At 66.6% G+C, this 55,582-nt stretch carries 51 protein-coding genes; 31 read left to right on the top strand and 20 right to left on the bottom strand.

From position 1 onward, the window contains the following. Window positions 1–78: 78 nt before the first annotated feature. The 11 genes from J2Y55_RS09895 to dhaK are packed head-to-tail and all read left to right on the top strand — an operon-like array spanning window position 79 to window position 8,706. Window positions 79–999, top strand: a complete 921-nt coding sequence (locus tag J2Y55_RS09895; protein WP_310151505.1) for a carbohydrate ABC transporter permease — start codon at window positions 79–81, stop codon at window positions 997–999. Continuing rightward, on the top strand, window positions 996–1,964 hold the full coding sequence (locus tag J2Y55_RS09890) for a carbohydrate ABC transporter permease (protein ID WP_310151501.1): 969 nt from the start codon (window positions 996–998) through the stop codon (window positions 1,962–1,964). Before J2Y55_RS09895 ends, J2Y55_RS09890 begins: the two co-directional genes overlap by 4 nt. Next, entirely contained in the window at window positions 1,961–2,185 is a 225-nt protein-coding gene (locus J2Y55_RS09885) for a hypothetical protein (protein ID WP_310151498.1), read from the top strand. Before J2Y55_RS09890 ends, J2Y55_RS09885 begins: the two co-directional genes overlap by 4 nt. A gap of 3 nt (window positions 2,186–2,188) precedes the next feature. Continuing rightward, window positions 2,189–3,310, top strand: coding sequence for an ABC transporter ATP-binding protein (locus J2Y55_RS09880; protein WP_310151495.1), 1,122 nt, complete (start codon window positions 2,189–2,191; stop codon window positions 3,308–3,310). After that, window positions 3,303–4,316, top strand: coding sequence for an ABC transporter ATP-binding protein (locus J2Y55_RS09875; RefSeq protein WP_310151492.1), 1,014 nt, complete (start codon window positions 3,303–3,305; stop codon window positions 4,314–4,316). Before J2Y55_RS09880 ends, J2Y55_RS09875 begins: the two co-directional genes overlap by 8 nt. Window positions 4,317–4,319: 3 nt before the next feature. After that, window positions 4,320–4,922: a dihydroxyacetone kinase subunit DhaL gene (gene dhaL, locus J2Y55_RS09870; protein ID WP_310151489.1), complete on the top strand. Its 603-nt coding sequence runs from the start codon at window positions 4,320–4,322 to the stop codon at window positions 4,920–4,922. Window positions 4,923–4,926: 4 nt separating this feature from the next. Further along, a complete protein-coding gene (dhaM, locus tag J2Y55_RS09865) occupies window positions 4,927–5,325 on the top strand; it encodes a dihydroxyacetone kinase phosphoryl donor subunit DhaM (RefSeq protein ID WP_310151486.1) in 399 nt (132 codons plus the stop codon). Between the two features lie 56 nt (window positions 5,326–5,381). After that, window positions 5,382–5,660 carry an HPr family phosphocarrier protein gene (locus tag J2Y55_RS09860; RefSeq protein WP_310152025.1) on the top strand — a complete coding sequence of 93 codons (279 nt, stop codon included), beginning with the start codon at window positions 5,382–5,384 and terminating at the stop codon, window positions 5,658–5,660. 6 nt (window positions 5,661–5,666) lie between these two features. After that, window positions 5,667–7,271, top strand: a complete 1,605-nt coding sequence (gene ptsP / locus J2Y55_RS09855; RefSeq protein ID WP_310151483.1) for a phosphoenolpyruvate--protein phosphotransferase — start codon at window positions 5,667–5,669, stop codon at window positions 7,269–7,271. Continuing rightward, complete coding sequence (locus J2Y55_RS09850) at window positions 7,268–7,723, top strand: hypothetical protein (protein ID WP_310151480.1); 456 nt, start codon at window positions 7,268–7,270, stop codon at window positions 7,721–7,723. The genes ptsP and J2Y55_RS09850 overlap by 4 nt, the downstream gene beginning before the upstream one ends. Beyond that, complete coding sequence (gene dhaK, locus J2Y55_RS09845; protein WP_310151478.1) at window positions 7,720–8,706, top strand: dihydroxyacetone kinase subunit DhaK; 987 nt, start codon at window positions 7,720–7,722, stop codon at window positions 8,704–8,706. Before J2Y55_RS09850 ends, dhaK begins: the two co-directional genes overlap by 4 nt. Window positions 8,707–8,793: 87 nt before the next feature. Here the strand turns inward: dhaK and J2Y55_RS09840 are convergent, their stop codons facing one another. The 4 genes from J2Y55_RS09840 to J2Y55_RS09825 all read right to left on the bottom strand — a co-directional run bounded on the left by J2Y55_RS09840 (window position 8,794) and on the right by J2Y55_RS09825 (window position 13,203). Continuing rightward, complete coding sequence (locus tag J2Y55_RS09840; RefSeq protein WP_310151475.1) at window positions 8,794–10,182, bottom strand: protein kinase domain-containing protein; 1,389 nt, start codon at window positions 10,180–10,182, stop codon at window positions 8,794–8,796. 14 nt (window positions 10,183–10,196) lie between these two features. Then, window positions 10,197–10,937, bottom strand: a complete 741-nt coding sequence (locus tag J2Y55_RS09835) for a metallophosphoesterase family protein (RefSeq protein WP_310151472.1) — start codon at window positions 10,935–10,937, stop codon at window positions 10,197–10,199. A gap of 119 nt (window positions 10,938–11,056) precedes the next feature. Further along, window positions 11,057–11,722, bottom strand: a complete 666-nt coding sequence (locus J2Y55_RS09830; RefSeq protein WP_310151468.1) for a GntR family transcriptional regulator — start codon at window positions 11,720–11,722, stop codon at window positions 11,057–11,059. Beyond that, window positions 11,719–13,203 carry a flagellar biosynthesis protein FlgA gene (locus J2Y55_RS09825; RefSeq protein ID WP_310151465.1) on the bottom strand — a complete coding sequence of 495 codons (1,485 nt, stop codon included), beginning with the start codon at window positions 13,201–13,203 and terminating at the stop codon, window positions 11,719–11,721. Before J2Y55_RS09825 ends, J2Y55_RS09830 begins: the two co-directional genes overlap by 4 nt. A gap of 162 nt (window positions 13,204–13,365) precedes the next feature. Here J2Y55_RS09825 and J2Y55_RS09820 point away from each other — a divergent pair, with 162 nt between their 5' ends. From J2Y55_RS09820 to J2Y55_RS09805, 4 genes are all read left to right on the top strand, one after another. Further along, window positions 13,366–14,403, top strand: a complete 1,038-nt coding sequence (locus J2Y55_RS09820) for a 4-hydroxythreonine-4-phosphate dehydrogenase PdxA (protein WP_310151461.1) — start codon at window positions 13,366–13,368, stop codon at window positions 14,401–14,403. A 104-nt stretch (window positions 14,404–14,507) separates the two neighbouring features. Then, on the top strand, window positions 14,508–15,503 hold the full coding sequence (locus J2Y55_RS09815) for a tripartite tricarboxylate transporter substrate binding protein (protein WP_310151458.1): 996 nt from the start codon (window positions 14,508–14,510) through the stop codon (window positions 15,501–15,503). 200 nt (window positions 15,504–15,703) lie between these two features. Continuing rightward, the gene (locus J2Y55_RS09810; RefSeq protein ID WP_310151454.1) at window positions 15,704–16,192 is read left to right on the top strand and encodes a tripartite tricarboxylate transporter TctB family protein; all 489 of its coding nucleotides are present in this window, start codon (window positions 15,704–15,706) and stop codon (window positions 16,190–16,192) included. A 32-nt stretch (window positions 16,193–16,224) separates the two neighbouring features. Further along, entirely contained in the window at window positions 16,225–17,736 is a 1,512-nt protein-coding gene (locus tag J2Y55_RS09805) for a tripartite tricarboxylate transporter permease (protein ID WP_310151451.1), read from the top strand. A 223-nt stretch (window positions 17,737–17,959) separates the two neighbouring features. Here J2Y55_RS09805 and J2Y55_RS09800 read toward each other — a convergent pair whose 3' ends face one another. Beyond that, window positions 17,960–18,094: a hypothetical protein gene (locus tag J2Y55_RS09800; protein WP_310151448.1), complete on the bottom strand. Its 135-nt coding sequence runs from the start codon at window positions 18,092–18,094 to the stop codon at window positions 17,960–17,962. A 106-nt stretch (window positions 18,095–18,200) separates the two neighbouring features. Beyond that, window positions 18,201–18,554, bottom strand: coding sequence for a VOC family protein (locus tag J2Y55_RS09795; RefSeq protein ID WP_310151445.1), 354 nt, complete (start codon window positions 18,552–18,554; stop codon window positions 18,201–18,203). Between the two features lie 218 nt (window positions 18,555–18,772). Here J2Y55_RS09795 and J2Y55_RS09790 point away from each other — a divergent pair, with 218 nt between their 5' ends. From J2Y55_RS09790 to J2Y55_RS30085, 6 genes are all read left to right on the top strand, one after another. Then, window positions 18,773–19,525: a hydratase gene (locus J2Y55_RS09790; RefSeq protein WP_310151442.1), complete on the top strand. Its 753-nt coding sequence runs from the start codon at window positions 18,773–18,775 to the stop codon at window positions 19,523–19,525. 178 nt (window positions 19,526–19,703) lie between these two features. Continuing rightward, window positions 19,704–21,650, top strand: coding sequence for an autotransporter assembly complex protein TamA (locus J2Y55_RS09785; protein ID WP_310151438.1), 1,947 nt, complete (start codon window positions 19,704–19,706; stop codon window positions 21,648–21,650). Further along, entirely contained in the window at window positions 21,650–25,966 is a 4,317-nt protein-coding gene (locus J2Y55_RS09780) for a translocation/assembly module TamB domain-containing protein (RefSeq protein WP_310151433.1), read from the top strand. The genes J2Y55_RS09785 and J2Y55_RS09780 overlap by 1 nt, the downstream gene beginning before the upstream one ends. A 628-nt stretch (window positions 25,967–26,594) precedes the next feature. After that, window positions 26,595–27,974 (top strand): porin, encoded by a 1,380-nt coding sequence (locus tag J2Y55_RS09775; RefSeq protein WP_310151430.1) that lies wholly within the window; start codon window positions 26,595–26,597, stop codon window positions 27,972–27,974. A 177-nt stretch (window positions 27,975–28,151) separates the two neighbouring features. Beyond that, on the top strand, window positions 28,152–30,497 hold the full coding sequence (locus tag J2Y55_RS09770) for an OmpA family protein (RefSeq protein ID WP_310151426.1): 2,346 nt from the start codon (window positions 28,152–28,154) through the stop codon (window positions 30,495–30,497). Window positions 30,498–30,512: 15 nt separating this feature from the next. After that, the gene (locus tag J2Y55_RS30085; RefSeq protein ID WP_404978873.1) at window positions 30,513–31,670 is read left to right on the top strand and encodes a hypothetical protein; all 1,158 of its coding nucleotides are present in this window, start codon (window positions 30,513–30,515) and stop codon (window positions 31,668–31,670) included. A 6-nt stretch (window positions 31,671–31,676) separates the two neighbouring features. Here J2Y55_RS30085 and J2Y55_RS09760 read toward each other — a convergent pair whose 3' ends face one another. Beyond that, window positions 31,677–32,570 carry an alpha/beta fold hydrolase gene (locus tag J2Y55_RS09760; protein WP_310151423.1) on the bottom strand — a complete coding sequence of 298 codons (894 nt, stop codon included), beginning with the start codon at window positions 32,568–32,570 and terminating at the stop codon, window positions 31,677–31,679. A 362-nt stretch (window positions 32,571–32,932) separates the two neighbouring features. Here J2Y55_RS09760 and J2Y55_RS09755 point away from each other — a divergent pair, with 362 nt between their 5' ends. Then, window positions 32,933–33,649, top strand: a complete 717-nt coding sequence (locus tag J2Y55_RS09755) for a class I SAM-dependent methyltransferase (RefSeq protein WP_310151420.1) — start codon at window positions 32,933–32,935, stop codon at window positions 33,647–33,649. 113 nt (window positions 33,650–33,762) lie between these two features. Here J2Y55_RS09755 and J2Y55_RS09750 read toward each other — a convergent pair whose 3' ends face one another. Further along, complete coding sequence (locus tag J2Y55_RS09750; RefSeq protein ID WP_310151416.1) at window positions 33,763–35,859, bottom strand: lytic transglycosylase domain-containing protein; 2,097 nt, start codon at window positions 35,857–35,859, stop codon at window positions 33,763–33,765. Window positions 35,860–36,030: 171 nt separating this feature from the next. On the opposite strand from J2Y55_RS09750, the gene dapA reads away from it, so the two are divergent. Together dapA and smpB are read left to right on the top strand one after the other, a co-directional pair. Then, on the top strand, window positions 36,031–36,924 hold the full coding sequence (gene dapA, locus J2Y55_RS09745) for a 4-hydroxy-tetrahydrodipicolinate synthase (RefSeq protein WP_310151412.1): 894 nt from the start codon (window positions 36,031–36,033) through the stop codon (window positions 36,922–36,924). Between the two features lie 88 nt (window positions 36,925–37,012). After that, entirely contained in the window at window positions 37,013–37,486 is a 474-nt protein-coding gene (gene smpB, locus J2Y55_RS09740; protein ID WP_310151407.1) for an SsrA-binding protein SmpB, read from the top strand. 37 nt (window positions 37,487–37,523) lie between these two features. Here the strand turns inward: smpB and J2Y55_RS09735 are convergent, their stop codons facing one another. The 3 genes from J2Y55_RS09735 to J2Y55_RS09725 all read right to left on the bottom strand — a co-directional run bounded on the left by J2Y55_RS09735 (window position 37,524) and on the right by J2Y55_RS09725 (window position 39,335). Next, window positions 37,524–38,150 carry a LabA-like NYN domain-containing protein gene (locus J2Y55_RS09735; protein ID WP_310151403.1) on the bottom strand — a complete coding sequence of 209 codons (627 nt, stop codon included), beginning with the start codon at window positions 38,148–38,150 and terminating at the stop codon, window positions 37,524–37,526. Window positions 38,151–38,291: 141 nt separating this feature from the next. Continuing rightward, the gene (gene pyrE / locus J2Y55_RS09730; protein WP_310151400.1) at window positions 38,292–38,876 is read right to left on the bottom strand and encodes an orotate phosphoribosyltransferase; all 585 of its coding nucleotides are present in this window, start codon (window positions 38,874–38,876) and stop codon (window positions 38,292–38,294) included. 78 nt (window positions 38,877–38,954) lie between these two features. Next, window positions 38,955–39,335: a tautomerase family protein gene (locus tag J2Y55_RS09725; RefSeq protein WP_310151397.1), complete on the bottom strand. Its 381-nt coding sequence runs from the start codon at window positions 39,333–39,335 to the stop codon at window positions 38,955–38,957. A 113-nt stretch (window positions 39,336–39,448) separates the two neighbouring features. Between J2Y55_RS09725 and J2Y55_RS09720 the strand changes: the two genes are divergently transcribed. Next, the gene (locus tag J2Y55_RS09720; protein ID WP_310151393.1) at window positions 39,449–40,294 is read left to right on the top strand and encodes a LysR family transcriptional regulator; all 846 of its coding nucleotides are present in this window, start codon (window positions 39,449–39,451) and stop codon (window positions 40,292–40,294) included. A 73-nt stretch (window positions 40,295–40,367) separates the two neighbouring features. On the opposite strand, the gene era is transcribed toward J2Y55_RS09720, so the two are convergent. The 4 genes from era to J2Y55_RS09700 form a co-directional block, all read right to left on the bottom strand. After that, the gene (era, locus tag J2Y55_RS09715; RefSeq protein WP_310151390.1) at window positions 40,368–41,312 is read right to left on the bottom strand and encodes a GTPase Era; all 945 of its coding nucleotides are present in this window, start codon (window positions 41,310–41,312) and stop codon (window positions 40,368–40,370) included. Continuing rightward, complete coding sequence (gene rnc, locus J2Y55_RS09710) at window positions 41,305–42,036, bottom strand: ribonuclease III (RefSeq protein ID WP_310151386.1); 732 nt, start codon at window positions 42,034–42,036, stop codon at window positions 41,305–41,307. The genes era and rnc overlap by 8 nt, the downstream gene beginning before the upstream one ends. Further along, the gene (gene lepB / locus J2Y55_RS09705) at window positions 42,033–42,815 is read right to left on the bottom strand and encodes a signal peptidase I (protein ID WP_404978872.1); all 783 of its coding nucleotides are present in this window, start codon (window positions 42,813–42,815) and stop codon (window positions 42,033–42,035) included. Before lepB ends, rnc begins: the two co-directional genes overlap by 4 nt. 117 nt (window positions 42,816–42,932) lie before the next feature. Further along, window positions 42,933–44,066 (bottom strand): mechanosensitive ion channel family protein, encoded by a 1,134-nt coding sequence (locus tag J2Y55_RS09700; RefSeq protein ID WP_310151383.1) that lies wholly within the window; start codon window positions 44,064–44,066, stop codon window positions 42,933–42,935. A gap of 186 nt (window positions 44,067–44,252) precedes the next feature. On the opposite strand from J2Y55_RS09700, the gene aqpZ reads away from it, so the two are divergent. Next, window positions 44,253–44,945 carry an aquaporin Z gene (gene aqpZ, locus J2Y55_RS09695; RefSeq protein WP_310151379.1) on the top strand — a complete coding sequence of 231 codons (693 nt, stop codon included), beginning with the start codon at window positions 44,253–44,255 and terminating at the stop codon, window positions 44,943–44,945. A gap of 128 nt (window positions 44,946–45,073) precedes the next feature. Here the strand turns inward: aqpZ and J2Y55_RS09690 are convergent, their stop codons facing one another. The 4 genes from J2Y55_RS09690 to J2Y55_RS09675 form a co-directional block, all read right to left on the bottom strand. Beyond that, entirely contained in the window at window positions 45,074–46,138 is a 1,065-nt protein-coding gene (locus J2Y55_RS09690; RefSeq protein WP_310151376.1) for a DUF2332 domain-containing protein, read from the bottom strand. Between the two features lie 10 nt (window positions 46,139–46,148). Next, entirely contained in the window at window positions 46,149–46,562 is a 414-nt protein-coding gene (gene acpS / locus J2Y55_RS09685) for a holo-ACP synthase (RefSeq protein WP_310151373.1), read from the bottom strand. Window positions 46,563–46,621: 59 nt separating this feature from the next. Then, a complete protein-coding gene (locus J2Y55_RS09680) occupies window positions 46,622–47,911 on the bottom strand; it encodes a 3-phosphoshikimate 1-carboxyvinyltransferase (RefSeq protein ID WP_310151371.1) in 1,290 nt (429 codons plus the stop codon). A 63-nt stretch (window positions 47,912–47,974) separates the two neighbouring features. Next, window positions 47,975–48,727, bottom strand: coding sequence for a pyridoxine 5'-phosphate synthase (locus J2Y55_RS09675; RefSeq protein ID WP_310151368.1), 753 nt, complete (start codon window positions 48,725–48,727; stop codon window positions 47,975–47,977). Window positions 48,728–48,957: 230 nt separating this feature from the next. On the opposite strand from J2Y55_RS09675, the gene J2Y55_RS09670 reads away from it, so the two are divergent. The 3 genes from J2Y55_RS09670 to J2Y55_RS09660 all read left to right on the top strand — a co-directional run bounded on the left by J2Y55_RS09670 (window position 48,958) and on the right by J2Y55_RS09660 (window position 53,559). Beyond that, window positions 48,958–50,673, top strand: coding sequence for an ATP-binding protein (locus J2Y55_RS09670; RefSeq protein WP_310151365.1), 1,716 nt, complete (start codon window positions 48,958–48,960; stop codon window positions 50,671–50,673). A gap of 113 nt (window positions 50,674–50,786) precedes the next feature. Beyond that, window positions 50,787–51,179, top strand: a complete 393-nt coding sequence (gene rpoZ, locus J2Y55_RS09665) for a DNA-directed RNA polymerase subunit omega (RefSeq protein ID WP_310151361.1) — start codon at window positions 50,787–50,789, stop codon at window positions 51,177–51,179. 154 nt (window positions 51,180–51,333) lie between these two features. After that, a complete protein-coding gene (locus J2Y55_RS09660) occupies window positions 51,334–53,559 on the top strand; it encodes a RelA/SpoT family protein (protein WP_310152018.1) in 2,226 nt (741 codons plus the stop codon). Between the two features lie 228 nt (window positions 53,560–53,787). On the opposite strand, the gene J2Y55_RS09655 is transcribed toward J2Y55_RS09660, so the two are convergent. Continuing rightward, window positions 53,788–54,546 (bottom strand): SDR family oxidoreductase, encoded by a 759-nt coding sequence (locus tag J2Y55_RS09655; protein ID WP_310151358.1) that lies wholly within the window; start codon window positions 54,544–54,546, stop codon window positions 53,788–53,790. A 115-nt stretch (window positions 54,547–54,661) separates the two neighbouring features. Between J2Y55_RS09655 and J2Y55_RS09650 the strand changes: the two genes are divergently transcribed. Together J2Y55_RS09650 and recO are read left to right on the top strand one after the other, a co-directional pair. After that, window positions 54,662–54,802 (top strand): hypothetical protein, encoded by a 141-nt coding sequence (locus J2Y55_RS09650; protein ID WP_310151355.1) that lies wholly within the window; start codon window positions 54,662–54,664, stop codon window positions 54,800–54,802. 8 nt (window positions 54,803–54,810) lie between these two features. Then, the gene (gene recO, locus J2Y55_RS09645) at window positions 54,811–55,539 is read left to right on the top strand and encodes a DNA repair protein RecO (protein ID WP_310151351.1); all 729 of its coding nucleotides are present in this window, start codon (window positions 54,811–54,813) and stop codon (window positions 55,537–55,539) included. Window positions 55,540–55,582: the final 43 nt, after the last annotated feature.

The following is a 55,582-nucleotide window of genomic DNA, read 5'->3' as shown; positions in this document are numbered from 1 at the left end:
CAGCCAGTTCCCGACTTTGCCTTGAAACGGTGCCGAGTCATGAATGCGAGCGACATCACCGGCCTCAGGAGCGCGAGGATGCGCGCACCCTATGCCCCGATCGCCCACCGTGTCAGGGGCCTCTCCGACACGACGATCGCCTGGCTCTTCATTGCGCCGACGATGATCCTGCTGCTCGCGATCAACCTCTTCCCGTTGATCTGGACGATCCAGCTCTCCTTCACGAATTACCGCGCCAACCGCCCCAATGCGCCGCTGCGCAATGTCGGGCTCGAGCACTACCAGACCATCCTGTCGGATCCGGAGATCTGGCAGCGTATGCAGGCCACGGCGCATTTCGTTTTCTGGACGATCCTGCTGCAGACCGTGATCGGCTTCGCACTCGCCTATCTGATCGACCGCAAATTCCGTGGCCACGGCTTCTGGACCACGCTGATCCTGATCCCGATGATGCTGTCGCCGGCCGTCGTCGGCAATTTCTGGACCTTCCTCTACCAGCCGCAGATCGGCCTGTTCAATTACGTCGTCTCGTTCTTCTCCGGGCTTGCACCGTCCTCCTTCCAGATGCTGGGCGACGTCACCTTGAGCCCCTGGGCGATCATCATCGTCGATACCTGGATGTGGACGCCTTATGTCATGCTGATCTGCCTGGCAGGGCTCCGCTCGATCCCGGACTACATCTACGAGGCGGCCGAGGTCGACCGCGCCAGCAACTGGCGCCAGTTCATCTCGATCACGCTGCCGATGTGCCTGCCCTTCATCATGCTGGCCGTGCTGTTCCGCGGCATCGAGAACTTCAAGATGTTCGACATGGTCAACCTTTTGACCTCCGGCGGGCCGGGCTCGACCACCGAACTCGCATCGATCACGCTCAAGCGCGCCGCCTTCGAGGCCTGGCGCACCGGCTATTCCTCCGCCTTCGCGATCATCCTGTTCGTCGCCGTGTTCGGGCTGGCGAACATCTATGTGAAGGCCCTGAACAAGGTGAAGGCACGATGAGCGGCGCGACCTCCACCGCCCATTCCGTCGTCGCGCCAAGCGGCCGGGTCAAGCTGCTCGCCGGCGCGATCGTGGTGCTCTACGCGCTGGTGGCGCTCGTGCCGCTGGTCTGGATCGGCCTGACCAGCATCAAGACGCCACCGGACTCGATCTCCTACCCGCCCAAGGTCGTGCCGTTCGTGCATTTCGAGCCCTCGATCGAAGGCTATTGCAATCTCTTCAACACGCGTTCGCGCCAGACAGCGGATTATCTCGCCTCGCTCCCCCCAGTGAACTCGGCCTGCGAAGAGATCACGCGCTCGCGCAGCATGGTCGTCGTCGGACCCTCAAATTATGTGCCGCGCTTCCTCAACTCGCTGATCATCGCCTTCGGCTCGACCGTGCTCTCGGTGGGTCTGGGCACCTGCGCGGCCTATGCCTTCTCGCGCTTCAAGGTGCCTTTGAAGGACGATCTGCTCTTTTTCATCCTGTCGACGCGGATGATGCCGCCCATCGCCGTCGCGATCCCGATCTTCCTGATGTACCGCGAGCTCGGCCTCTCCGATACGAGGCTCGGGATGATCCTGCTCTACACCTCGGTCAATGTTTCGCTCGCCGTCTGGCTGCTCAAGGGCTTCATCGACGAGATCCCGCGCGAATACGAGGAAGCCGCCATGATCGACGGCTATACGCGGCTGCAGGCCTTCCGGAAGGTCGTGCTGCCGCAGGCCACGACCGGCATCGTCGCGACCGCGATCTTCTGCCTGATCTTCGCCTGGAACGAGTATGCCTTCGCGGTGCTGCTGACCTCCGGCACGGCTCAGACCGCCCCGCCCTTCATCCCGATCATCATCGGGGAGGGCGGGCAGGACTGGCCGGCGGTGGCGGCCGGGACGACCCTGTTCCTGATCCCGATCCTGGTTTTCACGGTGCTGCTGCGCAAGCACCTGCTGCGCGGCATCACCTTCGGGGCGGTGCGCAAATGAACCTGCATGCCAGCCATTCCCGCCAATCGGACGGAGCGCCTCGATCGCGCTGGCCGAAGCTGCTTCGGCGCGGGCCGATGGAGACCTTGGCCACGGTGCTGATCGCGGCCGGCGTGCTGATGTTGCTGCAGCCCTTCTCGCTGACGCTCTACGGCTATTCCTTCGTCACCACGCTCATCGGCGTCGTCATGTTCACCTTCGTCACCAAGTTCCCGGAGTGAACCATGGCCGAGATCCGGGTCGACAATCTGGTGAAACAGTTCGGATCCTTCACGGCGGTGCGGGATACGAGCTTCACGGTCGAGGACGGTGATTTCTTCTGCCTGCTCGGTCCCTCCGGCTGCGGCAAGACCACGACCTTGCGCATGGTGGCGGGGCTCGAACTCCCCTCGGCGGGCTCGATCCGGCTCGATGGCGAGGACGTCACCTTCAAGCGCGCCCGCGAGCGCGATATCGCCATGGTGTTCCAGCTCTTCGCGCTCTACCCGCACATGAACGTGCGCAAGAACATCTCTTTCCCATTGGTCTCGATGGGCGTTCCGAAGGCCGAAATCAGGCGGCGGGTCGAGGACGCCGCGAAGACCTTGCGGATCGAGCATTTCCTCGACAAGCCGGTCTCGGGCCTTTCGGGCGGCGACCGGCAACGGGTCGCGCTCGGGCGCGCCATCGTGCGCGAGCCCAAGGCCTTCATGATGGACGAGCCGCTGGGCGCGCTCGACGCCGAGTTCCGCCATCTGATGTGCGGCGAGCTGCGCGCCCTGCACGACCGGCTGAAGGCGACGACGGTCTATGTCACTCATGACCAGCTGGAGGCCATGTCGATGGCCGACAAGATCGCGGTGATGAATGACGGCATGATCGAGCAACTCGGCCCGCCCCAGGACATCTATGACCGCCCGACCTCGATGTTCGTCGGCGATTTCATCGGCTCGCCCGCGATGAATTTCATTCACTTCGACGGAGCCGCCATCGCGGGCTCGACAGAGGTCACCATCGATGCCGCCGTCATTCCCCTGCCCGAACTGCGCGAGACCCGCGCGCCTGGGCCGCTGGCGCTGGGGGTGCGACCGGAGCAGGTCGTCATCGGCGATCCCGGGCGCCAGGGCGGCGTGTTGCCCGGCGAGATCTTCGGCGCCGAATATCTCGGCACCAATCAGATCGTGACCGTCACCACCCCGCGCGGCATGCTCAAGGTCCGGCTGCCAGCCCATCTGAGGGCGGCGGCCGGTGACCGGGTCAGCCTCTCCTTCAAGCCGGAGCGGCTCTCGTTGTTCGATGCGGCGACCGGCAAGGTCATCCGCTCCGCCCTGCATGAGGCCGGCGCTGCGAGGCGAGCCCATGGCTGAGATCGCTCTGACGCAGGTCTCGAAGCGCTTTGGCGCGGTGAAGGCGGTGGACGATGTCTCGCTCACCATCACTGACGGCGAATTCGTCGTGCTGCTGGGGCCGACCGGAGCGGGCAAGACGACGACCTTGCGCCTCGTCGCCGGGCTGGAGACTCCAGATGACGGCCGGGTCTTCATCGGCGGCGTCGATGTCACCGGCCTGCCGCCGGCGGCCCGCGACGTGACCTTCGTGTTCCAGCAATATTCGCTCTATCCGCATTTGAGCGTCTTCGACAACCTGGCTTTCCCGCTGCGCTCGCCGACGCGGCGCACGCCCGAGGACGAGATCAAGCGCGCTGTGGGCGAGGTGGCGCGGCTGCTGCGGATCGAGGACAAGCTGGGCAACCGCGCGACGCAGCTGTCCGGCGGCCAGATGCAGCGCGTCGCCATCGGCCGTGCCCTGGTGCGCCGCCCGGCGATCTATCTGATGGACGAGCCGCTCTCCTCGCTCGACGCCAAGCTGCGCTCGGAGCTGCGCATCGAATTGAAGCGCATCCAGCAGGATCTCGGCGCGACCATGCTCTACGTCACCCATGACCAGACCGAGGCGATGACGCTCGCCTCGCGCATCGGCGTGATCCATCAGGGCCGGCTTGTGCAGATCGGCTCGCCGCGCAGCATCTATGAGGATCCAGCCGACATCTATGTCGCGACCCGCCTCGGCAGTCCGGGCATCAATCTGGTGCCGCGGGCGCTCTTCCCCGAGATCGACGCGCCGGCGGCTGCGGCCACCATCGGCGTGCGCACCGAACATCTCGCCATCGCCAGGGCCAGCAACGGTGCTGTGACCGGCAGGGTCAACTGGATCGAGCGGCTCGGCGACCAGAACCACCTGCATATCGCGGTGAATCAGCAGCAGATCGTCAGCCTGGTGGATCCCGACGCGGGCCTGGGCGTCGGCGACGACGTGTCGGTGAGCCTGCGTCGACCACTCTTCTTCGATGCGCACGGCCAGCGGGTGAGGTGAAGCATGGACCACGCGCTGAAGACGCATCTGATCACGGCGATGGCCGACACGATCCTGGCGCATGCCGACGAACTGACCGTGCTCGATCAGGCGATCGGCGACGGCGATCACGGCCTGAACATGAAGCGCGGTTTCGAGGCCGTGCTGGCGGAAGCCGACGCGATCGCAGCCAAGCCGCTGCCCGATGCCCTGAAGACGATCGGCACGACGCTGGTCATGAAGGTCGGCGGCGCATCGGGGCCGCTCTACGGCACGCTGTTCATGACGCTCGGCAAGGAGTTGCCGCCGGAGCCGACGATCGCGGATCTGGCGCGGGCGCTGGCTGCCGCAATCGAGGCGGTGAAGGCGCGGGGCAAGTCCGAACTCGGCCAGAAAACCATGCTCGATGTGCTCGGCCCCCTGCAGGCTGCGCTTGCCGAGGGCGGCGCCGATCTCGCCTCGCGCCTGCCGGCGGTCGCAAGCGCAGCGGCCGAGGCGACGCTGCCGCTCAAGGCCATTCGCGGACGCGCCTCGTTTCTGGGCGATCGTTCGATCGGCCATATCGACCCAGGCGCGCGCTCATCGGCGCTCCTGGCTACGGCAATCTGCAACGCCATCGGAGCCTGAAAGCATGCCAGCCAGCACAAATGTCGGCATCGTCATCGTGTCGCACTCGGCCAAGGTGGCGGAAGGCGCGGCCGATATGGTTCGCCAGATGGTCGGCGACAATGTTCTGCTCGCCTCGGTGGGAGGCAATGCCGAGGGCGGGCTCGGCACCGATGTCGCCGCCATCATGGCGGCGATCGACAAGGCCTGGTCGGAAGCCGGCGTCGCCATCCTGGTCGATCTCGGCGGAGCCGAGACCAATAGCGAGATGGCGGTGGAAATGATGCCGGAAGAGCGGCGCGAACGCATCGTCATCTGTAATGCACCGATCGTCGAAGGCGCGGTGATGGCTGCTACCGAGGCATCGGGCGGCTCGCCGCTGGCGGTGGTGCAGGCGACGGCCGAGGAACTCATGCAGGCATGAACGTTCATGCAGGCATGAACGATGCGTCGGCCAAAGGGAACGAAGGGAATCTCGGCATGCAGGAGGTGACGGCCAGTGTCCTGCTCACCAACAAGGTCGGGCTCCATGCCCGGCCCTCGGTGAAGCTGACCCAGACCGCCAAGCGCTTCGGCTCACGCATCGAGGTGGCCACCAGCGCGGCTGGTCCATGGACCGACGCCAAGAGCCCGGTGAAGATCATGCGGGTCAAGGCGTCGCAGGGCGAGATGCTGCATTTCAAGGCCAGCGGCGAAGATGCTCCGGCTGCGCTGGCCGCGTTGGTCGAGATCGTCACCCGCAAGTTCGACGAGGAGTGAGCGGAGATGGAACGGCGTCTACCTGGTCTGGCCGCCTCCAGCGGGCTCGCCTTCGGGCCGGCCGTGACGTTTCGGGCGGTCGGTGAGCTCAGGCGCGCGAAGGGGGCCGTCGCGAGTGAAAAGCAGGCGCTGGCGGACGCTGTCGCCGCCTCCCTGCGGGCTGTCGCAGCCCTGGCCGGGAGCCTCGAAGGCGAAGCCGCCGACATCGTCGGCTTTCAGGTGGCGCTGCTGGAGGACGACGCCCTGACCGAGAGCGCCTATGCCGCGATCGACCGCGGCATGGCCGCGGACATGGCGTGGCGACAGGCCATGGCGGAGGAGATCGCCGGATATGAAATCTCCGACGATTTGTATTTCCGGGCCCGTTCGGCCGATCTCGCCGACATCTGCGACCGCGTGCTGCGCCATCTCTTCGGCCTGCCGGAGTTGACGCAGGCGCCTGCCGGCGCCGTCATCGTGGGAGAGGACCTGCCGCCATCGGCCTTCCTCGGTATCGACTGGTCGCAGGGCGGCGGGATCGTGCTCGGCGCGGGGAGCCCGTCCAGCCATGTCGCCATGCTGGCGCGCGGGCGCGGCGTGCCGATGGTGGTCGGCATCGGCTCGGAATGGCAGGCGGTCTCCGGCACCGTGATCGTCGACGGGCTGGAAGGGCTCGTGCTGACCGGCCCGTCCAACGAGAGCATCGCGCGGGCGAAACGGCAGGCAGACGAACTGGGACGCTCGCGAAGCCAGGCGGAGGCCCGCAGGGACGAGCCGGCACTGACCCGCGACGGAACCCGCATCAGTGTGATGATCAATGTCGCCGGCCTGGCCGATCTCGCCGATCTGGCTGCCGAGGCCTGCGATGGCATCGGCCTGACGCGCACCGAGTTCCTCGTCGAACACGCGCTGCGTGACGAGGTGCGCCAGTTCGAGACCTATGCCGGGTTGCTGCGCTGGGCCGCCGGCCGGCCGGTCACGATCCGCACCCTCGATGCCGGCGGCGACAAGCCGATTTCCGGCTACACCATCGCCGGCGAGGCCAATCCCTTCCTGGGCCTGCGCGGCATCAGGCTGTCGCTGCGCCATCCCGGGATCTTCCGCGTGCAGCTGCGGGCGCTGGCTCGCGCGGCGGCCCTGGGTCCGCTCAAGATCATGCTGCCCATGGTGACGATGGCGCAGGAACTGGAGCAGGCGCGGGCTCTGCTCGACGCCGCCCTGGCCGAACTCGCGGCCGAAGGCGTGGCTCATTCCGCCCCTGCGCTCGGCATCATGGTCGAGGTGCCGGCCGCGGCCATGGCGATCGCAGGCTTCGACGCCGCCTTCTTCTCGATCGGCTCCAACGACCTGACGCAATATGCCACGGCGGCCGCTCGCGATGGCTCGGAGGTCGCGACCTATGCCGATGTCCTGCATCCCGGCGTGCTCGCCATGATCGCCCATGTCGCGAGGCATGGCGCCGAGGTCGGTCGCGAGGTCAGCCTCTGCGGCGATGCCGGTGGCGATCCGCGCGCCATCGCGGCGCTGCTGCGGGCAGGCGTGCGGGCCGTGTCGGTCGCTCCCGGTCTGCTGGCGCAGGCAAAGGCAGCGATCCGCGATGTCGATCTATCCGGGCGGGAGCCGAGGGCATGACCAGCTCCGAGACGATCCCGCCCGACACATCGCCGCTGGCCGCCTACAAGGCGATCCTGCGCGCGGTCATCGAAAACCGCCCCTCCGGCACCAGACAGCGCCTTGCTGAAGCCATCGGCAAGAACCGCAGCTTCATTTCGCAGATCATCAACCCCGCCTATGCCACGCCCGTGCCGGTCCAGCATCTGGAGACGATCTTCCATGTCTGCCATTTCGCACCGCCGGAACGGCAGGCCTTCCTGAGCGCCTATCAGGCCGCGCATCCCGGTCGCCTGGAGGTGGTCGATACCGCACGTCCCATGCGCCGGCTGGTGGTTGAACTGCCGGATTTCGGCAGCCCCGATCTGAATGCACGCGCCGACCACATCGTGCTGGGGGTTGCGCGCGGCCTGGTGTCGCTCATTGCGACCAATGACGATGAAGAAGCCGAGACACTGGGGGGACGCTCATGAAGAAGCTGATCAACGCGGTCGACAGCATCCTGTCGGAGAGCCTTCAGGGACTGGAAGCCATCCATGGTGATATCCTCGTCCTCGGTGAGGACGAAAAATTCGTCCGACGCAAGGCGCTGACGGACGGCAAGGTGGCGCTGATCTCGGGTGGTGGTTCCGGCCATGAGCCACTTCACGCCGGCTTTGTCGGGCTCGGCATGCTCGATGCCGCCTGCCCGGGGCAGGTCTTCACCTCGCCGACGCCTGACCAGATGCTGGCCGCGTTGACGGCCGTCGAGACCGGCGCCGGCTCGCTCTTCATCGTCAAGAACTACGAAGGCGATGTCATGAACTTCGAGATGGCGGCCGAGATGGCGGAGGGGACAATCGCGACGGTCGTCACCGATGACGACGTGGCCGTGCCGAAATCGACCTGGTCGACCGGCCGACGCGGCGTCGCCGGCACGATGATTGTCGAGAAGATGGTGGGCGCGGCAGCCGAGCAGCGCCGCGACCTGAGTGCGTTGAAGGCGCTTGGCGACGAGGTCAATCGGCGCACCCGCTCGATGGGCGTGGCGCTGAGCTCCTGCACCGTGCCTGCGGCTGGCAAGCCGACCTTCACGCTAGGCGAGGACGAGATGGAGATCGGCGTCGGTATTCATGGCGAACCGGGCCGGCGGCGCGTGAAGCTCGCCTCCGCCGACGCCATAGCCGACGAGATGATGAGCGCGATCCTCGACGACCTGGCGCCGGCGCGGGGCACGCCCTGCCTGCTCCTGGTCAATGGCTTTGGTGGTACGCCGAGCATGGAGCTCTATCTGATGGCCAATGCCGCAAGGCGCATCATGACGGGACGTGGTTTGGCCATCGCCCGCGGGCTGGTCGGCTCCTATGTCACCTCTCTGGACATGGCCGGCTGTTCCTTGACCGTGACGGCGCTGGACGACAGCCTGATCGGGCTCTGGGACGCGCCGGTCCACACGGCTGGGCTGCGCTGGGGGTAGAGTATTTTCGAGCGAAGTGGACACTGGTTCGCGTGAAGACAATGCGTCTCGTGCATGTCCATCAGCACGGGGTTGCCCGAGGCCGTATCAAGCGCCCTTGATCCGCACGACCGAGACCGAGCAATGCGCCTCCGCGACGACCTTGGTTGAAACACTGCCGAGATGGCGGCGCAGCGCCGAAGAGGAGCGGGCGCCGATGACGATGTGGTCGATCTGGTTGTGCTCGGCATAGCGCAGGATCGCATCGGCGGCACTCACCGCCTCGATGACGTGATAGCTGACACGCTCCTCGCTCAGATGCAGCGGCCGCGCCCAGTCCTTCAGCGCGACCAGCCGCTTGACGTAGATCGAGCGGCCTTTGGAGTCGGCGTATTGGGTTTCCTTGACCAGATCGGTCTTGAGCACGGTCAGGCAGGCGAGCCAGGAATCCGGCCGCGTCGCGAGAAGTCGCTGCGTCTCGGCCAATATAGCCGCCGCCAGCGGGGTGGCTCCATCAGACAGATCGACGGTGGTGAGCACGATCGAAGGTCCGGCCCGGCGGCGGTCTTCCGCCGCCGTTCCGACCAGCGCCGCTTCGCTGGGACGGTCGAACAGCCGCTTCAGCCGGCCGAGAATTCCGCCTGGTCGGGCGCGGTTCGAGCGCGGCAGCACGACCTGGTCGGGGTTGCGCAGATCGAAAATCAGCTTGGCGGCGTCGGCGTAGCGCCGGTTGCGATCGACCTCGAGGCAGCGCGCCACGATCGCTTCGAGCCAGGCAGGGATGTCGGACCTGATCGCGCGCATGGGGCGTGGCGTATGGTACAGGCGCCGCTTCATGCCGGCGGTGGTCGAGGGCCTTCCGAAGGGCTCCTCGCCGGTCGCAAGCTGATAAAGAATGCAGCCGAGCGCGAAGAGATCGCTGGCGGGGTCGGTTCGGTCGCCCAGCACCTGTTCGGGGGCGATATAGGCGGGCGTGCCCATCGGCACCGCACTTTCCTCGCCGAGCAGGTCCGGCAGATCGGCGTGTCGCGCCAGCCCGAAATCCAGCAGCACCGCGCCGCGTTCCGCCAGGATGACGTTCTGCGGCTTGAGGTCGAGATGGACGACGCCCTGGCGATGGAGGTCCGCGAGCGCCGTGCCGATCGCGATGCCGATCCGCACCACCTCTTCGGTGGGAAGCGGTGCGGTCTCAGCGTGTTTCGCAAGGCTCACGCCCGCGACGAACTCCATGGCGAGATAGGGCAGCTCAGCAAGATCGCCGGAGGCGATGAAGCGTGGCACATGCGGGCCGGAGAGCCGCTTCAGGATCATCTCCTCGACCTCGTAGCCGATGATCACCGACACGTCCTGCCCGGGATCGAGGAACGGGATCTTGAGGACGAGAGGGACGTCGAAATCTGCGTGCCGCGCCCGCCACAGCGAGGCCATGCCGCCGGAGGCGAGCCGCTCGGTCAGTTCGAAGCCGTCGATCTCGGAGCCGGTTTGGGGTCGTTCCACGGCGTCCTCCCTCCTCATCGACCGATCAGCAGGCGCAGACCCAGCCAGCTGGAGAGGCCGAGCCTCTTGATCTTGGCGGCTGTCGCCTCGCTGTCATAGGGCACGCGCCGCATCGTCACGCTGGCCTCCTCCAGGTCCAGCAGCGCAAAGCACGCCGCTGGATTGCCGTCGCGCGGCTGGCCGACGGCCCCTGTGACGATGACGTGCCGGTGCCGCGGCAATAGCGGCGCGGCGATTTCGTCGCGTGGGACGAACATCGTCGGTCGTCGGTTCGGGTGGCTGTAGAACACGGTTGGCCGGTGCGTATGTCCGCAGCAGATCAGCGCCTCCGTGCTTGCCGCCAGGCAGCGCAGCGCCGCTTCGGGATCGGAGACATAGTCCCAGCTCTCGGGCCGGTAGGCGCTGGCATGGACCCATTGGCAGCCGAAGCGCGTGATCGACAGCGGCAGTGCCGCGAGGAAGGCGCGATGGTCGTCGTTCAGCCGCGTGCGGGTCCAGCGTATCGCTTCGCGCGCATTCGGAGTCAGCTTGTCCCTGTCGGAGCGTGCGGCCTCGTCATGGTTACCGAGCACGCAGAGCGCGCCGTCGGAGACGAGCCGCGCCACCGTCTCGATCGCAAATTCGGGATCGGGCCCGTAACCGACCAGATCGCCAAGGATGACGATCTGGTCCGGCGCCAGCTCTTCGACAAGCTCGAGCACCGCCTCCAGCGCTTCGCGATTGGCATGGATGTCGGAGAGCACCGCGATACGCATGGTCGGATGGTGTTAGCATCGACGCAGGCGGGGCGTCGAATGGGCTTAAGTCGGTCTTGCTTCGAGCGCGAAGGCGATCCGCGCTCCGCCGTCGTCGGGGCGAGCTGAACAGTGCCCGATCAAAACACGTCGGCGACGCGCAGCCTGGTCGATTCCATATGCCGGCCGATGACGTCGAGAAGCGCGTCTGCGTCGCGCTTCAGCAGCGCCGCCATCATCTCCTCATGCTCGGCGACGGCGCCGGCCCATTTCTGCGGCCCTTCATTGCCGATGAAGCGCAAGCGCTTGATCCGCGCCTGCAGCGTCTCGTGCATTTCCATCAGCACGGGGTTGCCCGAGGCCGCGACGATGGCGCTGTGGATCGCCTGGTTGAGCTTGAAATATTCGAGCCGGTTATTGGATTTGTAGAGCGCCAGCATCCGCTCATGCAGCCCGTTGATCGCTTGAATCGTCGCGTCGCTGGCCAGCTCGCAGGCCATGCGGCCGCCGAGCTGTTCCAGCGTCTTCAGCACCTGCAGGATCTGCGCGAGATCCTTGGCGGTGAATTTGCGCACGATCGCGCCCTTGGCAGGCAGGATCTCGACGAGCCCCTCGCTGGCGAGCGTCTTGATCGCCTCGCGCAAAGGCGTGCGCGAAACCCCGAGCTGCGCGCCGACCTGGCCCTCATTGATGCGCTGGCCGGGTTCGAGCCTGCCTTCGATGATCATGTCGCGAAGGCGCTCCAGCACCTCCTCATGCAAGGTGCGGCGCGTGATCCTCGGATACTCGGCCACCGCTTCGCTCATCGTGCTGCCATTGCTCCTGTGCTCGCGCCGTTTACGGCATGGCCTCCCTGCGCTGTCAAACCGGCATCGCCTGCCTTGTCCGCAAACCCTGCCTTGTCCGCAAACAGGGCATCCTGCCGCCGGCGCATCGCGAGCAGGCTTGAATCCGCGGCGATGTCGACATCGCCCAGCGCGATCGCCTGGCCGGCCTTGACCGGGCGCAGGAGCTTGCGGTCGGCGGCCAGATAGAACGGGGCAGGGCGGTCCTGCGCGAGGGCGGCGGCAGGACGGACCTCCGCGCCCACGCCCTCGATGCTGTGATGATGCCCGCCCATGGTCAGCACCGTGCCGGCCGCGAGATCGCGCTGCGCGACCGCGACGAGATCCTGGCGCGGGCGGTAGTCGTCGCCATAGCCGGAGCGGCCGAGGCCGGCTGCGTCGAGAATGGAGGTGGCGACCTCCACCCCCAGCAGGTGGCGCGGCAGATACAGCATCGCGGTCTTAGCCATGCGGCTGACGACATGACCCTTGCCGGCGAGCATCTCCCAGGTTTCGGCGTTCTCGCAGGCGACGACGACGAAGACGCCACCGGCGAAGCTCGCTTCCTCGGCCAGGCGCAGATGGTGGAACACGTCGATTCGCCGCGTACCCGAAAGCAGGCCGCCCTGCGTCGCCTGCGAAAACAGGTCGGCGATCTCCGGGATGCGCGCCGGCGGGGCATGGAAAGCGGCGGTGTCTGCGACGAGGTCGGTCGCATTGGCAACGAGCGTCATCTCGCAGAGATCAGGCACTGCCCGCAGCGGAAAGGCCTGGCCGAGGATGCGGGCGCGTTCCGCGGCGGTCGCGACGACGGAGCGCTCGCCCGGCAGCCAGTGCTCGCGCAATTCCGGCAGCAGCCTGGTCACGCCGTTGCAGCTGACGGACCCGGTCGCGGCGTCGAAGACGAAGTCGTATTCGCTCGATTTGCCCGCTGCGATCAGCTCCAGCCCCAGAACCTCTGCCCAGCTCACCAGCGCGATCAACAGGCTGGGCTGGTCGCCGTCGACGGGGGTGACGACCACGCCCTTGTCGCGGCCGAGGCGGGCAAGGCCAGGCCCGACGACGCTGTCAGCCTCCTTGGAGACGAGCGCGACATGTTTGCCGGTCTCGATCGCCATCAGGCTGTGGCGGGTCGCGGCCTCGGGGCCGCCCGTCGCCTCGACCAGCATCGCGAAGGGCAGGTCGATGACGCTCTCCAGCCGCCCCGCCGCGACATGGCGGCCAGTTGCCCAGGCTGCGCGCGCTTCAGCCGCATTGTCACAAAGCGCGATCTCGCTTGCCGCGATCCCGGCCGCGGCAAAGGCGCGCCCGGCCGCTTCCGCCGTCATGTCGACGGCGATGCGCGCATTGACCAGCGCGATGCGGCGCGCCTGGGCGAGATAGCTGCGGCCGAAGCCGCCGCTGCCGATCAGGCAGGTCTCGATCGGCTGCGTGATGCCGGCGTAATGCGCGTGGAAATTCATTGTCGTCTCGCTTCCCGTATCTGGCACTGTCATCCGGCTGGGCCGGTTCGCGCCTTTCGATCTCTGTCTACAGCAAGGAGAATATGCTGCATACAGCATACTTGCTGCGAAAGAGGGGCCGTGCTAGCCAGAGCCCAACAAGACGAAGCTGGAGACTATCTCATGGAAAGCCGTGCGAATGGCGCGCTGCCGGTGATCGCGGTCGCGATGGGCGACCCCTCCGGCATCAGCCCCGAACTCACCGCCCGTATCCTGGTCGAGCCCGATCTGCGTCACGCCGCCCGCTATGTCGTGTTCGGCGACAAGCGCCTGCTCGATCTCGGCGCGCAGGACGGCAAGGTCGATCCTGCCGTCCAGCTGATCCGCGACGGCGACGCCATTCCCACAGGCTCGGACGCCCCGGTCTTCATCGATCTCGCCAATCACGATCCGGCCGATCTGGAGCGCGGCAAGGCGACGCTCGCCGGCGGCAAGGCCGCGACCGGGAATTTCCGCCGCGCGCTGCAATTCGCGGCCTCGGGGCAGGCTGATGCGGTCTTCTTCACGCCCTTCAACAAGGCGGCGATGCGCTTTGCCTATCCCGGCTATGATGACGAGATCCGCTTCGTGCGCGATGCGATCGCTTTCGAGGGCGCGGCGAGCGAGTTCAACATCCTGGACAAGCTCTGGAACGCCCGCGTCACCTCGCATATTCCGCTGTCCGAGGTCGCGCAGAACATCACTCAGGAGCGCATCCTGCGCGCCTTGACGCTGGCCGACGCCAATCTGCGCGCCGCCGGTTTCAACCCGCCGCGCATCGCGGTCGCGGGCATCAATCCCCATGCCGGCGATGGCGGCAATTTCGGCCGCGACGAGATCGAGACGATCGAGCCGGCGGTCAAGGCCGCCAAGGCGCAAGGCTTCACCGTCGAGGGGCCGTTCCCCTCCGACACCGTGTTCCTGCGTGCCAGGAATGGCGATTTCGACGCTGTTTTGACGATGTATCACGACCAGGGCCAGATCGCGATGAAGCTGATCGGCTTCGACCGCGGCGTCACCTTGATCGGCGGCTTTCCCTTCCCGATCTGCACGCCCGCCCATGGCACGGCCTATGAGATCGCCGGCAAGGGCATCGCCAATCTCGGCGCCACCCGCGCCGCGCTCTCGCTCGCCATCAAGATGGCGCAGGACGGAAAGGCGAGGGCCAAGGCTGCGGCCTGACAGAACCACGGCCTGACGAGGCGGCGGCTCAAGACAACAGCATTCCATCGAGGGCGGCCGCCTCAAGAGCCGCCCCGAAAGAACCAAACATCAGGGAGAAGTATATGAAATCGTTCAGCATCACGGCCGCGCTCGCGGGTGCTTTCGCGCTCGGTGGAGCAAGCGCAGCGCAGGCTTGGCAGCCGACCAAGCCCATCGAATTCGTCGTGACCTCGGGGGCCGGCGGCGGCACCGATAATTTCGCCCGCGTCATCCAGTCGATCATCACCAAGCACAAGCTGATCGATCAGCCGATCGTGGTGGTGAACAAGGGCGGCGGCTCCGGCGCTGAAGGCTATGTCTACGGCAAGGGCGCCAAGGGCGATCCCAACCGCGTCATCTTCGGTACCAACAACGCCTATCTGCTGCCTTATGTCGCCAAGCTCGGCTACAAATTCACCGACCTGACGCCGGTTGCAGCGCTCGCGCTCGACGAGTTCCTGCTCTGGGTCAATGGCAGCGCGCCCTATGCCGACGCCAAGAGCTATCTCGATGCGGTCAAGGCCAAGCCCCTGGGCTTCAAGATGGGCGGCAGCCAGTCCAAGGACACCGACCAGACGTTGACCTCAATGATCCAGGAAGCGGCGGGCGTGAAATGGATCTATGTGCCGTTCCAGGGCGGCAGCGCCGCGGCGGTGCAGCTCGCCGGCGGCCATATCGATTCCAACGTCAACAATCCCAATGAGAATATCGGCCAGTGGAAGGCCGGCCAGGTGAAGCCGCTTTGCGTCTTCTCGCCGGTGCGGCTCGCCAAGAGCGATCCGGTCTTCGAGGGCAAGGGCTGGGGCGACGTCCCGACCTGCAAGGAGGCCGGCCTGCCGCTGGAGACCTTCCAGATGCCGCGCACCGTCTGGCTGCCGGCCGAGGTTCCCGCTGACGCGGTCGCCTTCTACGCCGATCTCCTGGAGAAGGTCAGCAAGACGCCGGAATGGCAGGAATTCGTCGCCCGCACGGCGCAGACCAGCCGCTTCATGAAGGGCAAGGAACTCGCCGATTTCGTCGCCAAGGACGACACCGCCAGCCGCAAGGTCTTCGAGAGCGAAGGCTGGGTGGTGAAGTAGTCGAGACAACCTCGCCGTCATCCTGGGCAAGCCGCCCTCGGGTCCGGCCTTCGGCCGGCCCAAGCACAGGCTCCGCGGCGCAGATCCGGAATCCATCGTAAAGTGCAGCGCTCTATGATGGATCCCGGCGCTCCGGCCGGGATGACGGCGCGGATGGGACAAGGGAATGGCGGTAAGCCTTCCAATCAAGGAGCCCGCCAATGATCACCCGCTTCTGGGCCGAGACTGTCACCGCGCTGGCGACTATGGCTTTCGGCCTCGTCATCGTCAAAGGCGCGCTCGAATTCGGCATCGGCTGGGATTCCTCGGGCCCGCAACCGGGTGCGTTTCCCTTCTATGTCGGTGGGCTCGTCGCGCTGGCGAGCCTCGGCACGCTCGGGCTGACGGTCGGCAAGCAAGTCGCCGGCGACCCGGCCCTGCGCCAGAGCGTCCTCGATCATGAGCAGGCCCGGCGCGTCGCTTCGTTCCTGCTGCCGATGGCGGGCTTCGTCATCCTCAGCGTCACCATCGGCATGTATGCGGCGACGCTCCTCTATCTCGTCTTCACCATGCGCTTCCAGGGCCGCTATGGCTGGCCGGCGACGCTGGTGACGGCGCTGGGAACCGCGGCATTCTTTTATCTCGCGCTCGAGAAATTCTTCCAGATCGGCCTGCTCAAGGGCCCGCTCGAGCCTCTCATCGGCCTGTGATCGGCTCGCAACGGAAAACGGGGCCGTAAGCCATGGATAACATCGCCAACCTGATGCACGGCTTTTCGGTCGCGCTCACGACGCACCACATCCTGCTGATGTTCGCGGGCGTGCTGCTGGGCGTGCTCGTCGGCGTCCTGCCGGGGCTTGGCGCGCCCAATGGCGTATCGCTGCTCCTGCCGCTGACTTTCTCGATGGACCCGGTCTCGGCCATCATCCTTTTGACCTCGCTTTATTGGGGCGCGCTGTTTGGCGGCTCGACCACCTCGATCCTGTTCAACATTCCAGGCGAACCGTCCTCGGTCGCGACGACCTTCGACGGCCACCCCATGGCCAAGCAGGGCAAGGCGACCGAGGCGCTTGCCTTCGCCTTCCTCTCGGCCGGCTTCGGGGCGCTTGCCGGCGTCATCCTGATCACGCTGCTCTCGGGCTGGGTCGCGAAATTCGCGCTGCGCTTTTCCTCTCCGGAGTATTTCGCGGTCTATTTCATGACCTTCGCCAGCTTCATCGGGCTTGGCGGCGCCTCGCCGCTGAAGACCATCGTCTCGATGGGCATCGGCTTCACGCTTGCGGCCGTCGGCATGGATTCGGTCTCCGGCAATGTCCGGCTGACCTATGATTTCGACGTCCTGCTCGCCGGCGTCAGCTTCCTGATCGCGGTGATCGGCCTGTTCGGCATCGGCGAATTGCTGCTGACGATGGAGGAGGGGCTGAAATTCGACGGCGTTGCCGCCAAGGTGCGCATCGGTGATGTGCTGCGCACGGCCGTCAAGCTGCCACGCTACTGGGTGGCACTGCTGCGTTCGAGCCTGATCGGTATCTGGATGGGCATTACGCCGGGAGGACCGACGGCGGCCTCCTTCATGAGCTACGCCATGGCCAAGCGCTCCTCGCGCCATCCCGAGACCTTCGGCAAGGGTGATCCAGAAGGTGTGATCGCGCCCGAGACGGCCGACCATGCCGCAGGCTCGGCGGCGATGCTGCCGATGCTGGCGCTCGGCATTCCAGGCTCTGCGACGGCCGCCGTGATGATGGGCGGCTTGATGATCTGGGGGCTCAACCCGGGCCCGACGCTGTTCACCGACCGGCCGGATTTCGTCTGGGGCCTGATCGCCTCGATGTATCTCGGCAATGTCGTCGCGGTCGTCGTGGTGCTGGCGACTGTGCCGCTCTTCGCCTCGATCCTGCGCATCCCGTTCTCGATCATCGGGCCGGTGATCGTGGTGATCTGTTTCATCGGCGCCTACACCGCCGCGAGCAAGGAGTTCGACATCTGGCTGGCGCTGGTTTTCGGCCTCGTCGGCTATGTCTTCAAGAAGCTCGACTATCCGATCGCGCCGCTCGTGCTCGCCATGGTCATCGGCGACAAGGCCGAGGACGCCTTCCGCCAGTCGATGATCTTCAGCCAGGGCTCGCTCAGGATCTTCTGGGCGAACCCGCTGGTCGCGACGCTGATGACGATCGGTCTCGCGCTGTTGTTCATGCCGCTGATCGGCTCTCTCGTCCGCCGCTTGCGTGGCAGGAGTGCACCGCGCACCGTCTGAATGGGGAGCGATCTTCGTCGGAGTGGCAACGGCCTGATCGAACTGGCGCGCGCATCCGCGCCGTCATCCCTGGCAAGCCGCGGAGCGGCGCTGATCCGGGGTCCATCGTAGGGAACTGCACTCTACGACGGATCCCGGGTCTGCGCTCCGCTTGCCCGGAATGACGGCGCGGGTGTTGCTGCGTTCGGCAAACTGAATTTTCGTGGCCGTCGCCGAGGCTAATTCAAAACGCCCCGATACCGCCGGAGGGCGGGGGCAGGTTGCCTCGCCGGTCTTTCGTGATGAGATCCGGCGTCACCAGAAGCTCCTGGCTGAGCCAGGCGACATAGGCTGAAAGCAACTGCACGATAATGCGCATCGACCGCCTCCCTTGTTCACGGAAGCGATTCTATCACGACGCTGGGTCTATGCCTTTGAAATTTCGACAGGTCTGCATTGCGTAACGCAGGGGAATGGCTGCCGCCTCAGACCTTCGACCACACCGCCAGCTCGTAGCCATCGGGATCGGCGAAGTGGAAACGCCTTCCGCCGGGGAAATCGAACACCGGCTTGACGATGCGCCCGCCCGCCGCCTCGATGCCCGCCTGCGTCGCGGCAAGGTCGTCGGCATAGAGGATGACCAGCGGCCCGCCCGGATTAGGCGTTCCTTGCGTGGTGAAGCCGCCTTCGAGCCGGCCGTCAGCGAAGGCGCAGTACTCCGGCCCGTAATCGGTCATCCTCCAGCCGAAGGCCGTTTCGTAGAAGGCGCGCGTCCGCGCGAGATCGGCGACGTTGAATTCGACATAGTCGATGCGCCGGTCGTTCTGCGAAGCCGTCATGGTGCTGTCCTCCTGTGATTGCCGGGCGAAATCGGTGATGCGGCGTAAGCTCGACCGCAAAGGGCCGTCAGCTCATGGCAGCAGGTCGCATCGCGATGCGGGTTGTCCGGAGGGCTCCTGCTACTGTAGCTGTTTGGCAAGCGCGAGGCCGTCCATGCTGCATGGGCGGCAGATGATCGTCACCAAGCCGACAGACAAGCCGACAGGGAAGAGACGCAATGCCGACCACGACCGAAACCTTGCGCGATGCGCTGGTCGCCGCCCGCCGCGGCAAGAGCCTGATCGAGATGGCGAGCCAGCCCGTGCCGGCTTCCTTCGGCGAGGGGCTGGGCGTGCAGGCCGAGATCGCCAAGGTGCTGAAGCAGCCGGAAGCCGGCTGGAAGGTCGCGATCGCCGAGGACGGGTTGCCGGTCGCGGGCATCATGCCCGGCCCCTATCTCAAGCCCGGCGATGTCTATGAGGGCGCGATCGGCGCCGAATTGCGCGTCGAGATCGAGATCGCCCTGCGGCTCGCCAGCGACGTGCCATTCCGGCCGAGCCAGCCCTATTCGCGCGCCGAACTGCTCGGCCATTGCGACAAGGCCTATCTCGGCATCGAGATCGTCGAGAGCCGCCTCGCCAACTGGACGGGCGTTCCCTTCGCGCTCTGGCTGGCCGATGCGCTCGGTCATGGCGGCTACCTGCTCGGCCCCGAACTCGACATCAAGACGCTCGACGATCCGACCGCGCTCGGCTGCTTCATCTCGCTCAACGGCGTCACGATCTATGACAAGCCTGCAGTGCATGCGAATGGCGATCCGATGGCGCCCTTCCTCGCCTGGGCCAACCGCAAGCAGGATTTCATGGGCGGCCTGCGCGCCGGCCAGATCGTCACCACCGGCAGCCTCTGCGGCGGCGTGCTCTCGCCCGGAAAGGGCGAGATCGTGACGAAGTTGAGTCCGCTGGCGACAGTATCTCTGACGCTGCGTTAGGCTTTAAGCTCAAGACATTGCCGATGAGCACCAGATCATCGGCAATGTTTCCATCATGTTCAGAACACAGTTCGACCTTATTCGTTGCGTGCTGGTGGCGTCGTTGGGAGGGTGGATGCGGTTGTGGCGGAAAGTGTCCCGCAATGTCGCGGGTGGAGGCGTTTGCGCTTTCGCCGCGATGCTTGGTGGACAGCCGACGCCGGCCGAGGCCTTCGATTTCTCCTCGCTGGACGTCTTTGGCCTGTTCGGCTCCAAGGAACAGCCTCCCGCGGTCAGCACCAGCGCGCTGCCCTATCAGCTCAGCTTCGATCTCGGCGACGCCGCAGACGCCAAGGCGCTGACCCGTACCCTGCAGGACGCCTCGCTGCTCTATCGCCTGCGCCAGGACGCGCCGCCTGATGGCGAGACCCTGGCGCGGCGCATGGCCGCCGATCTCAATCCGCTGGTCGATGCGCTCTGGTCGCAGGGCTATTTCAACGCCGAGGTCGCGCTCGCCGTCGACGGCGTCGTGTTGAAGCCCGATGGCGAACCCGGTGCAGCCCTGGTACGCGCCGCCGAGGCGCATCGCAATCGCGAGCCGGTTCCGATCTCGGTCCGCGTTCAGCCCGGCCCGGTCTTCGGCCTGCGCAATGTCGCCGTCGTCGAGCGCGGGGAGGGCCCGCCGGTCATCGCCGACCCGGCCAGGGTCTCCAAGCTCAAGCCCGGCGATGCCGCGACCTCGGCCTCGCTGCGCGCGGCGCAAGCCGCGCTCGTCGACCATCTGCGCAACCAGTCGCGCCCGCTCGCCAAGGTGGTCGAAATGCGGCCCGTGGTCGACCATGCCGCGCGGATCATGGATGTGACCTATGTCGTCGAGCCCGGCCCGCTCGCCGGCTTCGGTGCGGTCACGATCGGCGAGACCGGGGATATCCCGCCCGCCGTGGTGCGCTCCTTCATCTATCTCGAACCGGGCGACCCTTATTCGCCCAAGGCGCTGGCGGATACGCGCAAATCGGTCGCGACCATTCCCGCCATCGGTTCGGTGCGCATCCGCGAGGCGGACAAGCTCGATGCTGCCGGCAATCTGCCGGTTTTCGTCGATGTCACCGAACGGCCCAAGCGCCTGATCGGCTTCTCCGCCCGCTACTCCACCATCGATGGCCCGGCGGTGAAGACCTATTGGGAGCATCGCAACCTGTTCGGCGGGGCCGAGAAGCTACGCCTCGAAGGCGATATCTTCCTGGCACCGCGCATCAATGGCACCAAGATCGGCAGCTTCGACGATTTCGAGCGCTCCGATCTCGGCGGGCGCTTCGCGGTCAGCTTCATGAAGCCGGCTCTCTGGGGCACGCGCTATGACTGGCTGGTCGACGGCACGGGCGCGCGCGAACGCGTCGGCACCAACCGCTATGGCGGCTACACCGCGCGCTACGCCAATGTGACGACCGCGATCCGCCGGCGCTTCAGCGACACCTTCTCGGTCCAGGCCGGGCTGGAGGTCGAGCGCGGCCAGACCAGCGATGTGCTGGGGCAGGTCGACTACACCCTGGTCGGCATTCCGCTCTCGGTGAAGTATGATTCGACCGACAGCCTGCTCGACGCGACGCGCGGCATCCGGGCCACGGCCTCGGTCACGCCCTATCCGAGCTTCCTCGGCTCCACCGTCAATGTCGTGCAGTCTAAGGCCGCGGTCTCCGGCTATTACGCGCTCGACGAGGACGCCCGCTATGTACTCGCCGGCCGCGTCGGGCTGGGCTCGATCGCCGGCGAGAAGCTCGCGGACATCCCGGCGACGCGGCGCTTCTATGCCGGTGGCGGCGGCTCGGTCCGCGGCTATGCCTATCGCTCGCTCTCGCCGCTCGGGCCGCTCGGGCAATTGACCGGCGGGCGCAGCCTGTTCGAGGCCTCGGTGGAGGCCCGCATCAAGGTCACCGATACGATCGGCCTGGTGCCGTTCTTCGATGCCGGCATGGCCTTCGAATCCAGCCTGCCGAACTTCAAGCAGGAGCTGCAATATTCGGCCGGCCTCGGCCTGCGCTATTACACGCCGATCGGCCCGATCAGGCTCGACGTCGCAGCCCCCCTCAACCCGCGCAAGGGCGACAAGCCGGTCGCGGTCTATATCAGCATCGGGCAGGCCTTCTGATGGCGCGCCTCTTGACCTTTCCGCGCCTGGCGCTCTCGGCCCTCGTCCTTGGCGTGGTCCTGCTCGTCTCAGCCCATTTCGCCGGCTTCGCCCAGAACGCCCAGAGCGATCGCGGCGTCGTCGCCGATCTGATCTCGCGGGCGCTGTCGAGCGACACCAGCCAGGTCTCGATCGGCGCGGTCGACGGCGCGCTCTCCTCCGACGTCACGATCCGCGACATCGTGCTGTCCGATCGTGACGGCCCCTGGCTCCGGCTCGACCGCGCCCGGTTGATCTGGACCCGCACGGCGCTGCTGCTGCGCAGGCTGGAGGTGAACCGGCTCGAGATCGGCAAGCTCGAGATCCTGCGCAAGCCCGTGCCGCAGCCGGGAGCGGCAGCCGCCAACGACCAGCCGATTCTGCCGGAGCTGCCGCTCAAGGTCATCGTCACCGCATTCCAGCTCGGCGAACTTTCGCTTGGCGAGCCGGTTCTCGGTACGGCGGCGCGCCTGGGCGCAACCGGCTCGGCGACGCTGGGGCCGCCGGCGGAGGGGCTCGATCTCAGGCTCGAGGCACGCCGGCTCGACAGGCAGGGTGAGTTCACCGTGCGCCTCGGCTTCATCCCGCAGACGACGCGGCTGCAGATCGCGGCCAAGCTGGACGAGGCGCCGGGCGGCTTGATCTCGCGCCTGGCCAACCTGCCGAGCGAGGCGCCGGTCAAGCTCGACATCAATGGCGACGGTCCGCTGGACTCCTTCCGCTCGACGCTTGCTTTCACCGCCGGCGAGACCATCGGCGCGCAAGGCTCGGCCAATCTCTCCCGCGTCGGCGCGGGGCGTGACCTCGCTTTGGCGCTTGATGCGCGCATCGAAGGGCTGATGCCGGCCGCGGCCGCGCCGGTCTTCGCCGGCTCGACACGGCTCGATGGCGCGGTCGGCTTCAGCGACGATGGCGGCGTCGATATCCGCAATCTGGCGCTGGTCTCGGCGCTTGCCCGGCTCGATGTGCTCGGGCGCTATGCGCCCGACCGGACGGTCGATCTGCGCCTCACCGCCGCCGCGCGCCCCAATGCCGGCAGCCGCACGGTGTCCTCGGGCACGGAGATCGGCAAGCTCGCTTTCGAGGCGACGGTCAAAGGTCCGGTGGCGGGCCCGCGCATTGTCGCGACATTGGATGCGCAGGACGCGAAGCTTCCAATGGGCACGCTCGGCAAGCTTGCCGCCCGCTTCACCGCGACGCCGACCGGCACGATCGGCGAGGCGGGGACCAAGGTCGTGCTGGTCTCCGATGGCGAGGCGACGGGCGTCGCGCTGGCCGACCCGAAGCTGGCGCGCATCGTCGGCGAGCGCGTCAGCTTCAGCTTGCGCGGCGCCAGCAATGACGACGCCACCGCCGATTTCGAGACATTGCGGCTGGCCATGTCGGGTGTCGAAGTCGACTACAAGGGCAAGCTCGGCCAGGCCCGCATGCTCGGCCAGGCGAAGCTGCTCCTGCCCGATCTGTCGCGCCTGAGCGGGTTTGCCGGGCGGGCATTGGCGGGCCGCGCCGATGTCACGGCCGATCTCGACGCGACCCCGCGCACAAACACCTATGGCGTGGCGCTGAACGGGCGTGCCGCAGAGCTCGCCACTGGCGACGCCGTGCTCGACCGCCTGCTGGCCGGCAATCTGGCGCTCGCCGGCCAGATCAGGGCGCTCGCCGCCGATGTTACGGTTACCGGCCTGCGCGTCACCGGGCAGCACGCGACCCTGACCGCCGATGGCGGGGTCGGGCATGAGCGCTCGGATCTGCGCATCGCCCTGGCGCTGCCCGATCTGAAGCGCGCCGATCCGCGCCTGTCCGGGCGCGCCGAGGCGACCGCGCAGCTGACCGGCCCGCTCGACAAGCTCGACGCCACGGCCCGCATCGCCGTCACCAATGCGACGGCGCTCGCCCGGCCGATTCCGCGCCTGGTGATCGATGCCACGATCCGCGATCTGCAAGGCGCGCTCGACACGACGCTTGCGCTCGATGGCGAGGTCGATGCCAAGCCCGCCACGGGTCGCGTCCGGCTCGCGCGCGGCCCAGATGATGGCTGGAACCTCTCGAGCCTCGATCTCGGCATCGGCTCGGTCAGGCTGAATGGCGCGATCACGCTCGATCCCGCCAGCCGCGCCGCTGGCCGGTTGACGCTCGCCGCGCGCAATCTCGACGATCTCTCGGCGCTGGCCCTGACCAAGCTCGGTGGCCAGCTCGACGCCGATATCGCGCTGGCGGTGGTCGAGGGGCGGCAGAATCTCGATCTGACCGCGCGGGCTGCGAAGCTCGTCGGCCCTTCGCTCGCGATCGACAAGTTGGATGCCACAGTTGCCGCTCGCGACGTCTTCGGCAAACCGCAGCTCGATGCCGCGCTTGCGATCGACAGGGCGGTCCTGGCGGGCGAGCCGGTGAGCTCGATCCGCTTTGATTCGAAGGGTGCGCCTGAGGCCAGCGCCTTCACCCTGAGCGCGGCTGCACGCGGCTTTGCCTTGAACGGGGCGGGCCGGCTCCTTCCGGCCGAGCCGCTGCGATTGGAACTGGCCTCCTTCGAGGCGCGCCGCGACGGGCGGCGCATCGCGCTCAGCCAGCCGGCCAGGCTGAGCTTTCCGACCGGGGGCGTCGAGATCGCCGATCTGGCGCTGGCGATCGATCGCGGCCGCCTGACGCTGGATGGGCGCGCCGGCGAGACGCTCGATCTGCGCCTGACCGCCCGTGACGTGCCGCTCTCGGCTGCCCGCATCGCTGCTCCCAATCTGGATCTCGCGGGAACGCTCAATGCGCAGGCGCAGGTGAAAGGCCGGCCGGATGCGCTGACCGGCCCCTGGCAGTTGCGCATCGCGGGACTGGCGACGCCGGAAACCCGCAGCGCCGGCCTGCCGCCGATCGCGATCGACGGCAATGGCCAGTTCGATGGCAATCGCACCAGCGTCAATGCGACGCTGAACGCCGGGAAGCTCGCGAATCTGAGCCTGCGCGGCTCCGCGCCTCTTGGCGCCGCTGGCGCGCTCGATCTCTCGGCGCAGGGCACGCTCGACGCTGCGCTCGCCAATCCGATGATAGCGGCTCAAGGGCAGAGGCTGACCGGGGCGATGGCTCTCGACATGCGGGCAGTGGGGACGGCCGCCGCCCCGCGCCTCAGCGGCACGGCGACCTTTGCCAAGGGCAGCTTCACCGATGCCTTGCAGGGCATGCGCCTGACCGGGATCGAGGCGCGTATCGCGGCGACCGGCGAGAAGCTGACGATCGAGCGCGCCGTCGCCGGCACCGCCAATGGCGGCACGCTCTCGGCCAGTGGGCAGGTCAGGCTCGATCCGGCGGCGGGCTTCCCGGGCCAGCTACGCATCCAGGGGCAGCGCGCCCAGCTCGTCGCCAACGGCATCGTCACAGTCGTCGCCGATCTCGGACTCGATATCGCCGGGCCGCTGGCGCAGCGCCCGCGCATCGGTGGTCGGGTCGATGTCGTCTCGCTCGATGTCGCGGTGCCGGATCGGTTGCCGGCCTCGCTGCGGCCGGTGGACGGCATCAGGCACATCAAGGCGACGGGCACGGCGGCCGCGCGTCTCGCCGCTGCACGCAAGGCCAAACCGGTCGGGAAAGGCAGGGGCCGGCCGGCACCCGCTTTTGACGCTGCGCTGGCGCTGGTGGTCGCCGCGCCGAATCGCGTCTTCATCCGGGGGCGCGGCATCGACGCCGAACTCGGCGGAGAGATTCGCCTCAGTGGCTCGCTGGCCGCTCCCGCGCTCGATGGCGGCTTCGATCTCAGGCGCGGCCGCCTCAGCGTGCTGAGCCAGCGCCTCGATTTCAGCCGTGGCCGCTTGAGCTTCACTGGCGGCACGATTCCAGAGCTCGATTTCGTCGCCGAGACGCGCGCATCGGACGTCACGGCCAAGATCCTGATCACGGGCCCGGCCGACCAGCCGGCCTTCGCCTTCACCTCGCAGCCCGAGCTGCCGCAGGACGAGGTGTTGTCGCGCATCCTGTTCGCCCGCGCCTCGGGCTCGCTCTCGGCCTTCCAGGCGCTGCAGCTCGCGCAGACGGCCGCCCAGTTCGCCGGGGGCGGCGGCGACGATTCCTTCGAGCGGCTGCGCAAGTCGCTCGGCGTCGACAATCTCGACATTCAGGTCGGGGCGGGCGGGCCGACGGTCGGCGCCTCCCGTTATATCGGCAACAATGTCTCGATCGGCGTGAAGGCAGGGGCCAAGCCCGAGGATAGCGGCGTCTCGATCGGGATCGACGTCACCCGCCGCCTGAAGGTCCAGGCCGAGACCGGGGCGGACGGCTCTGCCTCGGTCGGCGTTGGGGCGGAATGGGAATATTGAACGCCCCTGAGTGCCGTCATGCGATTCTCGCGGCAAGCCCGGGAATGACGAAGATGGTGCGTCATTCTCGGGCGGAGCGCAGCGCAGACCCGAGAATCTCAGTCCGCCCGAGGCGTTGGCAAAAGGGAAGCTCTTCCGGCACGAGATGCTCGGCTCTGCGCCCGAGTATGACGATAGGGCTCGGGGCACCTTCTCCCATCCAGGAGAAGGGAAGAGGGCGCCGCGCCTCACGACGGGGAATCACCACCAACCCTCCCGAATGACCCTGTGGCTGCCGGGAATGCGATTCTACCCGTGCGGACCCGCTGAAAGGCCGATCCGGGCGACCACGGTTAAGAGCTGGTAAATTTCGGCCCTCAAAGCGTGGCGCTCCTGCAACACCGGGTTCCAAAGCACCCCCCTGGACCTCTCGGCGGCGTGATCGAGGTTGATCGGCAATCCGGCATTCGTATGGTGAACCTGCGTCGGGACATTCCCGGTCGCTGTTTTTCGTCTTCGCCTCTGAATGGTTCAGGGACGCGGGCGAAAGGCCGGGAATAGGTAAGCTGGCGGTTTGGTCTCCTGGGACCCGCTGCCGAGAAAGCGAACCGAAGCCCGAGGGTCTCGAAACTCATTTTGGAGGTTACCAATGAAGCTCGTTAAGAGCCTCCTCCTCGGTTCTGCCGCCGGTATCGCCGCGGTTGCCGGGGCTCAGGCCGCCGATCTTCCCTCGCGGAAGGCCGCTCCGGTCGAATACGTTCGTGTCTGCTCCACCTACGGCGCGGGCTTCTTCTACATCCCGGGCACGGAAACCTGCCTGCGCGTCGGTGGTCGTGTTCGCGCTGAATACGGCGTCGCCGAGCGCTTCAACCGCGGCCAGGACGGCTACGGCTTCCGCGCTCGTGGTCGTCTGAACATCGACGCCCGCACCGCGACCGCTTACGGCACGCTGCGCACCTTCGTCCGCTTCGAGATGACCAACTCGAACGGCGTCTACGGCCAGTCCTTCAACGGCAACGGCGTTTGGGCCGGTGCTGCTCGTGGCGGCACCGCTGGTCCCTCGGGCTCCGGCAACGATCAGAAGAACGCCCAGCTCGACAAGGCCTTCATCCAGTTCGGCCCGATCACCGCTGGTCGCGCTCAGTCGTTCTTCGACTTCTACGCTGACGACCTGAACTATGGCGTCATCCGTGGCTCGGACCTTGCCGGCAACCTGATCGCCTACACCGCGACCTTCGGTTCGGGCATCTCGGCGACCCTGTCGCTGGAAGACCGCTCGGAGCGTGAGCAGGTTGGCGCCATCACCACCAACGTCGCTGGCGTTTCCACTGCGACCCTCGGCGGCCAGACCATCCCGGACGTTGTTGGTAACATCAACATCACCCAGGGCTGGGGCTCCGCTCAGCTGTCGGGCGCTCTTCTTCAGCGCAACACGACTGGCCCGATCGGCACCACCGGCATCGGCACCGGCTCCAACCTGTCGAACGACGACCAGTACGGCTTCGCCGTTCAGGGCGGCGTCAAGATCAACCTGCCGATGCTCGCCGCTGGCGACTATCTCTGGTTGCAGGCTGCTTACTCTGAGGGTGGTCTCTCCTACCTCGGCTACGGCGGCGCTTCGACGCAGTCGACCTGGGGTGCTTCCAGCCGCGCTGGCCGTCTCAACGTCAACAACTCGGACGTTGCTCTCGACTCGCTCGGCAAGGCTCACCTGACCAAGGGCTACGCCCTGACGGCCGGCCTGCTCCACTACTGGACCCCCACGATCCGTCAGGGTGTCTATGGTTCGTACTCCAAGCTGGACTACAGCGCGGCTGTTTCGACCCTCGACCCGCGCGAAATCCGCGTCGGCACCAACCTGATCTGGTCGCCGGTCGCCGGCCTCGACATCGGTGTGGAAGTTCTCTACGCCCGCGTCGAGACCAGCAAGCGCGTCGCTGCCTTCACCGCCGACCAGGCGATCACGGGCCGCACGATCAAGGCCGACGACACCTTCCAGGGTCGTCTGCGCATCCAGCGCGACTTCTGATCGGTCTTCCGATCTCAGTCGAGAAGCCCCGGGGAAACCCGGGGCTTTTTTTTGTTTGTTCAGCGTGGGTTAAGGCAAGAAGCTTGACAGAACCCCATGATCCGGCCTGACTTGAGGGCCGGGTGATCGTGCGCAACCGAAGCGTGCGGGTCCAGGCTGGCTGCGGGGAATTCGAGGATGGGGCAACCGCTGCGTTGGCTTTGGGGTTTGGCGCCGCTCGCCTTGCTCTGGGGCATGGGCAACCTCGCTCTCGACGATGCCATTCAACACGATGTCGGCAACCGCGCCATGCAGGCTGCAAGTTCGGCGGCGGGGCAGGCGCCCGGTGCGCGGCCGATCGTGGCGCAGGTCGTCGGCCGCGACGTCTCGATCGGCGGTGAGGCGCTCTCTGCCGATGGCGCGGCCAAGGCGATGGCGCAACTTCGTTCGGAATTCGGCGTGCGACGCGCGCTCGGCGGCTTGTCGCAGGCCGTGGCGCAGCGACCCTATAGCTGGTCTGCGATGCGCCAGGGCGGCGTGGTCACGCTCAGCGGCTCCGTGCCCGATGAAGCCACGGCCACGGCCAATGTCGCAACGGCCGGCGCTGCTTTGCCCGGCCTGCGGATTGAGGATCGCCAGAGCCTCGCCTTCGGCGCCCCAATGGGCTTTGCCGAGATGACCAAAACCCTGCTCGCGGAGTTGCCGAAGCTGTCTTCCGGCAAGGTCGCGCTGGATGACGGCCGCTTCTGCATCGAGGGCAGCGCCGATACGCCTGACGCCTTCCTGGCCCTGAAGAGCGCCATGCCCAATCTGGCGAAAGGCGGTTTCCAACCCGTCGATTGCGCGCTCGAGCCGCCGGTGGTCGCGCCCTATCGCTGGAGCGCGGAACGCGCGGCCGACGGTTCCGTGGCGGTCACCGGTTCTTATCCGTCCGAGGATGTCCGGCGGCAGCTCCAGGCGCTGCTGCGCCGCAGCTTTCCCGAACCGGCGTCACTCAACGATCTGACCAAGCCGGCGCTCGGCGCACCCGCCGCGTTTCTCGCCAAAGCGACGCGCGCGATCGGCGATCTCGCCCGCCTGCGCAACGGAACGGCCGAACTCGTTGGAGACGCTTATGAATTGACCGGCGCGGGGCCGGACGATTTCGAGGCCTGCCAGGCTTTGCGATTGCTCGTCGCCCAGCTTGATGGGCCTGATTCCGTCGCCAAGGCGATGATCGCGTGCCCACCCGCACCGCCGCCTGCGCCACTTCCGGTCCCGGCGCTTTCCGTTCCGGCCGCGCCCACACTGACGCCCGGGGCGACAAGCTCGCCACCGGCAAGCGCACCGCCAGCCTCGACCGACGGCGCAGTCCAAGGGGTGGCACAAGGATCGGCTCCGCCTGCGCCGGCAGCGCCTCCCGTGCCGGCTCCGGCTCCCGTCATGTTGCGCTGGCAGGCTGAGAAGACCGAGCAAGGCCTGGTCGTCACCGGTCTGGTGCGCGATGAGGCCGCGCGAGCGGCTTTGCGCGCCGCTTCCGGCCTGGCGAATGCGGGCCCGCTCGATGATCGCACGACAGTGGAGCCCAACCTCGTGGCGACGCCGGACTACGCCTCCGCGACGCGCTTCGCCTTCGAGCTTCTGGGCAGCATGACGCGCGGCACGATCTCGCTCGACCGTTCGGAGCTCGCTTTGTCCGGCGACGTCGCCGATGAGGCGGGCTTGCGCGCCCTGGAGGCGGCGCTGGCCCGCCAACCGATGCTTGCCGGCCTCAGCCTCAAGAGCGGGACCGCTGCCGGCGCCTTCGCGGTCCGGCCCTACGGCCTGCGGCTCACCGTCGACAAATCCGGCGTCTCGATGACGGGATATCTGCCTGACGCGCGCTCCCGCGAGGATTTGCTGGCGCTGGTCGAGGCGTCGTCACTGCGCGGCAAGGTCAGCGACTCGACCACACTCCTGTCGGGGGCGCCCGCAGGCTTCACTGCTGCGGCACATGTCGCGCTGGTCAACCTGCTCAGGCTCGATCTCGGCTCGGCCAGCCTCAGCGAAGATGGCGCCGTGATCCAGGGGTTGACCTGCCGCGACCTGATCAAGAGGGAGGTCGAGACCAGCGCGGCCACCGCGGAGGAGCCGCTCAAGGTTTCCGCCTCCGTCGGCTTGCGCCAGACCGGCTGTGTCATCGACCCGCCCAACACCTGCCAGAACGATCTGGACGCCTTGACCAAGCGCAACACGGTGCTGTTCGGGCAAGGCACCGCCGTGGTCCCGCTCGACCCCACGACCGAACGGGTCGTCAATGAGGCCTTCGCCATCCTGAAACAGTGCCCGGCCTCGCGCGTCGTCATCGAGGGGCACGCCAATCGCGACGGCGAGTGGCGTGGCTTCAACAATCTCGACCTGTCCGAGCGTCGGGCCTTGCGCGTGCGCGACGAGCTCGTCCGGCGCGGCATCGACCCGGCTCAACTGACTGTCGCCGGCTTCGGCACGGACAGACCGCTGGTGCCTCACGGCGCCCCCGATGCGCGGGTGATGAACCGGCGCGTTCAGTTCACGGTCGCGAAATAGAGGCTGTCAGGGGTTATGCTGTATCTCGCCACGCAATTCGCCTGGTTCCTGCTCGCGGCCTTCGCGCTCGGCCTCGTCATGGGCTGGATCAGTCATGATGGTGGCAAGCTCTGGAACCGCAAACTGAGCTATCTCCTGGGCCTCTGGCTCGTAGTCGCGGCCTTGACCTGGTCGCAGACGCTGAACGGCGTGCCGGCGCTGTGGCTCGAGAGCGCGCTGCTCTTCGTCGCGATCTATGTCGCGGGTTGCGCCCTCGCCAGCGTCCTGCGCGCGGCGCGGGAGCCGCGGGCGATGGTGGAGACAGCCCCGCGCGATTTGGGCGAGATGCCCAAGCTCGACATGCCCAAACTCGGCGGCGCGAATGTCGCGCCTGTGCCGACGCCGGACGACGCCACGCTTGTGCTGCCCGCGAAACCGGTTGTCGATGACGGCAAGACGAATGACGATAAGACGGTCCTGAAGGGCGTCAAATCGATCCGCGAGGCCAATAAGGGCGTGCCGAAGGTCGAGGGCGAGGACGCCATTCCCGGAGAGCGCCCCGTCGGACTCGCCGCCGCGCGCGCCGGGAGCCCCGACGACCTCAAGCTGATCAAGGGTATCGGCCGGCAGAATGAGGGCCGGCTGCATGGCCTCGGCATCTGGCATTTCGACCAGATCGCCGCCTGGAGCGCGCAAAACATCGAATGGGTCGGCAGCTATCTCGCCTTTCCCGGCCGGATCGAGCGGGAGGATTGGGTCGCGCAGGCCAAGGCGTTGGCGCAGGGCGCCGAGACCGCGTTCGCCAAGCGCGTCAAGGCGGGCGAGGTCTCCTCCTCCCGCGACGACGGCTCACATGGTCAGGGTAATGTCGCGTCGCTCTCCGATGACGGGTTCGAAGGTGAGCGGCCGAAGAACCTTCTGACGCAAGCACGCGACGGCAAGGCCGATGATCTGACGCTGATCAAGGGGATCGGCCCCGCCATCGCGGCTGATCTCAACCGTCTCGGCATCTGGCATTTCGACCAGATCGCGGCGCTGCGCGATCCGGAGATGCGCTATATCTCGGCCTTCGCCGGCGTCCCGGGCAAGGGGCTCGCGGAGAATTGGCGCGAGGACGCGGATATCTTGAGCCATGGCGGCGAGACCGCGCATTCGCGGGCGGTGAAGGCCGGGCGGACGTCGCCAGGAAGCTGAGCGCGCTCAGGCTGCCAGCCGCTCGGCCCGGTTGATCAGTTTCCCGATCCGCCGAACCATGTCCTTGGCGCCGAGCAGCGGGGCATGACCCTGTCCCGGCGCGACGAAGATTTCGCAGTCGGGATGGCGTTCGCCCATCTCCTTCAGGGTCTTCTCGGCCAGAAGATCCGAGTTTTCGCCGCGGATCGCCAGCAGCGGCACGCCGTTCAGCCCGGCGAAATAGGTCCACAGCACCGGCAGTGGCGCTTCGAGGTCGAGCTCCTCCAGGACCTTCATCAGATTGGGGTCGTAATCGGGCACGAGCCGGCCATCGCGCTCGGTCCAGGTGCGGCGCGCCATCATCTCCCACTCCGCCTCGCCGAAGAGTGGAAACTGCTGGTCCGAGAGGCGCTTGAGGATTTCCGCTCCCTCGCTGAAGCTGCGCGGCAGCGGCAGCTTTCCGACATAACCCCGGATCCTGAGCAGGCCGCGCGCATCGATCACCGGGCCGACATCGTTGAGCACGGCCCCCTTGATCAGAGCTGGTCGCGCCGCCGCCAGCGCCATGGTCAGGAGCCCGCCGCGCGAGGTGCCGACGAAGACGGCGTTCTCGATGCCGGCGGCCGTCAGCACCTGCATCAGATCGTCGAGCTCGACGCGGATGTCATAGTTCTTCCAGTCCTTGTCATAAGCCGACAGGCCACGCCCGCGATAATCGAGCGCCAGCACGCGCCGGGGTTTGTCCGCATCCTGCGACAGGGCGAGCGCAAGCTCATGGAAGTCGGCGGCGGTGCGGGCAAAGCCGGGCAGGCAGACTACCGGCAAAGCTCGCGAGGCGAGGGGGCCATAATCGCGCGCATGCAGCTTGAGCCCGTCGCGGGCGCTGATGAACAGCGATGAGAAATCGGCTTGGGGAGTCATGCGGAGTCCACGATAGCTTGCTGTCGGTCAAAACCCGCGCGTCATCCCGGACGCAGCGAAGCGGAGATCCGGGATCCATGCCGGAACGCTGGTTCGGAGAGGTTCAGGCATGGATCCCGGGTCTCCTTGCGGTCGCCCGGGATGACCCGCGCTGATGGTGGAAACGAAAGCAGCGAAGGATCTAGTCCCGCCTTCGGCCGCGCTTCAAGTCATGGTCGATCAGATAGGCAGGCCCGGTCGTCGCCTCAGCTAATCACGGATTCCCTCGCGCTCAAACGCTCGGGAGACATGCGCCGCGCGGCCTTGCGCCGGTTCGGCAAGCGCGCGATGGCGAATGCCGTATCCAAACGCCGGACGAAACGATGACGACGCCACCGCCTGAATCAACGGAAAAATTCGATCCCGGCCGGGCTGCCGAATATCAGGTCCAGAGCCGCATAGCCCTGGCCGGCTACGATGCCTGCCATGAACTCTCCGCCTGCATGCTCGCGGCGACGCTGGGACCGAGCAGGCCGGCGCAGGTGCTGATCGTGGGCGCGGGCGGCGGGGCGCAGGAGATCGTCTGCACCGGCGCGCTGGAGCCGCAATGGTGCTTCACCGCCGTCGATCCGTCGCAGCCCATGCTGGATCTGGCGCTTGCGAGGCTGCGCGAGCACCAATTGCTGGAGCGGACCGAGACGCGTCTCGGCTATGTCGCGGATCTGCCGCTGGAGCCGCGCTTCGACGCCGCCACGCTGATCGGCGTGCTGCACCATCTGCCGGGCGATGCCGCCAAGCGTGATATCCTCAATGCTGTCGCCGCGCGGCTGAAGCCGGGTGCGCCCCTGATCCTCGCCGGCAATCGCCATGCCTATGCGAGCGAGCCGCTTCTGCTGGCAGCCTGGGGCGAGCGCTGGCGCATGTTCGGCGCAGCCCCCGAAGAGGTCCGGGCTAAGCTCGGCAAGATTCTCCAAGGCGCCGACCCGCCGCGCTCGGAGGCCGAAGTCGCTGGTCTGCTCGGCGACGCGGGGTTCGATGCGCCGAACTGGTTCTTCTCCAGCCTGTTCTGGGGTGCCTGCATCGCGCGCAAGCGGGTATAGGAAGGGCACTGCTAGAGCGTTTTCGAGCGAAATGGACACCGGTTCGCATGAAGAAACCGCGTTAGAACAAAATACTAGAGCAATTGAACGATCCAACTGGATCGGAAATTGCTCTAGTCGTTGCGCCTGCCGCCGCGTTTCAGATCATAGTCGATCAGATAGGCGGTGCGCTGGTCGAGTCGCTGGCGGTAGACCTGCAGGTTCTCCATCACCCGCTGCACATAGTTGCGCGTCTCATAAAAGGGGATGCGCTCGACCCAGTCGACGGCGTCGACCTGCGGATCGCGCGGATCGCCATAGGCGGCGATCCATTTCTTCACATTGCCGGAGCCGGCATTATAGGCCGCGAAGGTCAGGATGTAGGAGCCGCGCCAATCCTTGAGCAGGTCGTTGAGATGGGCCGCGCCCATCTGGGCCGAATAGAGCGCATCGCGCCCCAAGCGCGGCCAGTCGAAGGGCAGGTTGGCTCGCCTTGCCGTTTCGCGTGCGGTCGCGGGCATCATCTGCATCAATCCGCGCGCGCCGGCATGCGATTCCGCCGCGGGGTCGAAGGCGCTCTCCTGGCGGGCGATGGCGTGGACGATGGCGCGCTCCATCGGATCGCCCAGCACCGGAAAATCCGGTACGCCGAAGGTCGGAAACGCGGCGCTGTCGAGCGGGAAGCCGCGCTGCAGCGCCTGCTTGCCGATCGCGAGCAGCGATTTCGCATCGCCCTCGCGCTTGGCGAGCGCCGCCACGGCCTCCAGCGCCGGCGTGGTGTAGAGCCGTTGCGCGAGATCGCCGAGCATGATCATGGCAAGGTCGCGTGCGCCGATCCGATAGAGCAATTGCACGCCCTGATGCCCCGGCAGGGGGCCGAGCGCAGCCGAAGCCGAGCGGCGCAGCGGCAGATCGGACAGGCCGAGACGGGCGCGGGCGAGCTGGCCGTAATAGGCGATGGGGTGCTCGGCGGCACGCTCATAGGCGGCGCGCGCTACATCCTCCTTACCCAGCGCCTCGGCGGCGCGGCCCTCCCAATAGGCGGCACGCGACACCGAAATCGGCGTCTCCGCCAGCTTGCCGGCCTCGACGAAATGCTTCAGCGCGGTTGCGGCATCGTTGCGAAAGCGCAGGGCGATGAAGCCGGCATGCCACTCGGCGTCGATGCGCGCGACCGTGCTTTCCGCGCCATGTCCGGCCACGATTTCGTAAGCCTTCGCGGCGTCGCCGGCGTCGAGCAGCTTGCGCGCGATCAAGCGGCGCTCGGTCCACCATTCGTCGCCATCGCCGAGCAGGCTGGGGTCGCGCGGAACCTTGGTGAGTGCCTTGGCGGCCTCGTCCGGCTTGTCCGCCCGTCTCGCCTGCTGCGCCTGCAGGAAGGCAAACGAAATGTCGCCCTTCAGCGAGGCTGGCACGGAGGCGATCAGGGAGGCCGGGAGCGGGCGTTTTTCCCGGGCGCTGGCGAGCCTGACCCGGGCAAGGACGACATAATCCGCCGATATGCGGGCGGCATTGCGCATCGCCGCCATGGCGTTCTCGCGGAAGAGATAGCGCTCGGTGCGCAGCCTGTGGTCGTCGCGGGTGAGGATGTCGCCGAATTCGGCGAGCACCACGGTCTCCAGCGGCGGGCCGAGATGGTCCTGCCGCCAGGTCTGGCGGATCAGCGCGGCCGCGTCGTCGCTCTGTCCTTGCGCCTTGAGCGCCAGCGCCAGCGCCACGCGCCCGGCCGGGCCGACCGGCCGCTGCGCATAGAAGAAGGCGCGAATCGTGGCCGCGTCCTTCTTCTCCGCGATCAGTGCCTCCTCAGCGCGGCGGCGGAACAGCGTCGTGGCGGGATAATTGGGGTAGGCTTGGAGAAAGGCGTTGAGCCGCGAGAACGGGATCGCGTTGGCGCCGGAGCGGATCGCGACCCATTCGAGCAAGGCCTTGGCCGTGCGGTCGTCGATCGCAGCTGCGATCGCGTCGCCCTCGGGCAGCGCGCCACGCCGATAGGCGGCGACAGCCGCCTTCACGGCATCCAGGCCCGCGCTGGCTTCGAGCCGCAATTGCGCATCGGGGTAGGGCGGCAGCGCGGCGGTGGTCTCGACATCGACAGCTAGCAGGCGCGGCTGTTGCGCGCGCTGCTCGCCATCGTCGCCGGCCAGCGCCACTGTTGCTGGGAACAGGGCCGGAAAGATCAACCAGGCCAGGCGCTTCCAAACAGAGCGCTGGCAGGCGAGAGGCGAGGCCATCGCAGGCTCCTTGAAGGGGGCGCTTGACCTGCGATGGTGGGCGATGGCGGTTTATGAAGCCTTAACCATGAGGACTACGCTTTTTGATGGGTTGCCGGCTTTGCCTGCGGCGGCTGAGGGTTTATGTCTGTCGGCCCTTCGATTGGACTTCCGCGTCAGGACGCCGCGCTCATGACCAAGCACACTGCCTTCACCGGTTCGCTGCCCGCGCTGGTGACGCCGTTCAAAGCCGGCAAGATCGACGAGGAGGCGCTGCGCGCGCTGGTCGAATGGCAAATCGAGAGCGGCAGCTCGGGCCTCGTGCCCGTTGGCACCACCGGCGAGAGCCCGACGCTCTCCCATGACGAGCACAAGCGCGTCGTCGAGATCGTCGTCGCGCAAGCCAAGCGCCGCGTGCCGGTAATCGCGGGCGCGGGCTCCAACAACACGCATGAGGCGATCGATCTCGCCGTCCATGCCGAGAAGGCCGGCGCCGACGCCGTGCTGGTGGTGACGCCCTATTACAACAAGCCGACCCAGGAGGGCATGTATCAGCACTTCAAGGCGGTGAACGATGCGATCGGCATTCCGATCATCATCTACAACATCCCGCCGCGCTCGGTGGTCGACATGTCGGTCGAGACCATGGCGCGGCTCTACGAGCTGAAGCACATCGCCGGCGTCAAGGATGCGACCGCCAATCTCGCCCGCGTCTCGCAGCAGCGCCACGCCATGGGGGCCGACTTCATCCAGCTCTCGGGCGAGGACATGACGGCGCTGGCCTATATGGCGGCCGGCGGCCATGGCTGCATCTCTGTCGTCGCCAATGTCGCGCCCAAGCTCTGTGCCGATCTGATGGTGGCGGCGCTCAAGGGCGATTATGCCGGCGCGCTGAAGATCCAGGACCGGCTCGTGCCTCTGCATGACGCTGTCTTCAAGGAGCCGGGTCTTGCCGGCGCCAAGCACGGGCTGAAGCTGCTCGGCCGCATCGAGGAAGAGGTGCGCCTGCCGCTGCTGCCGGTGACGGCCCCGACCGGCAAGGTCATTCGCGACGCCATGGTGTTCGCCGGGCTCCTGAATGCTTAAGTAGGGTAATCGGCAGCGGGCAGTCGGCAGTCGTGGGCCTTCGCGAACGCTGCTGCCGACTGTCTACTGCCGATTGCCGGAGTTTCCTATGAACAAGCCCGATCCCGATCGCTACAAGCTCGCCGCCGACAACCGCAAGGCGCGCTATAATTACGAGATCATCGAGACGCTCGAGGCCGGCATCGCCCTGCAGGGCACCGAGATCAAATCGCTGCGCGGCGGCAGGGCGACGATCGGCGAGAGCTATGCCGGGCCGATGGGCACGGAGCTCTTCCTGTTCAACGCCCATATCCCGGAATATCTGGAGGCGAACCGCTTCAACCACAACGTCAAGCGGCCGCGCAAGCTCCTGCTGCACCGCCGCCAGATCAACAAGCTGATGGGCGCGATCCAGCGCGACGGCTACACGGTCATTCCGCTCAAGGTCTATTTCAACGAAAAGGGCCGGGCGAAGGTCGAGCTCGGCCTGGGGCGCGGCAAGAAGCTGCACGACAAGCGCGAGGCCGAGAAGAACCGCGACTGGAATCGCGACAAGGCCCGGATCATGAAGGCGGGCGGGTGATGAGCCCTTCTTCCCCAAGGGGAGAAGGACGAAGCCTTCACCCCTCGACGGCCTCGTCGCCCTGACGGATGCCGTAGCGCCGCTCCAGGCCGGGATTCCCCGGGGTTCCGGGCGCGGCTTGCCCGCGCGCGGAACGCTCTGACGGGTCGCGCCCGATCTTCTGCATCAATTGAGCGAGATCGAGGAAATCGTCGCATTGCCGACGCAGTTCGTCGGAGACCATCGGCGGGTTGGTCGCGATCGTGGAAACCACGGAGACCTTCACGCCCTTGCGCTGCACCGCCTCGACCAAGGGCCGGAAATCGCCATCGCCGGAGAACAGGTAGATCTGGTCGAGATGCGGCGCGAGCTCGAGCATCTCGATCGCCAGCTCGATATCCATATTGCCCTTGACCCGGCGACGGCCGGCGGCGTCGGTGAACTCCTTGGCCGCCTTGGTGATGACGCGGTAGCCATTGTAGTCGAGCCAGTCGACCAGCGGGCGGATCGAGGAATACTCCTCACTCTCCACGAGCGTGGTGAAATAGAAGGCGCGGATCAGGTTGCCGCGCCCCTGGAACTCCTTGAGCAGGCGGCGATAATCCATGTCGAAGCCGAGCTGCTTCGAGGTTGCGTAGAGATTGGCGCCGTCGATGAAAAGCGCGATACGCGGGTCGGCTGCCATGGCAATCACTCCTGCCTGAAATGTCTTTGAATGCTCAGAATCGAAATAAATCGCGGTCTAACAATGTCGAATCGGGGCTAATTTGCCGGCAATTTATAACCTGTCATGTGGCGTCTCGCCGCAGTGTGGCGAGGCGCAGGCTCAGGCGCTCAGGCCGCGGCTTCCCGGCTTCACCGCGGGAATGGCGGCAAGCTCCGGCGGCAGCGCGTCGGGCGCGTAATCGGGAACATCGAACTCGATCAGGCTGACGAGCTTGACGCCGAGATCGGCACGGCCGGCCGAACGATCGACGAGACAGGCCGCGCCCAGGATCGTGCCGGGTTCATTGGCGATCGAGGCCAGGCATTCGCGCGAGGAGAGCCCGGTCGTGACGATGTCCTCGACCATGACGACGCGCGCGCCCTTGGGGATGGAGAAGCTGCGCCGCAGCTTGAACTGGCCGTCCTCGCGCTCGACGAAGATCGCCTTGGCCTTCAAATGGCGCGCTGTCTCGTAGCCCGGCACGATGCCACCCACCGCCGGCGAGACGACATAGTCGACCGTCCCGAAAGCGGCTTCGATCTTGGCGGCGAGCGCCTTGCACAGCCGCTCTGTCCGCACCGGGTCCTGGAAGATGAACATCTTCTGCAGGTAGACCGCGCTGCGCCGGCCCGAGGACAGGATGAAATGCCCGTCGAGCAGCGCACCAGCATCACGGAATTCGGCCAGAACGTCGTCGTCGGTCATCGCTCGCGCCTCGCTCAAAAAACCCCGCGCGTCTTTGCGTCGGATCGGGCGCGGTTGCAAGGCGCGCCCGCGCTATCCTCACACATATTGCGCGATGCCGGCTCCGAACGACCAGTTCTCGCGCGCCGTCTCAATGAGGTTGATGAAGATGTCGTCGGGGCGCAGTCCCGGCTCGCGGCGCAGGTTTTCGGCGATTTTGGCGAACAGCGCCTTCTTCTGTGTGACGCCGCGCGAGTTGTTGACCGTGATCTGGATGATCACCAGCGCATCCGAGCGCGCAAAGCCGAAATAATTCGCATTATAGACGAATTCGTCGCCCTCATGCTGATGGATCAGGGCGAAGAGGTCGTTCTCGGGGACCTCGAAGGTCTCGCGCAAGGCACGGTAGACGCCGTCGACAATGGCGGAGGGCTCGGAGGCCGGGCGGCCGCGTCTCATGGAAATACGGATCAGGGGCATGGCGGTGGTTCCTGTGCAGGCGACGCGGTTGCGCCGTGACAGGACACTAGGCTTGTCGATCCAATCTTAAAACCGTATCATTGTGGATATCAAAGATACGGATTTATGATGATATGAGCCTCGCCCTCGATATCGACGCCGTCGCCGCCTTTCTCGGCGCCGCCGAATTCCGCAGTTTTACCCGCGCGGCGCAGGCGCTTGGCACCACGCAATCCCTCGTCAGCGTCCGGGTGAAGCGCCTGGAGGAGACGCTGGGCCGCCTTTTGCTGCAGCGGCATCCGCGCCTGGTGCGGCTCACCGCCGAGGGCGAGCGCTTCCTGCCGGCCGCTCGCGATCTGATGGCGGCGCATGAGCGGGCGCGCGAGGCCTTCTCGGATGCGCGCGAGCGCATCGCGATCGGCATCAGCGAGCAGGCGGTCGGCCCCGATGTGCCGGTCCTGCTCGCCCGGCTTGCCGGCCATGATCCGCGCTGGCTGATCAGCCTGCGCATCGCGGCCTCGGCCGTGATGGAGGATGCTTTCGAGAGCGGCGAGCTCGATGTCGTGGTGCTGCGCCGCTTCGGTCCGGGCCGGACGGGGGAGGTATTGCGGCGCGACACCTTCGGCTGGTTCGCCGCGCCCACATTGATGCGCCAGCCGGGCGAGCCCTTGCCGGTCGTCTCGCTGATGGCGGAATGCGGCTTGCGGCGGCATGGAACGCAGGTGCTCGACCGCGCCGGCATCGCCTGGCGCGAGGCCTTCATCGGCGGCGGGATGGCGGCTGTGTTCGCCGCCGTCATGGGCGGGCTCGGCGTATCGCCCCTGGCCGCGCGGATCGCGCCGCAGGGCGCGGTCAATGTCGGGCCGGAGTGGGGGCTGCCCGAACTCGGCGGTTCCGAGGTGATCCTGCGCAGCAATGTCGCGACGCCGAAGGCGCACGCCTTCGTCAGGGAGCTGGCGGCGGCCTTCCGCGAGCGGTGAGGCAAGAGCAGGATACGAAAAAGTGGGTCCCCGTTTTTCGCATTGATCCCGCTCTCACTCTTCGAGGAGAGCCTCAGCCCTTCGGGAACTCCAGCCCCATCTCGCGATAGCGCTCCGGATCGTCGCTCCAGTTCTCGCGCACCTTCACGAACAGGAAGAGATGCACCTTGGCCTCGGCGGCCTCGGAAATCTCGACGCGAGCCTTCTGGCCGATCGCCTTGATGGTCTGGCCGCCTTCGCCGAGCACGATCTTCCGCTGGCCCTCGCGCTCGACATAGATCGTCTGCTCGATGCGCACGGAGCCGTCGGGTCTCTGCTGCCAGCTCTCGGTCTCGACCGTGGAGCGATAGGGCAGTTCGTCATGCAGCCGCTCGAAAATCTTCTCGCGCGTGATCTCGGCAGCGAGGAAGCGCAAAGGCGCATCCGAAATCTGGTCTTCCGGATAGAGCCAGGGGCCGAGCGGCAGCCGCGTTTCCAGCCAGGCCAGGACGTCCTTGACGCCATAGCCGGTCAGCGCCGCGATCATGAAGGTGGCCTCGAACCGGCCCTGTTCGTTCACCTGGGTGGTGATCTGGAGCAGCTTTTCCTTCGCCACCAGGTCGATCTTGTTGAGGATCAGGAATTTCGGCTGTTTCAGCTCGGCGAGCTTCTCCAGCAGGCGGGTGTTCTCCTCATTGTCGAAGCGCTCGACATCGACCAGCACGCCGATCAGGTCGGCATCGGTCGCGCCGCCCCAGGCGCTCGTCACCATGGCGCGGTCGAGCCGGCGCTTGGGCGCGAAGATGCCGGGCGTGTCGACGAAGATCACCTGCGCCACGCCCGACAATGCGATGCCGCGCACCTGCGTGCGCGTCGTCTGCACCTTGCGCGAGACGATCGAGACCTTTGCACCGACGAGCTGGTTGAGCAGCGTCGACTTGCCGGCATTCGGCGCGCCGATCAGCGCCACGAACCCGCAGCGCGTGGGCCGAGTTTCCTGGAGAGATTTCTCCTGGGGGGATGGTCCCGCCTCAGCCATTGTCGCTCTCCATGGTTTCGCTCCAGAGGCCTTCGCGCCTCAGGAAGGCCTCTGCCGCCGCTTGCTCGGCCAGCCGTTTGGACGGGCCCTGCGCTTCGGCGTCGTCCAGGCCGGTGATACGTACGGCGACACGGAAGACGGGGGCGTGATCCGGTCCCGTGCGGCCGCGTTCGCTATAGGTCGGCGTCGGGTAACCCTGGCCCTGCGCCCATTCCTGCAGCGCCGTCTTGGCGTCGCGCAAGGGGCGGACCGGCTTCAGCAGGCGCTCGCCAAAGGCGCGCTCGACGAGACCGCGCGCCGCCTCGTAGCCGCCATCGATGAACACCGCCCCGATGATCGCCTCGCAGGCATCGGCCAGGATCGCCTTGTTCTTGCGCGCTCCGCCGAGGATCTCGCCCTCGCCGAGCCGCATGAACTGGCCAAGATCCCAGGCGAGTGCCACCTCGGCGCAGGTCTCCTTGCGCACGAGATCGGCCAGCCGGCGCGACATGTCGCCTTCCTCGGCGAGAGGGTAACGCCGAAACAGCATGTCGGCTACGCTCAGGCCCAGGACGCGGTCGCCGAGGAACTCCAGGCGCTGATAGCTGCCCAGGCGCGGCCCGTCGGCGCTCATATGGGTCAGCGCCGTGGTCAGCAGAGCACGATCGGCGAAGACATAGCCGAGCGCTGTCTCCAGCTTCGCCAGGTCCGGCGTCTTGCGCCCGCCTTCTCCCGGCTTGCTCACTTGATCGCGCTGAACAGGCGGTTCCAGCGAACCGTCCAGGGCCATTCCCAGACGCGCCAGGCCGAGGCGCCGTCCTCGATCGAGAAGAAGATGATCTCGGCGCGGCCGACGAAGTTCTCGAAGGGCACGAAGCCGACGCTGCGGTCGCGCGAGTCGAGCGAATTGTCGCGGTTGTCGCCCATCATGAAGAAATGCCCCGGCGGCACCAGGAAGACGGGGGTGTTGTCGAAGGTGCCGGTGTCGCCCTCGCGCTCGATGATCTCGTGGCTGACCCCGTTGGGCAAGGTTTCGCGATACTGGATGACCGGCGTGCTGCGGCCCCAATTATCGGTGGAGACGTAATCGGCGATGCGCTCGCGCTTCACCGGCACATTGTTGATGTGCAGGATGCCGTTGATCATCTGGATGCGGTCGCCCGGCAGGCCGATGACGCGCTTGATGTAGTCGGTGGAGTTGTCGCTCGGCAGCTTGAACACGGCGATGTCGCCGCGCTTGGGCTCGGCCGCCCAGACGCGCCCGTCGAACAGTGGCGGGCTGAACGGGACCGAATGCTTGGAGTAGCCATAGGTATATTTCGAGACGAACAGGTAGTCGCCGATCAGCAGGGTCGGGATCAACGAGCCGGACGGAATGTTGAAGGGCTGGAACAGCAGCGTGCGGATGACGAGCGCGATCAGCAGCGCCTGGACGACGACCTTGATCGTCTCGAGAACGCCGCCTTCCTCCTTGGCGCCCTTGTCTCGGGCCGCTTTGCTCTTGATGTCGGCGTCGTTGGCCACGCGGGCGCTCCTGGTTCGGCTTGCACTGCGCGGTCTAGCGGAATGTCGCGCTGCGGACAACGGCGAGCCGCTAAGGCCAGCCATGTCCACCAGCGCGCATCTGAGAGCCAATAACGGCTATTCGGCGGCGTGCCGCGCAAGTCCTGCGTTTGCGGGACCAGGCTGTTCGATCGAGCTGGCTTCGGCGCGCAGGCGTGGCAGCGAGCGGGGATGCTCGCGCTGCAGGAAGGCGATCAGCTTCTCGCGCACCTCGCAGCGCAGATCGAAGGCGCGTGGCGAGGTGCCGGCGCTGACCAGGATGCGGACCTCCATCGTCGATTGCCGGAAGTCAGTCACCTGTACATTGACCACGCGCCGGTCCCACAGCTTCGAGCCGTTGGCGATCTCCTCGACCTTGGCGCGCAGCACGTCGATGGGCGTCTCGTAGTCGAGATAGAGCATCACGGTGCCGATCAGCGCGGCATTGTCGCGCGTCCAGTTCTGGAACGGCTTCTCGATGAAATAGCTCAGCGGCAGGATCATCCGGCGCCAGTCCCAGAGCCGCATGACGACATAGGTCGAGGTGATCTCCTCGACATTGCCCCATTCGCCCTCGACCAGCAGCGCATCGTCGATGCGGATCGGCTGCGTCACGGCTAGCTGAATGCCGGCGAAGATGTTCTTCAAAACGGGTTGGAGCGCCAGGCCGACGACGATGCCGGCCGCGCCCGCCGAGGCGAGCAGGCTGACCCCGTATTGCCTGACGCCGTCGAAGGTCATCAAAGCGGCCGACAGCGCCACGATGACGATCGTGATGTCGCCGACACGCTGGAGGATGCGGGTCTGCGTCACATGCTTGCGCGCCAGGAGATTGTCGTCGGCATCGAGCTTGAAGCGGCGCAGATAGACCGTCGTCCAGACATGCAGCGCGGTCTTGGCGATCCAGCCCACCAGCGCCACGAAGCAGACCAGCAGGATCTGGCGGATCAGGACCGCCTGACCCTCGCTCAGCGGGGAGACGCTCGCGGCAAAGCCGAGCGCGACCGTGATCACGGCGAAACGTGTCGGCCCGTGCGTGCGCGAGACCAGGGAGCGCCAGAACAGGTCCATCCCGCTGACGAGCCGCGTCAGGATGGCGAAGGCAGTCCTATGCGCCAGCAGGGCAAGCGCCACCGCAAGGGTGAAGGCCCCGAGGCTGATCAGCCAGGGCGGCAGAAGCGAAAGCGGCATGCCGAGCCAGCTATTGCTGAGCCAAATCGCGGCTTGGTTCATTCTCGCGGCTTGGTCCATTCGCCCCCCTGCGAAGCGGCAAATCGCTGGTCCATCCCTGCTGCAACGCAGCACGGTTCGGGAAGTTCAAACTCCGCTTTTGACGCGGGGCTGGGGCGTAACTGCGTCGATTGACCGCACCAACCCTAGGATGCAGCATGCTTGGCATTGATTCTTGGGGGAAATGCCATGAATACGAAGAAGTATGTCGCTGAGGCGATCGGCACTTTTTGGCTGACATTCGCAGGCTGCGGCAGCGCCGTCATCGCCGCCGGATTTCCACAGGTCGGAATCGGGCTGCTCGGCGTCTCGCTGGCCTTCGGCCTCACGGTCGTCACCATGGCCTATGCCGTGGGCCATATCTCCGGCGGCCATTTCAACCCCGCTGTCACGGTCGGGCTCGCGGCCGGAGGGCGCTTCCCCGCAAGCCAGATCCCGCCCTACGTCATCGCTCAGGTGGTCGGCGGCATCGCGGCGGCGGCGCTGCTCTACGTGATTGCCAGCGGCGCGCCGGGCTTCGATGTCTCGAAGGGCTTCGCCTCCAACGGCTATGCCGACCACTCGCCTGGCAAATACAGCCTGGTCGCGGCTCTGGTGGCCGAATTCGTGCTGACGGCGGTCTTCCTCTTCGTGATCTTCGGCGCGACCAGCAAGCAGGCTCCCGCCGGCTTCGCGCCGCTGGCGATCGGCCTGGCGCTGACGCTGATCCATCTGGTCAGCATCCCGGTGACCAACACCTCGGTGAACCCGGCGCGCAGCACGGGGCCGGCCTTGTTCGTTGGCGGATGGGCCTTGTCCCAGCTTTGGCTGTTCTGGGTCGCGCCGATCCTCGGCGGCGCCTTTGGCGGCATCCTGTATCGCTGGCTGAACGACGAGGCGTGAGGAACGGCTGGTCCTGACGTCCCTACAGCATCACACCGAGTATCTGATCGGTCTGATGCTGTAGGGTTTTGATTCTGCATCGGCTTGTTCCGAAAACCGGTACCCACTTTTTCGCGCAATGCTCTGCTTCAGGACCACGCCACCCAGCGGCCGTGGAAGTCGGCCCGGGCGATCTCGCGCTCCGTGCCATCAGGCCAGGTGGTCAGCGTCACGGCGGCGCCCTCCTTCCCGCCATCGGCCTCCATACGGAGCCAGGCGAGGGGGCGTTCCAGGCTGGCGGCTTCGCCAGCCTTCTGCATTGCAACCGTGATGCGCTCTTTTGTCGTCTCCGGCATGTATTGCCACATGATGCTGTGCATCAGCACGCGCGTCAGGCCCGCCGCAGCGGGCTCCGCGAGACGCGCCTCGACCCAGGCCGCCGCATCCGCCTGTTCGACCCGCCATGGCATCCTGGCGGCGAAATTGAAGGCCGCTTCGGTCGTCTCCACCCGCGCGCTCTGGTCCGGCCAGATATATGACAGCACCCGCTGCCGGTCGCGGTCCGAGGCCGCGTCGAGCGGGTTGAGGTCGCAGGCGCGCCGGGCCGCAACCGCGAGCGGCGTCGCAAGCTCGGGCACGGAGCCGCGCCATTCGCTGCGGATCACGACACCGGAGCCCGCTTGGCCGTAAGCGGCTGTTCCCAGCTCGTAGCGATAGTGCTCGAAGCCGAGATTGAGCCCCGCGCTCGCGCCGATCTCGAGCAGGCTCAGCGGAAGGCCGAATTCGCGCACGATGATCAGCCCGCCGCCGAGCAGGGCAGAGCTGCGCCGGACTTCGTTGGTCTGCGGAGCGCTGTCGAGATAATCGTGCAGGAAGGCGTCATGGCTGGCGATCGTCCGCGCCAAGGCGTGCCAGAGCACTTCGCGATCGCCCTGCTTGGGCGGATAGACCTCCTGCAAGGCCGGGACCTGCCCGCTCCGTGCCAGTGCGTTGAAGGCGCCGGCTGCCCGCAATGCCAGCGCATCGGCCCGCGCATTGCCCGGCCAGCCCAGCACGCGCCGGCCAAAACGGCTGGAATGGTCGAGGCGGCTGCCCAGCAGATCGCAGAGCGCGGCTGTGAAGGGCGAGCCGAGTTCTCGGCAGTATCCGGCCTGATCGTGGAAATTGCGCCTGGCGTCCGCTTCCGTCGCGTCCATTGGCGAAGACGGCTGCATCGGCGTCCTTTCAGGCGGAGTTCGCGGCCTTCGGACGGGCCTCGATCACTACGAAGGCCTGGGCCATTGGCGGGTCGTCGGTCAGGGAGACATGGATGACCGCCTCATGGCCCGGCGGGGTCATTTCCAGGAGGCGCTCGGCCGCGCCACCGGTCAGGCGCAGTGTCGGCCGCCCGCCGGGCAGGTTGACGACCTCCATGTCGCGCCAGAACACGCCGGCCCGCATCCCGGTTCCCAGAGCCTTGGAACAGGCTTCCTTCGCGGCGAAGCGGCGCGCATAGGAGGCCGCCCGCGTCGCCCGCCGATCCGATTTCAGGCGCTCGCCCTCGGTGAAGACGCGATGGGTGAAGCGTTCGCCGAACCGCGAAAGCGATTTCTCGATGCGAGTGATGTCGCAGAGGTCGGAGCCGATGCCGAGGATCATCTCCCGGATTTAGAGCAAGACGCCGGCAAGTGGAAAGCGGTTTTCAGGGTAGGCGCAGATCAGTGGGCTTGGCTGTCGTCAGTGGCCTGGCCGTCAAAGGCCACGCCGAGCGAAGCGAGAGCCTGCCAATAGCCGGGATAGGTCTTGGCGACGCAGCCCGCATCCAGAATGGTGATGCCGTGCAGCTTCAATCCGGCCAGGGCAAAGCTCATCGCGATGCGGTGATCGGCATAAGTGTCGATCGATGCCGGCAAGGTCCGCCCGGCCAGTGTCGGATCGGACGCCACGAGCAGGTCGTCACCATCCTCGCGGCCGAGGCCGGGCGAGATCCGGGACAGGCCGGCAGCGAGCGCAGCCACCCGATCGCATTCCTTGACGCGAAGATTGCCGATGCCGGTGAAGCGTACCGGCGTCTCGTTGAAAGCGGCGAGCACCGCCAGCGTCGGCACGGCATCCTGCATCTGCGATCCGTCGATGATCGCGGGAAGGCGAGGGAAGCTCGCAATGACGTCGTAAGCCCGGGCATCGGGCTGCGTGAAGGCTGCCGCTGTCATTCCGAGGTCGATCGCACCATTGGTCAGCGCTTCGGCTGCCCAGAGATAGGTTGCCGCCGAGGCATCGGGCTCGATCGCAAAATCCGCCGCGCGGTAGCCGGTCGGCGCGACCCGCCAGCTGGAGGCGCTGGGGCGGTCGATCTGCGCGCCGAATGCTTCCATCGCCGCAAGCGTCAGCTCGATATAGCCGCGTGCGCCGATGTCGTCGCCGGCAAGCACGATATCGACGGGACCCGAGCCGCAGGCGGCCATCATCAGGAGCGCGGACACATACTGGCTGGAAAGGCCGCCATCGATCTCGACGCGACCAGCCTCGAAACCGCCGGTGCCGCGAATCGTGACGGGCGGACAGCCGGTCTCGGAGGTCGCGTCGATGCCCAGCGAGCGCAGCGCGGTCAGGAGCGGCTTGATCGGCCGCTTGCGCATATGCTCGTCGCCGTCGATTACGACCCGCCCGTGGACCAGGGCCGCGGCCGCTGCCAGAAAACGTGTCGCCGTGCCGGCATTGCCAAGGAAGAGCGGCGCGGCAGGCTCGCGCAACCGGCCGTCTCCGGTCACGGTGAAGCTCGTCTCGTCGGGCTCCGCGATCGTCACTCCCATGGCGCGCAAGGCTTCGGCCATGTAGCGCGTATCGTCGCTCTTGAGCGCGCCCGTGAGATGGCTGGTTCCCTTCGCCAGGGAAGCCAGCAGCAAGGCGCGATTGGTGATCGACTTCGAACCAGGCGGGGCGACGCGGCCGCGCAAGGGATGGGTCGGCGGAATGATCGTGAGGCTGTGCCGGTCCCGATCGGTCATCGTTTTCGCTTTCTCAAGCCCCGAACGATGTTCTGGGCGCTCTCTGTCGGGGCGTCGTCTTGCTCAGACCCTGGCGCGTCCCTGGTCCATCGCCTGCAGCATCCGCGCGATCGCCTGTTCGAAGCCGATGAAGATCGCTTCGCCGATGAGGAAATGGCCGATGTTGAATTCGACGAAGCCCGGCACGCCGGCAAGAATGCGGGCAGTCTCGTAGTCGAGCCCATGCCCGGCATGGACTTCGAGCCCGAGCGTCGCGGCAAGAGCCGCCCCCTTGGCGAGGCGCTGGAACTCGGCTTCTGCCTTGGCCGCCTCGCCATCCTGGACGGCATGGCACCAGCTGCCGGTATGCAGCTCGACGACCGGCGCGCCGAGCTCGGCGGCCATCGCGATCGGCGCCTCATCGGCCTCGATGAAGAGCGAGACGCGGCAGCCCGCCGCCTTGAGGCGAGCGATCTGCGGGGTCAGCGCGGTGCGCTGGCCGACAACGTCGAGTCCGCCCTCGGTGGTGCGCTCCTCGCGCTTCTCCGGCACGAGGCAGGCCGCATGCGGCTTGAGGCGTTCGGCCAGCGCGACCATCTCGTCGGTCGCCGCCATCTCGAAATTCAACGGTTTGGTCAGCTCGGCCATCAGCCGTTCGATGTCGGCGTCGCGGATATGGCGGCGATCCTCGCGCAGATGCGCAGTGATCCCGTCGGCTCCGGCGGCGATGGCGAGATGCGCGGCGCGCACTGGATCGGGCAGGGCGCCGCCGCGGGCATTGCGCACCGTCGCGACGTGATCGATGTTCACGCCCAGCCGCAGTCGGTTCGTCGTCATCGCCGTCCCTCGCTACCTACCGCGCGTGCATAGACGCGAGGGGCCCGGGGCTCAAGGCAAGGAATGTGATCGGCGCGGCCAGTTTCGCTGATGAGTCCGATGCCGCTGCTCTTGTTGGCGATTTGGTAACCGCATCCGCAAGCGCAGCTCGCGCACTATCGCCCGTTAAAGGCAATCGTAAAGGGCCGGGATTACGGTCCGAGTTTGATCAGACCAGCGAAAAGGCAGCCGTGAGCGTGCAGCTTGCAGTAAAGACCGTACAATTCGGAACCGATGCCGCGGCCGACCGGCGCGACGCCAACCAGCCGCCCGATCGCGCGTTGGGCCGCGTCGTCTCCTGCGACGGCTCGCGCGCGACGATCGCGAGCATGGTTTCCGGAGAGAGCGCGGTCGGGCCCGATTCCTGGACGATCGGCAAGATGATCTCGATCAGCCTGGGGCATACCCGCACCGTCGGGCTTGTCTACGAGATGTCGGCGGTCAAGACGGTCTGGGACGAGACCTCCGACAACGCCATTCACGTCCAGGTCGAGCTCCTGGGCGAAGTCTCGGACATCGATGGCGAGGCACCGCGCTTTCAGAGCGGCATCAGCAGCTATCCGCCGATCGGCGCCATCGCCCATCGCATCCGCGCGGGCGATCTCGCCCTGGTCCATGATCTCGGTGCGCGCTCGGGCGTGTCGATCGGCCATCTGACGCAGGATCCGAGCATCCCCGCGACTGTTTGCATCGAGGACATGCTGTCGCGCCATTTCGCCGTCCTCGGCACGACCGGCGTCGGCAAATCGAGCGCGGTCTCCCTGCTGCTGCGCAAGGCGGTGGCCGCCCGTCCGCGCCTGCGCGTGCTGATCCTCGACCCGCACAACGAATACGCCCATGCCTTTCCCGACAAGGCGCTGACGATCGACAGCGAGGGGCTCGATCTGCCGTTCTGGATGTTCAGGCTGGAAGAGCTCGGCGATGTCGTCTTCCGCGGCCGCCCGCAGCTCGATGAGGAAGGCGACATCCTGCGCGAGGTCATCGCCACGGCGCGCGAACGCTACCGTGCACCCTCGGCGCTGGATATCGCGCGCGATCTCGGCACCTCTCTGCTCAAGCGCCCGCTCGATATGGGCGGCGCGCGCGACCCGGGGGAGGCGACGAGCAACGCGCTCGACGCGCCGACCCCCTACCGGATGAAGGATGCCTTCGCGGTCATCGACGAACTGATCGGCCTGCATGAACTGCGCTGGCCGCGGGCATCGCTGCGCTCGCTGCGGGTGCGCCTCGAGGCTCTCCACAGGGATCCGCGCTACCGATTCATGTTCGCCCGCGCCAACATGATCGAGACCATGGCGCCGATCGTCAGCCAGATCTTCCGGGTGCCGCATTACGGGCGGCCGATCACGGCCTTCCAGCTTGCCGGCCTGCCTTCGGAGGTCGTCAATGCTGTCGCCTCGGTGCTGTCGCGCCTGGCCTTCGACCTCGCGGTGGCAAGCCACGGCGCCTATGAAGTCCTCGTCCTGTGCGAGGAGGCGCATCGTTACGTACCGTCCGACCCGACACTCGGCTTCACGCCGACACGGCAGGCCATCGCCCGCATCGCCAAGGAAGGCCGCAAATATGGCTGCTATCTCGGCGTCGTGACGCAGCGGCCCGGCGAACTCGATCCGACGATCCTATCGCAATGCTCGACGATCTTCGCGATGCGCCTGTCGAACGAGCGCGACCAGCAGATCATCCGCTCGGCGATCTCAGACGCTTCGGCGAGCACGATCAACTTCCTGTCCTCGATCGGCAACCGCGAGGCGATCGCCTTCGGCGAAGGCGTCGCCACGACGATGCGGCTGCGCTTCTCCCAGCTCGACAGGCATGAATTGCCGACGATGGCGGGCGGGCATGCGCTCGGCGCGGATGCCCGCGAGCCCAGCCTAGACGAGATGGTCAGGCGGATGCGCGGCAGCTGAGGCGAAAGCCGGACGAGTGGGCACCAGCAAAATCTTGCAATCGGTGCGCATTGGCTGTATGGCCGGGCCACATCATCTTCCCCTGCATCGCTAAGATCAGAAGGAGCCGCGCCATGGCTCGCGTAACCGTTGAAGACTGCATCGACAAGGTCGACAACCGCTTCGAGCTGGTGCTGCTCGCCAGCCACCGCGCGCGGATGATCCAGTCCGGATCGTCGATCCTGGTTCCCCGCGACAACGACAAGAACCCCGTCGTCGCGCTGCGCGAGATTGCTGACGAGAAGCTGAAGCCCGAGGATCTGAAGGAAGACCTGATCCACTCGCTGCAGAAGCATGTCGAGGTCGACGAGCCGGAGGCCGAGACCGTGCCGCTGCTGACGACTTCGGTGCCGAACGCCTCGACGCCCGATTCCGAGATCCAGTTCGACCGCATGAGCGAGGACGACCTGCTGCGCGGCCTCGACGGGCTCGTGCCGCCGACCGAGAGCGCCGACGACGAGGACTGATCGTCACGCAAAATCTTCATTGCGTTTGCTAAAGCCCGGCCTTGCCGGGCTTTTTCATGCCCGCCACACAGGAATCCGCCTTGCCGCCTTCACCGCCCGCGCCGATATTGATTGATCGAATGAGAAGCAGGCAAGACAGAGGGCCCGCATGGGCATGATGCGGCAATACGAGCTCGTTGACCGGGTCAGGAGCTACAACCCCAATACCGACGAAGACCTGCTCAACCGGGCCTATGTCTACGCCATGCGGGCGCATGGCACGCAGAAGCGTGCCTCGGGTGACCCGTTCTTCGCCCACCCGCTCGAAGTCGCAGCCCTCCTGACCGATCTCAAGCTCGACGATGCGACGATCGTCGCGGCCGTCCTGCACGACACGGTCGAGGACACCGCCGCCACGCTCGAAGAGATCGAGAGCATGTTCGGCCCCGATATCCGCCGGCTGGTGGACGGGCTGACCAAGATCAAGAAACTCGACCTCGTCTCCAAGAAGGCGGCGCAGGGCGAGAATTTCCGCAAGCTCCTGCTCGCCATCGTCGACGATGTCCGCGTGCTGCTGGTCAAGCTCGCCGACCGGCTCCACAACATGCGCACCTTGCATTTCGTCGCGCCCGAGAAGCGCCTGCGCATCGCCGAGGAAACCGCCGAGATCTACGCGCCGCTCGCCGGGCGCATGGGCATGCAGGAGCTGCGTGAGGAACTGGAGGAGCTGGCTTTCCGCCACATCAAGCCCGAGGCGCACGCCACCGTCACCAAGCGGCTCGAGGAGGTGACCGAGCGCGAGGGCAAGGTCATCGGCATCATCGAGAAGGATCTGAAGGAGAAGCTCGCCGCGCGCGGCATCCAGGCGCAGGTCTCGGGGCGGCGCAAGCGGCCCTATTCGATTTGGAAGAAGATGGAGCGCAAATCCGTCTCCTTCGAGCAGCTCTCCGACATCTTCGGCTTTCGCGTGATCGTGGATTCGCCGGAGGATTGCTACCGCGTGCTCGGCATCGTGCACATGACCTGGCCGATGGTGCCGGGCCGCTACAAGGACTACATCTCGACGCCCAAGCAGAACGACTACCGCTCGATCCACACCACCGTGGTCGGGCCGGGCCATAGCCGTGTCGAACTGCAGATCCGCACCGACACGATGGATCGCATCGCTGAATTCGGCATCGCCGCGCATGCGCATTACAAGGACGGCCGCACCACCGAATTGACCCAGTTCGCCGATGAGAGCCGGGCCTATCAATGGCTCCGGCGCACGGTCGATCTGCTGGCCGAGGGCGACAGCCCCGAGGAGTTTCTGGAGCACACCAAGCTCGAGCTCTTCCACGACCAGGTCTTCTGCTTCACGCCCAAGGGCCGCCTGATCGCTTTGCCGCGCGGCGCGACGCCGATCGATTTCGCCTATGCCGTCCACACTGACGTGGGCAACAGCGCGGTCGGCGCCAAGATCAATGGCCGCATCGCCCCGCTCCTGACCGAATTGCAGAATGGCGACGAGGTCGAGATCACCCGCGCCGAGGGGCAGGCGCCGCCGGCTGCCTGGGAATCGCTCGTCGTCACCGGTAAGGCCCGCGCCGCCATCCGCCGCGCCACGCGCGCGGCCGTGCGCCGGCAATATGCCGGGCTTGGCCGCCAGATCCTGGAGCGTGCCTTCACCCGCGCCGAGCGGCCGTTCTCCGACGACAAGCTGAAAGCCTCGCTGAAGCGGCTTGCCCGCACCGCGGTCGATGACGTGCTGGCGGCTGTCGGGCGCGGCGAGATGTATTCCGGCGATGTGGTCAAGGCGGTCTATCCCGATCTCGAGCTCGAAAAGCGCGGCGCGCCCGAGACGAAGTCGGCCGGCGCGACCACAGGCAACGGCAAGGGCTGGTTCGAGCTGCGCAAGGGCGACAACCTCAAATTCAAGCTGCCGGGCGAGGCGCCCGACGCCGACAGCACCGCCATCCCGATCCGCGGGCTCGGCGGCGATCTGCCGGTGCGTTTCGCGCCCGATGGCGGCGCCGTGCCGGGAGACCGCATCGTCGGCATCCTGACACCGGGCGAGGGGGTGACGATCTACCCGATCCAGTCGACCGCGCTCGCCGCCTTCGACAACGAGCCCGAACGTTGGCTCGATGTGCGCTGGGATCTCGACGACAAGGCACCGCAGCGCTTTCCGGCCCGCATCAAGCTGAACTCGATCAACGAGCCCGGCTCGCTCGCCCAGATCACCACGACGATCGCCGAGCATGACGGCAATATCGACGCGGTCGCGATGGTGCGCCCGAATCCGGACTTCACCGATGTGACGATCGATCTGACGGTCTGGGACCTGAAGCATCTCAGCGCCATCATCAGCGAATTGCGCGAGAAGCGGGTGATCAGCCGGGTCGAGCGCGTGGTGGGGTAGAGCGTTTTCCACACAGGCCGGACCGTCGTTGCGAGCACCCGGGTCTTGCCTTCGGCAAGCCCGAGTACAGGCTCCGCGAAGCAATCCAGGGGGACGTCGAGCCAGGGGACGTCGATTCTGCCGCCCCTGGATTGCTTCGTCGCTTTGATCCTCGCAATGACGACCTGCGGTCGCCCCGGATGACGGAGCCTCGTTCTTAGCCTTGCCGGTGCAGAGCGGGATGCTCGCTCAATGCGCGAAGAAGTGCATGCCGCCATCGACGGGGATGACGGCGCCGGTGATGTAGCGCGCCTGTGGCGAGGCCAGGAAGGCCACGAGATGCCCGATATCCTCGGGCTCGCCGAAATAGCCGGCCGGGATGTTGCGGGCGATGAAGGCCTGGCGGCCTTCCTCCGTGGGGTGCAGCCTGGTGAGAATCTGCTCGCTGTTGATCCGGCCGGGCGGGATCGTGTTGATGGTGACGCCCTCGGCGGCGACATCGCAGGACAGTCCCTTCGCCCAGAGATGCAGCGCGGCCTTGGCTGCGCTCGCCGCGTTCAGGCCGCGCGGCTCCATCGAGCCGCTGATGTTGACGATCCGGCCCCAGCGCCGGGCCCGCATCGCTGGCAGCACGGCTTCGCTCAATCGCCGTGCAGCGGTGAAGTTGAGGGCGAAGGCCTCGTCCCAGGCGGCGTCGGCAGCATCTGTCGCGATCGGCCTGGAGCCCCCGGCGCTGTTGACCAGGATGTCGATCCGGCCCAGCGCCGCCGTCGCCTCGCTGGCGATGCGGGCGACATCGCCAGCATCCGTGATGTCGCCGAGCACGATCACCGGAGGCCGCCCGCCGGCAGCCGTGATCTCTTGCACGAGCTTCTCCAGAAGCTCGCCGCGCCGTGCCGTGACAGTGACATGGGCGCCTTCCCCCGCGAGCACGCGGGCGATGCCGGCGCCGATGCCCGAGCTTGCCCCGGTGACGAGAGCGGTTCGTGAAGCGAGATCGAGATCCATGGCCGGTCCTCAGGCTTGTGACGGGGCAAGAGCCGGATGATTTCAGCTGGGATCACCAAGTGATCCCAGCTGAAATCTGAATCGGTCTCTCATCTAAAGAGTTAGAGTATCCGCAATGCCTGAGGCGCCGATGCTGGGCAATTGGCCGGGCATGCGTCGCGACGATGGCGTCGAACCCGAGGCGCAAGGCGCCGGCTCCTGTCATGGCCAGGGCCGCGTACGGAAATGCTGGAAACTCTTGCGCATCCTGCTCTAACTGCGCCGATGGAATGGACCGACGAAGGCACGATCATCGGGCAGCGTCAGCATGGCGAAAACTCCGTGATCCTGGAGGTGATGACGCTCGCGCATGGTCGCCATCTCGGCCTCGTGCGCGGCGGCCGCTCGTCGAAGGTCCAGGCTTCGCTCCAGCCCGGCAACGCCGTCTCGTTGACCTGGCGGGCGCGGCTCGATGAACATCTCGGCGAGTACAAGGTCGAATTGCTGAAATCGCATGCGGCGCGCTTGATCGAGGCGCCGGTCGCGCTCTATGGGCTGGCGACGATCGCGGCGCTGCTGCGCCTGCTGCCGGAGCGCGATCCTCACCCCGCGCTGCATGAAGGGCTCGCCGTCCTGATCCAGCATCTCGACGAACCGCGCCTGGCGCCGGCGCTGGTGGTGCGCTTCGAGCTCGCCATGCTATCGGAGCTCGGCTTCGGTCTCGATCTCACGCGCTGCGCCGTGACGGGGGCGATGGAGGACCTCAGCCATGTCTCGCCGAAATCCGGCAAGGCGGTCAGCAGCCGGGCGGCCGAGCCCTATCGCGACCGCCTGCTCGCGCTTCCGGCCTTTCTCTGGGAAGGGCAGGGCGCTCGCGCGCCGACTGCGACCGACATCGCGGCGGGCTTCGCGCTGACCGGCTTCTTCCTGCGCCGCCATCTCTACGAGCCGCGCGGGCTGGCCGAGCCGGCCGAGCGGGCGCGACTGGTCGAGCTCGCGACGAAAATCCACTGATTTTTCCGCGTTTGTGGGCCTGTGCGCTTGGCGAAGCCTGTAC

Origin of the sequence: Allobosea sp. BE125 (assembly GCF_031456075.1) — a bacterium.
GTDB lineage: Bacteria > Pseudomonadota > Alphaproteobacteria > Rhizobiales > Beijerinckiaceae > Allobosea.
Note: the sequence above shows the minus strand (reverse complement) of the source record. Positions and strands in the feature narration are given on the sequence as shown.

What these genes read in the sequence shown, in the direction of transcription:
- ptsP (WP_310151483.1), top strand. Translation starts at nt 5,667, where the DNA reads ATGGAACGGCGTCTACCTGGTCTGGCCGCCTCCAGCGGGCTCGCCTTC.
- J2Y55_RS09830 (WP_310151468.1), bottom strand. Translation starts at nt 11,722, where the DNA reads ATGAGCGAAGCGGTGGCCGAGTATCCGAGGATCACGCGCCGCACCTTG.
- dhaM (WP_310151486.1), top strand. Translation starts at nt 4,927, where the DNA reads ATGCCAGCCAGCACAAATGTCGGCATCGTCATCGTGTCGCACTCGGCC.
- J2Y55_RS09890 (WP_310151501.1), top strand. Translation starts at nt 996, where the DNA reads ATGAGCGGCGCGACCTCCACCGCCCATTCCGTCGTCGCGCCAAGCGGC.
- J2Y55_RS09700 (WP_310151383.1), bottom strand. Translation starts at nt 44,066, where the DNA reads ATGAACCAAGCCGCGATTTGGCTCAGCAATAGCTGGCTCGGCATGCCG.
- J2Y55_RS09795 (WP_310151445.1), bottom strand. Translation starts at nt 18,554, where the DNA reads ATGACGGCTTCGCAGAACGACCGGCGCATCGACTATGTCGAATTCAAC.
- J2Y55_RS09660 (WP_310152018.1), top strand. Translation starts at nt 51,334, where the DNA reads ATGATGCGGCAATACGAGCTCGTTGACCGGGTCAGGAGCTACAACCCC.
- J2Y55_RS09850 (WP_310151480.1), top strand. Translation starts at nt 7,268, where the DNA reads ATGACCAGCTCCGAGACGATCCCGCCCGACACATCGCCGCTGGCCGCC.
- pyrE (WP_310151400.1), bottom strand. Translation starts at nt 38,876, where the DNA reads ATGACCGACGACGACGTTCTGGCCGAATTCCGTGATGCTGGTGCGCTG.
- J2Y55_RS09805 (WP_310151451.1), top strand. Translation starts at nt 16,225, where the DNA reads ATGGATAACATCGCCAACCTGATGCACGGCTTTTCGGTCGCGCTCACG.
- dapA (WP_310151412.1), top strand. Translation starts at nt 36,031, where the DNA reads ATGACCAAGCACACTGCCTTCACCGGTTCGCTGCCCGCGCTGGTGACG.
- J2Y55_RS09860 (WP_310152025.1), top strand. Translation starts at nt 5,382, where the DNA reads ATGCAGGAGGTGACGGCCAGTGTCCTGCTCACCAACAAGGTCGGGCTC.
- J2Y55_RS09770 (WP_310151426.1), top strand. Translation starts at nt 28,152, where the DNA reads ATGGGGCAACCGCTGCGTTGGCTTTGGGGTTTGGCGCCGCTCGCCTTG.
- J2Y55_RS09785 (WP_310151438.1), top strand. Translation starts at nt 19,704, where the DNA reads ATGCTTGGTGGACAGCCGACGCCGGCCGAGGCCTTCGATTTCTCCTCG.
- J2Y55_RS09820 (WP_310151461.1), top strand. Translation starts at nt 13,366, where the DNA reads ATGGAAAGCCGTGCGAATGGCGCGCTGCCGGTGATCGCGGTCGCGATG.
- aqpZ (WP_310151379.1), top strand. Translation starts at nt 44,253, where the DNA reads ATGAATACGAAGAAGTATGTCGCTGAGGCGATCGGCACTTTTTGGCTG.
- J2Y55_RS30085 (WP_404978873.1), top strand. Translation starts at nt 30,513, where the DNA reads ATGCTGTATCTCGCCACGCAATTCGCCTGGTTCCTGCTCGCGGCCTTC.
- J2Y55_RS09720 (WP_310151393.1), top strand. Translation starts at nt 39,449, where the DNA reads ATGAGCCTCGCCCTCGATATCGACGCCGTCGCCGCCTTTCTCGGCGCC.
- J2Y55_RS09885 (WP_310151498.1), top strand. Translation starts at nt 1,961, where the DNA reads ATGAACCTGCATGCCAGCCATTCCCGCCAATCGGACGGAGCGCCTCGA.
- dhaL (WP_310151489.1), top strand. Translation starts at nt 4,320, where the DNA reads ATGGACCACGCGCTGAAGACGCATCTGATCACGGCGATGGCCGACACG.
- J2Y55_RS09760 (WP_310151423.1), bottom strand. Translation starts at nt 32,570, where the DNA reads ATGACTCCCCAAGCCGATTTCTCATCGCTGTTCATCAGCGCCCGCGAC.
- rpoZ (WP_310151361.1), top strand. Translation starts at nt 50,787, where the DNA reads ATGGCTCGCGTAACCGTTGAAGACTGCATCGACAAGGTCGACAACCGC.
- J2Y55_RS09825 (WP_310151465.1), bottom strand. Translation starts at nt 13,203, where the DNA reads ATGAATTTCCACGCGCATTACGCCGGCATCACGCAGCCGATCGAGACC.
- acpS (WP_310151373.1), bottom strand. Translation starts at nt 46,562, where the DNA reads ATGATCCTCGGCATCGGCTCCGACCTCTGCGACATCACTCGCATCGAG.
- J2Y55_RS09790 (WP_310151442.1), top strand. Translation starts at nt 18,773, where the DNA reads ATGCCGACCACGACCGAAACCTTGCGCGATGCGCTGGTCGCCGCCCGC.
- J2Y55_RS09880 (WP_310151495.1), top strand. Translation starts at nt 2,189, where the DNA reads ATGGCCGAGATCCGGGTCGACAATCTGGTGAAACAGTTCGGATCCTTC.
- J2Y55_RS09650 (WP_310151355.1), top strand. Translation starts at nt 54,662, where the DNA reads ATGCCTGAGGCGCCGATGCTGGGCAATTGGCCGGGCATGCGTCGCGAC.
- J2Y55_RS09675 (WP_310151368.1), bottom strand. Translation starts at nt 48,727, where the DNA reads ATGACGACGAACCGACTGCGGCTGGGCGTGAACATCGATCACGTCGCG.
- J2Y55_RS09815 (WP_310151458.1), top strand. Translation starts at nt 14,508, where the DNA reads ATGAAATCGTTCAGCATCACGGCCGCGCTCGCGGGTGCTTTCGCGCTC.
- J2Y55_RS09690 (WP_310151376.1), bottom strand. Translation starts at nt 46,138, where the DNA reads ATGCAGCCGTCTTCGCCAATGGACGCGACGGAAGCGGACGCCAGGCGC.
- J2Y55_RS09680 (WP_310151371.1), bottom strand. Translation starts at nt 47,911, where the DNA reads ATGACCGATCGGGACCGGCACAGCCTCACGATCATTCCGCCGACCCAT.
- J2Y55_RS09725 (WP_310151397.1), bottom strand. Translation starts at nt 39,335, where the DNA reads ATGCCCCTGATCCGTATTTCCATGAGACGCGGCCGCCCGGCCTCCGAG.
- J2Y55_RS09750 (WP_310151416.1), bottom strand. Translation starts at nt 35,859, where the DNA reads ATGGCCTCGCCTCTCGCCTGCCAGCGCTCTGTTTGGAAGCGCCTGGCC.
- J2Y55_RS09735 (WP_310151403.1), bottom strand. Translation starts at nt 38,150, where the DNA reads ATGGCAGCCGACCCGCGTATCGCGCTTTTCATCGACGGCGCCAATCTC.
- J2Y55_RS09755 (WP_310151420.1), top strand. Translation starts at nt 32,933, where the DNA reads ATGACGACGCCACCGCCTGAATCAACGGAAAAATTCGATCCCGGCCGG.
- J2Y55_RS09875 (WP_310151492.1), top strand. Translation starts at nt 3,303, where the DNA reads ATGGCTGAGATCGCTCTGACGCAGGTCTCGAAGCGCTTTGGCGCGGTG.
- J2Y55_RS09835 (WP_310151472.1), bottom strand. Translation starts at nt 10,937, where the DNA reads ATGCGTATCGCGGTGCTCTCCGACATCCATGCCAATCGCGAAGCGCTG.
- J2Y55_RS09810 (WP_310151454.1), top strand. Translation starts at nt 15,704, where the DNA reads ATGATCACCCGCTTCTGGGCCGAGACTGTCACCGCGCTGGCGACTATG.
- J2Y55_RS09775 (WP_310151430.1), top strand. Translation starts at nt 26,595, where the DNA reads ATGAAGCTCGTTAAGAGCCTCCTCCTCGGTTCTGCCGCCGGTATCGCC.
- recO (WP_310151351.1), top strand. Translation starts at nt 54,811, where the DNA reads ATGGAATGGACCGACGAAGGCACGATCATCGGGCAGCGTCAGCATGGC.
- dhaK (WP_310151478.1), top strand. Translation starts at nt 7,720, where the DNA reads ATGAAGAAGCTGATCAACGCGGTCGACAGCATCCTGTCGGAGAGCCTT.
- J2Y55_RS09655 (WP_310151358.1), bottom strand. Translation starts at nt 54,546, where the DNA reads ATGGATCTCGATCTCGCTTCACGAACCGCTCTCGTCACCGGGGCAAGC.
- era (WP_310151390.1), bottom strand. Translation starts at nt 41,312, where the DNA reads ATGGCTGAGGCGGGACCATCCCCCCAGGAGAAATCTCTCCAGGAAACT.
- J2Y55_RS09780 (WP_310151433.1), top strand. Translation starts at nt 21,650, where the DNA reads ATGGCGCGCCTCTTGACCTTTCCGCGCCTGGCGCTCTCGGCCCTCGTC.
- J2Y55_RS09800 (WP_310151448.1), bottom strand. Translation starts at nt 18,094, where the DNA reads ATGCGCATTATCGTGCAGTTGCTTTCAGCCTATGTCGCCTGGCTCAGC.
- J2Y55_RS09895 (WP_310151505.1), top strand. Translation starts at nt 79, where the DNA reads ATGCGCGCACCCTATGCCCCGATCGCCCACCGTGTCAGGGGCCTCTCC.
- smpB (WP_310151407.1), top strand. Translation starts at nt 37,013, where the DNA reads ATGAACAAGCCCGATCCCGATCGCTACAAGCTCGCCGCCGACAACCGC.